Genomic DNA, 57,671 nt, shown 5'->3' with positions numbered 1-57,671 from the left:
TTGGAAACGTGCAGCAAATCATCAAGAGATTGCTGTTCCACATCGGCCGTGAGCAAAAAGGAATGGTTCCCGCACTCGAGTCTGGTAACGAGCGATCGATTATTGAGATCCTTTCCACTAGACACTGTCCAGGAACTATACCTCTCCGCCCGTTCGCTACGGGAAGGACTCAGCACAATCAGAGAACAAGGTCCTGAGCTGACAATGACAGTTCCTGCCGAAAGTATCTGTTCCCGAAGCCCGGCGGATATTACCGCCAAGTGGAGACGAGAAAAAAATCGTTCAGGCCGAGAGACGCCATTATCCCAATACTGTCCTACTTTAAACGTGTCCAACACCCACGGTAATCCGCCGACATGATCCCATTGCGGATGCGTCGCGATCACATGATCCAGCCGCCGGATACCCTGATTCCAGAGATATGGCCCGATGACCGCACGTCCCATATCCAATCGTCGATAGGATGGTCCGCCATCGATCAACACGGTTTGACCGTCGGGTAATTCAATGAGGGTGGCATCACCCTGCCCCACATCCAGGAACGTAACTCGTACGGTTCCCGGATCCCACCCGGTGCGTGGCGACCATCCCCACCACAGCAGAATCGCAAGCAGGATTGTCCCACACCCCCATCGGAACAGATGCCGATGCCACAGGGCCACAACCCCAGCCAGCATTCCCCAGAAGACGATCATCGAACTCAGGCTCGGCGATGCGACATACCAAGTCGCTCCCGGAATATGTGAGAGCATCAATACGACCTGCGCGAGCCAGTCAAAGACCCATTGATTGACACTAGCCAAGGGAAGAGTGCCTCCTCCCCCCATTAAGACGAGCATTCCTGACAACAGACCTAGAGGAATCATCAACGCGCCAACCAAGGGCACAATCACCATATTGGCAAATAACCCCAGCCAGGGTATTTGATGAAAGTCATAGGCAACCAAAGGCAAGGTGGCCAAACTGACTGCGAGGGTGATCAGCCAGGCTAGCACAACCTTATGCCAGAGACCCACGACCCAGGTCGGTTGTGCCGGTGGGAAGGCTTCATCTAATCCCGATAGGTTGGATTCCTTCTGTTTTCGCACCAGAACCACGAGGGCAATCGCCGCAACTGAGAGATATGATAACTGGAATGAAATATCCTGAATGGCCTCCGGATGCGGCAATACCATCAGGAGGGCGGCGACGGCTAAGGCTGTCACCAAATTGCGCTCCCTTCCCAACCATATGCCGACGCAACACACAACGATCATGATCCAGGAACGGACCGTCGCCATTTCCGCACCAGCCAGCAAGGTATAAAAGGAAACGGCGGGCAATGTGATGAGGACCGCAAAGCGGGTGGCGGTAAGTCGTAAGGATAGTCGCTCAAGCCAGAATATTGGTAAATGGCGGAAGGTCCATCGTGCCCCGGCAAAAATCAACAAAGCCAATAGGCCTAAATGAGATCCAGAGATCGAGAGGATATGCACGGTTCCGCTGGCCATAAATGCGTCTCGAATGTCCGAATCAATATAACTCTGTTCTCCTAATACCATCCCCAGGAATAATCCCAAAGCAGGATTTCTGAGACTGGACACTGCCGCGTGATGAATCGTTTGGCGCCAACCATCCACAACACCTAAGATCAACTCACGGGTAGTCCGCTTTTGGGCATCCTGAACCCTGATGGCTTCCGGGCCTTGCACAGTCGCGACAGCATGGATCCCCTGCCGTTTAAGGTATTGCCCAAAATGAAACCCGCCAGGGTTCATTGTGCCATAGGGTTCGCGTACTCGGGCCATGAAGGCAACGTGATCCCCATAGACCAATGAATACTCACCGGGGTCCCGCCAGGTGAGACGGATTCGGCCCTGAGCCACCTGCTCCTTTCCCTGCCTCACCAATCGAGTCGCCTCCACCAGCAAAATGAGCCCATCTGGAGTTTGCCGGACGGGGGCCACAATCCTTCCTTCAAGAAAAATTAACTGCTCCTCGACCACAGCAACTAGATTCGAATCTAACTGAGCAATCGATGCCCAATGCGCATGACCGATTCCTCCTACCACAAGCGCAAATAGGATAAATCCTGTCTGTCGTGTTACACGTTTCTGTTGTTCAAACCAGGTAAGGATACACCCAAAACTAAGAAGAGCCCCTAGAAGTGACAGGGGAAACAAGGTAAGAAACGGACCAAGCCAAAGCCCGGTGAGGTAGGACACCACTCCAAGAAGTATCACATAGGACAGCGCATATGGTTAATGAAGCTCATCTCAAGGCCTACTAAGGTTTCCTTACTCAAAGACCCCATAATTAAGCGTAGAGTATGGCCTTCCACCGTCTCCAGGAGACCATGCCCATAAAAGAAGCAAGGGACTTAACTCAAATGGTTGAGGCTGGAGGAAAGCAGGCCATATGGATTATTGCGTCTATTTCTTCCTAAATGCCAAATCTTTCATTGGAGCAAACGACTGAAATAATGGCGAGAGCCCCTCTAATCCTTACTGAATGCAGGACTTCACCACCGTAATTAAATCTTCCGCAATCTCCTTGATAACCATGCTATCCTGCCCTTCGACCATCACTCTCAGCAACGGTTCCGTACCGGAATAGCGTACAAGGATCCGTCCGGTTCCATTCAGCAGGCGCTCTTTGTCTTGAATCGCCTGCTGTAACTGTGGAAGGGTCTGCAGGTCCGGTTTACGGGGAACGGTGACCCCCACCAACACCTGAGGCGTGGAATGCATACACATGGCAATTTCCGACAGTGGCTTTTGAGCCCGCTGCATCAGCTTCAGCATTTGCAAGCCGGAGATCATCCCATCACCGCTCGTATGATAATCCAAGAAGATCATATGGCCGGATTGTTCGCCACCCAGATTATAATCTTCAGCCACCATCCGCTCTAAAATGTATCGGTCCCCCACTGCTGTTCGTATCAGATTGATACCAGCTTCTCGCATGCAGACCTCAAACCCAAAATTACTCATCACGGTTCCCACCACCGTATTGTGTCGTAATCGGCCTAGTCTTTTGAGGTCAAGAGCAAAAGCCGCGAGAGCATGATCTCCATCGACAACCTGTCCTTGCTCACAGACAAACAACGCCCGATCCGCATCTCCGTCCAGGGCAATACCGAGGTCGGCCTTCCTGTCTCGAACCATTTGCTGCAATCTTTCCGGGTGCACTGCACCGCACCCGTCGTTAATATTGAGACCATCAGGATCATTACCCATCACCCAGACCTTCGCTCCCAGTTCACGAATGACCTTTGGAAAAACGTGATAAGCCGCTCCATGTGCACAATCCAAGACGATTCGCATATTCTGAAAATCCATTTCACGCGGAAGCGAGCGCTTGACGAACTCAATATATCGTCCTTCGGCATCATCAATGCGATAGGCTTTCCCAATGGCCTCGGCCGTCGGTCGAATATGCTCAATTTCATTCGAAAGAATAAGGTCTTCCATTCGATGTTCCAGTTCATCAGGCAGCTTCATCCCGTCATTCGAAAAGAATTTGATGCCATTATCCTGATAGGGATTGTGAGAAGCAGAAATCATCACCCCAGCATCAGCTCTCAGGCTACGGGTCATGAACGCGATTGCTGGGGTCGGTAAGGGTCCGACTAATAAGACATCCACACCCATGGAGCATAGGCCGGCAGTTAAGGCCGACTCCAACATATACCCGGACACACGAGTATCTTTACCAATGATGATTTTATGTCGTCCATCTCGTTTTCGGAAAACATGGGCCGCCGCCCGTCCTAATTTCATCGCCATTTCGCTGGTCATCGGATCCAGGTTCGCGACCCCACGCACCCCATCCGTACCGAATAGTTTCCCCATGTGGCTCCCTTTTCTTTCCTAGTAATTTTCGCAGGCCAAAAAACAATTTGAGTAGTGGAGTATTTTCCCTGTCTCTCCACCCATTAGCAAATCAAGGGATTGGAAAGAAAATTCAAAAATTTCCACTTTAATCAAGGACAATCATTCTTTGCGGCATCGCCCAGGGGGCGACCAATATTGGGCATATGGCTCATCACGACGGTTATAAGCAGAACAAACGGGTGGAAACGCCGCTTGGAGAATATACTCCTATACTACTTGTCGCACGAATTTTGTAAAGCTTGAGCCACCAAAATGGCATCATGCATGGCTCCCACCTCATGGACTCGTACCATATGTGCTCCCTGCCAAACAGCAGCGGCCACCGCAACAGCATTCCCGAATTCTCGTTCACCAACCGGCCTTCCAGTTAACGTGCCAAGGAATGCCTTCCGTGACACCCCAATTAAAATAGGTTGTCCCAATGGAAGCAACTCCCCAATGTTACGGAGAATTTCTAAATTATGACTGAGGGTTTTCCCAAACCCGATTCCCGGATCAACTAAAATATGATCTGCCGGAATCCCCATCGATTGGGCCATGGAGACCCGTTCAGATAAAAAGTTCTTTATCTCACCCACGACATCATTATATTGTGGTGCATGCTGCATATTTACGCTATGGCCCTTCCGATGCATGAGGACAACCCCCGCTCCGTATTCTTGAATTAATTGAGCCATCCGAGGATCATCCTGAAGAGCGCTCACATCATTGATGATATCGGCCCCGAGATCCAACGCCTTCCGAGCCACGGCAGCTTTCCGTGTATCAATAGAAAGTGGGATATTGGTAAGTTTCCTCAAAACCGTCAGAATGGGAAAGATTCTTTTTATTTCCACATCCTCGTCCACATATGACGCTCCAGGCCTCGTCGATTCCCCACCGATATCAATCAAATCCACCCCCTCCGCAATCATCTGTTGTGCCCGCTCAATGGCTGCCCCAATTTTGAGGTTCCGCCCATCCTCAGAAAATGAATCTGGGGTCACGTTCAATATACCCATTATTAACACCTTTGACCCAATGGGCATTCTTTTCTCCCGACAGCGAATTTCAGGAAATATGGACTTTGGAACAGACATGGGCTTCAAAGCCCCTGGCTGCTGACAAAATCATTTCCATGATTGGCTCTAATAATCATATAAGGCTCTCCATCTTATAAAGCACAATGATTTGAATGGCTAGGAAATCGAGAAATTCAACAAAAATACGTGGGGGATAAAGTTTGGCGGTTAAGTTCGCTAGGCAAATCCACCACAATGCTGGTGGGGCCCGTGTTAAAATGCTCTTCATCCACGAGGGATAGGGAAGTTTGATCTGAATGGAAGCAGGCGTTTCAACCTATTATTCATAAAAAAGGGGAACGAGCAGAAAAACAAATCTGCTCAGTTTTGAAATAGAATTACATCACTATTCTGAATGAAAAGCACATCAGAAAATCCGTTATACTGCGGCAGCTTGCTCAAGGGAAGATGACTGTTGAACGATTTTTTCAATTTCTATACCGTCTAACACCTCTTTCTCCAACAACGCTTCTGCAATGGCCCGTAATGTATGAATGTGCTCGGTCAGCATCCTGGTCGTTCGCTCATAAGATTCAATCACCAGGCGTTTGACTTCTTTGTCGATTTCTAACGCAACTTGATCACTAAAATCTCGGCGTGAACCAAAATCACGACCCAAGAAAACTTCTTCGTCTTTTTTTCCAAATGTCAATGGACCTAATTTGTCACTCATACCCCATTCGCAGACCATTTTCCTGGCCAATTCAGTGGCCCGCTCAATATCGTTCCCTGCCCCAGTCGTCACACTTTTAAAGATCAATTCTTCTGCAACGCGCCCACCAAATAAAATGGAGAGCGTATTGTACAAAAAGTCCTTCGAGTAACTATGTCGATCATCGATGGGTAATTGCATCGTCATGCCAAGAGCCCGTCCACGAGGAATAATGGTGACCTTGTGAACAGGATCCGTTCCTGGCAAGAGTTTCGCCATCAATGCGTGGCCAGCCTCATGAAACGCTGTCGTACGCTTTTCTTCCTCAGTCAGAACCATGCTCTTACGTTCTACACCCATTAACACCTTATCTTTGGCGTTTTCAAAATCAATCTGGTCAACAGACTTTTTATCAAGGCGAGCTGCCCACAGAGCCGCCTCATTGACCAGATTTTCCAAGTCAGCCCCTGAAAACCCTGGAGTCCCTCTGGCAATTTGTTCCAGATCCACATCTGAGGAGACAGGAACTTTTTTAGTATGAACCTTGAGAATTTCCCCTCTCCCACGAACATCAGGACGATTCACCACAACTTGCCGATCAAACCGGCCTGGTCGCAACAAGGCAGGATCGAGCACATCCGGTCTGTTGGTGGCCGCAATCAGGATCACACCTTCCGTCGTGTCAAACCCATCCATTTCCACTAACAATTGATTCAGTGTTTGTTCCCGTTCATCATGACCTCCGCCAAGACCTGCGCCCCGTAGTCGTCCTACCGCGTCAATTTCATCAATAAAGATGATACAGGGCGCATGTTTTTTCCCCTGTTCAAAGAGATCTCGAACCCGGGAAGCCCCAACCCCGACAAACATTTCTACAAAGTCCGATCCACTGATACTGAAAAATGGCACCCCTGCCTCACCGGCAATCGCTTTGGCCAACAAGGTTTTTCCGGTCCCTGGAGGTCCCACAATCAGAACGCCCTTAGGAATACGCCCGCCTAATTTTTGGAATTTTGCGGGATCCTTCAGGAAATCGATGATTTCCACGACTTCTTCTTTAGCTTCATCTACCCCCGCCACATCTGCAAATGTGATTTTTTTCTTCTCTTCTGTCAGGAGGCGCGCACGGCTTTTTCCAAATGACAGAGCCCGATTACCGCCCATCTGCATTTGACGCATCAGGAAAAACCACAAGCCCAAAAATAGAACAAATGGCCCCCAAGAGAGCAGGAAGGTGATATACCATGGATTATCTTCAGGTGGTTTGGCTTCAATTTGTACGGATTTTTCCTGTAAGACCTTAACTAAATCTGGATACTCGACAGAATACGTTTGGATCCTGGTACCATCTTTCAAAATCGCGCTGATATTATTGTTCTTGATGATGACTCGTTCAACATCCCCTTTTTCCAGGTGAGCCATAAAATCACTAAAAATCACCGGATCTTCCGGGTGCTGATTTGGCACCGTAAAGAGGTTGAATAACAAAATCATGAATAAACACACAAAGACCCAAAACAGTAAGTTTTTCACCCGAGAATTCATACCGAGGGTAACCCCCTTAGAAATTCAAATGTCATAATGAGCCACACTATCGAGACAATAGCTTAACCAATTGATTCTATCACGCACTTTTTACAACTGACAACCGCATCAAGACTGCGAGTCTTCTTGAACCAAATTCGGATCGAGTTTAGCCAGGTAGGGAAGATTTCGATATTTTTGCTTAAAATCAAGCCCATATCCCACAAGATAGGTCGGAGGCACCTCAAACCCCACATACCGCAAATCAACCTCCACCTTACGATTGGCAGGCTTACTAATCAACGCGCAGACAGCCACGGAGGCTGGTTTCTTTTTCATTAAATTTTTGACTAAAAACTGTGCGGTAACTCCAGAATCAACGATATCTTCTACCAGCAACACATGGCGGTTATTGATCTTTTCGGTCAACTCGGACCACACTTTCACCTTTTTTGCCGAACTCCCTATTGCTTTGTGACTTTTGGCAATTAGAAAATCAATCTGAATCGGCAATCGAATAACTCGAACCAGGTCGGCAAAAAATACATAAGCTCCCTTGAGGACCCCAACAACGAGGAGGTCCTTGCCTTGATAATCCAGAGAAATTTGCTTTCCCAATTCCTTAATGCGAGCTCTCATGGCTTCTTGCGTCACGAGGGGTTTCCCAAAAATTTGATTCATAGAGACTTCCATCTTACATGATCATCTTGGCCATAATGACCGAAGTTGTGGATGATGAAACCTTGAACCGTTCATCTGCTCGTAACCCACCAATCCAGACAATCCCCTCAGGCGCAACCAATAAAGGCACCTTGGTCCGTTTTGAACGGGGTACTTTAAGATCCGAAAAAAAATCCTTCAGCTTTTTTTGTTTCCCACCAAGCCCCTTGGGACAAAAAGTATCCCCAGGCGCCCACCTTCGTAACATCAAATCAGGAGTAAATCTCGCAGGGTCAAGATAAACTTCTGATTGGTTCGCATGGCCATCTATTACGGGAGAGGATATTCTTGAAATCGAAAAACGCTCTCCTGTGGGAGGCCAAACCACCTCACCAGGGATGGATACAGGCGTCACCATCATGCTGGAATAATCCGTTCCAGGTTGATTCACTTCCTCACAGGAGGCCATCACCAAACGGTCATACTCCTGAGCAATCCGCACTCCATGACATGTAATCGTCCAACCTGACTGACCATGCTCTATACGGTCTAATACCCTTTCTACAAGATCGAATCTCGGACCCTGATGGTGTCCTGCAAGGATCTGAAGGCTCTGGCGGACCACTCTTCGACGAAGAGGTAAAGGTACGGTTAAGAGCGCCATACGGTCAAAGTGACGTTCTCCCATGCGATTTGACACACATGTGCGCTGAAAGGCTTCATCCGCTAATGTCTCCAGATATGCATGCTCATCACGAAGTATATGTGCCTGCCGGGTCAACACATTCACAATACCCGGCGAATACTGTTTCAATTGAGGAATCAGGTGCTGACGAATGCGATTCCGAAGGTACACAGGTTGAATATTAGAGGAATCCACTCTGGAATCCTCCTGCCTCTCCTCCAGATACGCCACAATTTCACTCCGATGAATATCAAGTAAGGGACGAACGACATGCATTCCTCGTTTTGGAGGAATCCCTCCCAATCCACCGGTTCCAGACCCGCGCAGCATCCACATCAGAACCGTCTCTGCTTGATCATCTGCCGTATGCCCGAGCGCCAACTTTGTCGCCTTTCGGTCAAGAACTATTTGTTCTAATGCCTGATATCTCGCAGTTCTGGCATATTCCTGAAGTGATTTCTTCTTCAATTTTGCATCGTATTTATTCAGATAAAGCCGGCGCACCATAACGGTCACTCCAAATCTCTCACCTAAAGCCTCCACGAACTTCGCATCCCCCTCACTTTCAGGTCCCCGAAATCCATGGTCCACATGACCGATACAGATGTCCCAATGCCACCGGGTTCGCAGCTCCACTAAGCACCTAAAAAGGGCCACAGAATCCGGACCGCCAGAAACCGCTACCACGATCCGATCTCCCGACGCCAATAAGCCCTTTGCCCGAATGGCCTGGTCAATTTTGTATTCCATTCCAAGAACGGGGACTAAACGATTCATCTATCCACTTCCCCCCTGAACAACCGCAGGGATTCGGGGTCGCCCTGAATAGTTCCGCAAAATCTCCCTGGCTCGCTGACCATCGTGGTCCATTTGACTCACGAGGTCCTGGGGATTGGCAAACACCATATCCCCTCGCACACTTTCAATAAAATGCACTGAAATATCTTCTCCATATAGCTGAAGAGTCTTATCAAATATATGCACTTCCAATAAACGTTCCTCTTCAGAAAACGTCGGCCGCGTGCCGATATAGGCAATGGAATCCAGACATTCCCCCTTAAACACTGTCAGCGTGGCATACACACCATCCGAAGGAAGAACTCGGTGCCCTGGAAGTCGAAGATTGGCCGTCGGCCATCCAAACTGTTTCCCACGTTTCTCACCGGGAATCACAATCCCCTCTAACATATAGGGGCGCCCCAAACATTGTGCACCTTGACCCACATCCCCAGCTTTAAGGCATTTGCGAATGCGCGTCGAACTTACCACCTCCTGCCCCACAATCACGGGCGCAATCGGCTCAACAGAAAAACCAGCCGTGGCCCCCAGTTCAATCAAATCCTTCACTCCACCACTTCGTCCCCTACCGAATACAAAATTTTCTCCAACGAATAGCTTTCGGATCCCAAGCCCGTCACGAAGAACCTGCTGGACAAACTCATCCGGCCCCAGACTGGCCAACTCCATCGTAAAAGGGAGAATCACCAGTTCCCCGACTCCGAGACGTTCAAAGAATGCTATTTTTTCATAATCCTCAGATAAAAATTTATGGACGGATCCTGGACGCAACACCTCGACAGGATGGGGAGCAAAGGACAACACCACAGGAAATCCGTTGACCTGCCGAGCGCAATTCACAACAGCCTGGACAAGAGCACGGTGTCCCAAATGCTGCCCATCAAAATTGCCAATGGTCAGAACAGGGCAGGAGGCGGGACGAACCGTAGGTAATCCTCGAGTAATCTTCATAAACCATCACGGTTCATGAGACATACAGCCTCTTTGGCAAAATACGTGAGAATCAGGTCCGCCCCTGCGCGTTTAATCGCGAGTAAACTTTCCATCATCACCGAAGCTTCATTTATCCAGCCTAGTTGTGCCCCAGCCTTAATCATGCTGTATTCGCCACTTACTTGATACGCCGCCACGGGAGCGGCCACAAGTTCACGAACCCGTCGAATAATATCCAAATAAAACAAAGCCGGCTTCACCATCACGATATCGGCACCCTCCTGGATGTCCAGTTCCACCTCACGCAACGCTTCTCTCGCATTGGCTGCATCCATTTGGTAGGACCGTCGGTCCCCAAAAGATGGGCTAGAGAAGGCCGCATCGCGAAACGGGGCATATAACGCGGAAGCATACTTAGCCGAATAGGCCATGATGGGCATCTCAGAGAGTCCCTGTTGGTCCAATGCCTGTCGAATCGCGGCGACCCGGCCATCCATCATATCGGAAGGAGCAACCATATCCACTCCCGCCTCCGCATGACTCAGTGCCATTGCCTGAAGACATTCTAGCGTTTCATCATTCAGAATCCGGCCGTCTCGAACAATTCCGCAATGGCCATGGGAAGTATATTCATCAATGCACACATCGGTGATCACCATTAAATCGGGGACATGATCTTTAATCGCCCGTACCGCACGTTGAACAACCCCTTCCTTCTCATAGGCGGAAGATCCACGCTCGTCTTTGTGTTCAGGAATTCCAAACAGGATAACGGCAGGAATCCCTAATTCCCAGGCATCCTTGGCTTCCTGAATTACCCGATCCACAGACCACCGCCATTGACCAGGCATCGAGACGATCGGTTCTTGCTTATTCTCGCCAAAGGTCACAAACAAAGGATAGATGAAATCTGCGGGACTCAGCTGGGTCTCACGGACCATTCGGCGAAGAGATTCATGTTGCCGCAAACGACGTAAACGATGAACGGGAAATCCCATACTCGTCCTTACTTTCGAGGAAGATTCGTTAAAAAGACCACGAGATCCCGCACGGAGATCATCCCCACCATATTCCCAGCCTGGGTCACTCCCAGATGCCGAATATGTTCTTTAGCCATGAGATCATTTGCATCCAACAGGGTTCGATCTCCCTCGATACTGACAATCGGAGCAGACATAATTTTTTCAACCGTCGTCCGCATCGGGTCCGCACCCGCAGCAACCACACGTCGAACCAAATCCGTATCGGTTAAAATGCCGATGATTTCCTCTCCACTGGTCACAATCACACTCCCGATTCCATTATCCCGCATCATTTCTGCAGCGGTCTTGACCAAAATGTCCCGGTCAACTTTGACAATTTTATCTACAGGGACCATACAAGATTTTACAGGAACCATGACGCTACTCCTCCCATCAATCGGTTAACAAAACGTGGTGTCTGAAACTTCCTCCACCATAGAATAATTATGAAGACGAGACCAATCGCGTATCCTTCGGAGCTTGCTGGGCATGAATGATTATGGCATCGACCAACGCCGGAACCGTACTCTCCAACGCCATGACATCCACCGACAACCCTTCTTCCTGAACGGTTTGAGCTGTGATCGGGCCAATGACCGCCACGATCAAATGCCGGGTTAATTCCTGCAATTCTTGGCGATTCTCAAACAACTGACAAAAATTCCTCACCGTGGAAGAACTGGTAAAGGTCACATATTGAATTTCCCTATTGCGAAGGCGATCGCGAAGAAGGCCAATATCGACCGAAGGAGGGAGCGCTTGATAGGCATGAACCACATGAACCGTGGCACCCATGGCTTCCAACTGGTCAGGGAGAATCTCGCGTGCCACTTTGGCTCGAGGAATCAAAACCCGTTGACCGGAGACCCCCAACCCGCCGAGCGCCTGCAAAATTCCTTCTGCCTGAAAATCCTGAGGAACCAGATCCGATGCAACCCCCCAACGAGCAGCCTCTTCCCGCGTCCGAGGACCAATACAACACACACGGATTCCAGCCAAACTCCTTACATCTTTATGATGAAACCAGAGACGTTTTATAAATGATTGCACACCATTCACACTCGTAAATATCACCCAATCGTATGTCGAAATGGCAGCAATCGCCTCATCCACAGGAGACCAACTATCAGGAGGATGAATCTCCAACGTTGGACATTCCACCGGTTCCGCCCCCTGCCCCGCCAACAAGTTTGAAAGAGCCGGGGCCTGGGCACGAGGTCTGGTCACTAAGATGCCTTGTCCAAACAGAGGCCTTGATTCATGCCAGTTCAGTCGTTCACGCAACCGAACGACTTCACCCACAACAATCACGGATGGCGGACTCATATCTGCCCGAGAGGCTAATCCCACAATGTCGGATAAGGTACCCACCACCGTTCGTTGACGAGCATAGGTCCCCCACCTGATCACCGCCACGGGAGTCGTCGCAGGCTTGCCTTCTTGAATGAGCCGGGCCACAATCTGCGGAAGATTTTTCATGCCCATTAAAAATACCAGGGTCCCTTCAGCCGAAGCGAGACGCGGCCATTCCATCGCACTCGATGGTTTCGTCGGATCTTCATGGCCGGTCACAAATGCGACCGTCGAGGCGAGAGTCCGGTGCGTCACGGGAATACCAGCATAAGCCGGCACAGCCACGGCAGCAGTCACTCCAGGCACAACTTCGAATGGGATCCCTGCGTCAGCAACCACTTCGGCTTCTTCACCTCCACGGCCAAACACAAACGGATCCCCACCCTTGAGTCGCACCACACACTTACCTTCTTGAGCCTTACTCACCAACAAGACATGAATCTCTGCCTGATCTCGGTAAACCCCACGCCCTTTTCGCCCGACATAAATACACTCGGCATGAGAAGGGGCAAATTTCAACAACTCCGGATTAGCCAGGTGATCGTAGAGCACCACATCCGCCTGCTCTAAACATTCCCTCCCCCGTAAGGTCAGCAACTTGGCATCTCCGGGCCCAGCTCCTACTAAAAAAACCCGACCATGATTTGGAACTGATTTGGTCATGCCATCCCATAAATTTCCTGGAGAATGGGCTTCGCCCCCCCATCCAACAGTTGTTCAGCCACCCTCGTGCCAATTGAAGCAGCCTCCCCATTTGGCCCCGATAGCACCTGACGGATATATCGTTTCCCATCAAGACTGGCGACCAACCCCACAAGAGTCAACGTGTCCCCGTGGATAGTCGCATAACCTGCAATTGGAACCTGACATCCGCCTTCAAGACCTGCAAGCAATGCTCGTTCAGCAGTAACCGCAATCCTGGTAGACCGATGTTCAAACTGCCCAACCAGATCTCGAACCCAGATATCATCTTTTCGTCCTTCCAGACCTAACGAACCTTGCCCAATTGCCGGCACACTCACATCCACGGACAAATACTCCGTCACCTCTTGATCCCAACCCAAGCGCTTGAGGCCTGAGGCGGCCAGAATAATGGCATCATAATGACCTTCGCGAACCTTGCGAAGTCGGGTATCAACATTCCCACGCAACATCGCAATCTCAAGATCCGGACGCGCATGTAACAACTGCGCCTGTCTTCGCAAACTACTGGTTCCGACTCGTGCACCAACCGGCAATGTGGCTAAAATATGGCCTTCATGCGCAATCAACGCATCTCTGGGATCCTCTCGCTCGGGAACACAAACAATCTCCAGTCCTTCAGGTAACTCTGAAGGCACGTCTTTCATGCTATGCACCGCTAGATCAATATCTTGTCTCAGCAGGGCTTCTTCTATTTCTTTAACAAACAGCCCCTTTCCTCCAATTTTGGCCAAAGGTACATCTTGAATTTTATCCCCACTGGTTTGGATGCGCTTCAGAATGACAGAAATATCCGGAGCAAGGGCTTTGAGCTGGCGTTGCACCCATTCAGCTTGCCATATGGCTAATTGGCTTCCTCGTGTTCCCACGATGAGCGTCGATCGTGCTCGACTATCCGTCTGATTCACATGCCATCCTTTTGCGGCAGGGGCTCCCCACTGACGCCATCACCCGTCTCATCTTCTAGAAGCTGGACCTCTTCAGAGTGAATCTCCCGTTCCCGCAGTTCAAAAAACCGGCGAGCGGCTTCAATAAACGCAAATCCATTTTGAGATTGCGCTTCGGTTTTTAAGGTCACGACCGGACCATGCAGTAATTTATTCACAATTGCGGAGGCCAGCCCTTCAATGGCAGCCCGCTCCTTCGGCGACAATTCCCCCAAACGACCGAAGACTTTCTCCAACTCCCCCCGCTTGATCTCTTCCGCTTTTTTTCTCAGGGCCACTATGGTGGGGGTTGCCTCCAGTCCGCGAACCCAGGCCACCATGCTGCCGACTTCTTCTCTCACCATGGACTCGGCGGTTTCGGCTTCTTTCAATCGTTCTTCCTGATTATGCCCCACATGGGCCTTGAGATCATCAATGTCAAACACATAGGCGTTATCAACATCCTTGACCGCCGGATCAATATTTCGAGGAACGGTGATATCAATCAAAAACATTGGTCGGTTCATTCGATGATACACCGCCATCTCGATATCATCTTTGGTAATGACATAGTGGGGAGCACCGGTGGCGCAAATCACAATATCCACTTTGGGAAGCGTGCTTCGAAGCTGTTCATACGGAACCGCCTGTCCATGGAAGCGTTCGGCCAGTGCAAAAGCACGATGATGATTCCGATTCGTAATGAGGACCTCCTTCACACCCTGATTCACCAGGTGTTGAGCCGCCAACTTTCCCATCTCTCCTGCCCCCACTAACAGTACGACTCGTTGCTTCAGATTCGAAAAAACTTTTTTGGCCAATTCCACAGCGGCATAGCTGACGGATACCGCATATTCTCCAATTCGTGTATTCGTCCGGACACTTTTCCCAACCGAAATCGCCTTCTTGACGACCTTATTAAGAATGACTCCGGATGAACGATGAGTCAAAGCCAACTCATAGGCTTCCTTGACCTGCCCTAGAACCTGGGGTTCTCCCACGACCATGGAATCTAAACTCGCCGACACACGAAACAAATGCGCGATGGCTTCATCCTCACTGTATCGATACAGGTGAGGGAGTAAATCCTCGGAGGATAAGGAGAAATGGGTTGAGACCAAAAAATCTTCTAATTGACGAAAGCCCCATTCACCATTTTCCACGACGGCATATACTTCAACTCGGTTACAGGTCCCCAGATACATGGCTTCTTTAATACCTGAATAAGCCATGAGCCGTCCCAACGCCTCTCCCATCCGGCTATCCTGGATAGCCAAAAGTTCACGAAGTTCAACAGAAGCCGTCCGATGATTGAGGCCTAACACGATAATATTCATAGCGGTGACATCGGTTGCGGACTTTTGATAAGGATGCCAACAAAAGTTAAAATTACTCCGGCAAATCCCACAATGGTTAGATAGGCGGCCTTTTTCGCCCTCCATCCGGCCGTCACTCTTCCCATCAAGACCGCGAAATAAAAAACCCAGGTAATAAGCGCCCAAATTTGCTCAGAGTTCCAACTTAAATATGAACCAATCGTCAATTGAGCAGAAACTGCCCCTGTCAGGATTCCCAAAGTTAATAGGGGAAACCCAAAAAGGATAGATCGTTGATTTAATGAATCCAAAAAATCCAGCGGCGGGAGCTTGAAAGATAACACATTAAATTGCTTGGACTTCAAAAGGCGCTCCTGCATCACATACATCAACCCAGCCACGAAGGCCACAGCAAATCCGATGGTACCCAAAATACTCAGGGTCACATGCACCCATACCGTCTGAAAAACCGGGGCAAGAGTGCCAGATGACTGAGGCGCAAGAGTTGCCGAAACGAGAGACAGAAATGCCAAGGGAAGGATAAATGCGCCCAACACCGCTAAACCCCTTTTTAGGCCAACCACCAAAAAAACCAGCACTAACCCCCAGGCAAAAAATGACATCGCATCCTTAAAGGTCATAATAGGGATATGCCCCGTCGATACCAGAGCCATAATAAGCGCCGAAGTATGAGAGAAAAACCCTAATCCCGTGGCCACAAGTGAAATTTTGGCGATGACATCAGAACGATGCCAGAGATATAAAAGGAAAAGGAGCGTGCCTCCAAAATAAAAGCCCATGGTGAGAAATGGCAGCAATTCAGGCATTGAATATCCTAGTAAAGAAGCATGCAGAGAAACCCATGTCGAGTATAGATCTGGCTCTATAGAAGGTCAAGAAAATCAACGAGTTACCAATTTCACCTATTTAATAAAAACCTGAATTCCCCAACATAACTTATGCAGTGCTGGGGTAGCTCCACCACAAAGGTTTTAAGCTTGCCCGATCACACTAGCCTCCTATCAAAAATTTATGACAACGCTGCAATATTTTCGTCTTCCGCCATTCTATTTATAGGAATCGCACTAATCACGATTTCACGAAATTCATTAAGGAAACCCCAAAGGCTGGCGAGAGTTTCTTCGATCCCCTGCCTGACTATGAGGATTCCCCCTATCACCTTAGGCAATTAGCGTTCACCGTAATGTTAGGGAGGCGACTTCTAACGCCAGGACTTAAACCCTAAAAAGCCATGCTTGGGGATACAATACGCCAACAATCTGTGACACCAAGCTGCCCAAAGACCGATGATTCAATGACGATAGTCCATGGTCGTGAATGAGCATATGGGCAACAACGAAATTTGATAATAAGGAGGTTGAAATCACCCGAAGATTATCCTGATATTTCAAATCATCCACATCCCGCACCCATAGCCACCTGACCTGCAATCAATGGTCGTCATTCATTCATCCCTTCAGGCCCTTTCATATTGAAACAAAGGGACGAGGCAATTAGGACTGAACCTTCCTGGACAATGACAGACTCACCCAGTACCATCTCAATCTTGCCTTACATCATTTTCCCTACAAGCCATGACCGGAACACTCTATATTGTCAGCACTCCTATCGGTAATCTGGAAGATATGACCTTTCGGGCTATCCGCATTCTAAAAGAAGTGGCCATTATTGCAGCTGAGGACACTCGGCGTACACAAAAACTCTGCACCTATTATCATATCGGCACACCACTCACCAGTTACCACGATTTCAATAAGGAGGAGAAAACCGAAATTCTCCTCCATCGTCTCCAGGAAGGAAGTTCGGTTGCATTGGTGTGCGATGCCGGAACTCCTCTTATTTCTGATCCAGGTTTTTATCTGGTTCGTCAGGCCATCAAGGCAAACATTCCACTTATTCCAATTCCAGGACCTTCCTCTGTTCTTACGGCATTATGTGTGTCAGGCCTACCAACGGATCGATTTATCTTTGAGGGATTTGTTCCAAGAAAACCAGGGGCAAGGGAAAAATTTTTTCAAAATCTTAAAGAAGAGAAAGGAACCATTATTGTCTTTGAAACCCAGCATCGGATTCTTAAAACATTACAGGTCATCACTACTGTCATGGGAAACAGAAACATCGTATTGACACGAGAACTGACAAAAATCAACGAAGAAATACTGCGAGGGGAAATAGAAGAAGTGACTCAACAGTTAAAAGCCAAATCAATTAAAGGAGAAATAACGCTTTTAATTCAAGGGATACCTCAAAGAAGTAAAAGGCAATTTGAACCAGAACCCGAAGGTACTAGTTCTGGCGCCCATCACACACCTACCTTCTGAATAACCACAAGGTAATAGTGTTCAACTTTTTCCTGTTTAAGGATCTGGTGACCCTCATTGGTAATACTTTGAGGGACATTTCGAATTGGTTCGCCTTCATCCAACAACACTCTCAATTGGGAACCGACTTCTAAAGATTCCAGCTTAAGCTTCGTCTTCACGAAATTGTACGGACAAATCACACCTCGAAGATCCAATTCTTCCATGTTCACTCAATCTTCTCCCACCGTCAGCTTATTAACAGAATCGCACTTTCTTCGAATGATTACCTAGATAATAAAAGAGCGTGCCGGATATTGCCCGGCACGCTCTTTTCAAGCACAAAACTATTTTATAACCAGGAACCTATTGAACAGTCCCCTTGTTATAGTTCTTGCGATCATCTCCGTAGTCAGTCGCAACGGTTTTGTCCGTCTTTTCATTGACAGTTGTAGGTTGAGGGGCACATTGCCAGCAAGGAGCAGCACCGGTCATCACACCAAGCTCACTCACGATGCCAGAAGCTACTGATCCTGGCTGAACAGCCCCAGCAGGCACACCAGTCATGCTGTCATTCATAATATTTTGACCCTGGGCCATGTTAGGATCAGGCCCTTGACCAAACCCGCCCTTAAAGTTGGGGTTGTCGATCCCTCCTAGCAATTGACTCCCGTCTAATACATACACATCACGAACTAACTTTCGACCCGTTCCATATTTTTGGGTCTCTGTTGTCTCGTTCTCCGCTTGAACGGTTACATAGTCGCCCTTCCCAATTGCCTTCAAATTCTCATAATTCGTTTTGTCGTCTAAATACAAGGTCATGATGTTCAAAGACCCTCTGAGGGTCTGCCGTTCATCCTGCGAACTCCCCCCTTTAATGAGGTACAACTTGTGGCTTGACAGATCAATAGCCATAACTTCTCCCTGAATGGTCTCATTTGCCGAGAGATACCGTAACATATCGTCTTGGTCCATCACCCGTGATCTGTCACCAACACCCTGGGATTCCCCGACCCCTGTACCATACCCTACATGCTGTGGTTGACGCTCTTGCGCCACCGCCACGCTGACCGAGCCTGCAAAAATCATTGCTAATCCAAAATACCCTACCTTCCGCATGTGGCTCCTCCTTGGAAGTGTGAGTTAATAATCAAAAAAACGAACTAATACAAATATACGATTTTATTTCAGGATCAAGGGCACCAACTATAGTCAAGGCGATAGCCCCTGTCAAGTCAATATTTGACACCAATTCTCCATTCTCCATACTCGAATTACCCCTGATGAATCTCACCCGAATCCGATATGTAACCTATGATGAATTTTACTTTATCCATGTCACAAAAATATCTTACAGAAGTTATGCTGGTGCCCGGAGGGAGGGTCGAACTCCCACTCTCGTGAAAGAACCGGATTTTGAGTCCGGCGCGTCTGCCAGTTCCGCCATCCGGGCAATGATAGTTTGGCATGAGATATCTACCATGAACCTCCTGAGAGGTCAATCCAGATAGGATTCCTATCTTCTACGTAGGATTAACCCTTTCACTATCATCTCATCTCATCTCATCTCATTTCATTGGATTACTGCAGAAATAATCATGCCTCTTCGTTTTACCCAATAGCCCCCAACGCCAACTTTTCACTCCACTTGCGACAAAGGGTTTCCTTGAGGGTGTGATGTTCAGGAAGGATCAACGCAGGATCACGTTCCAATAATTCCACTGCCATCTGCTTGGCTTTTATTAATAACCCGGTATCTCGAGCCAAATCCGCCACACGAAAATCGATATCTCCCCATTGCTTTACTCCAAGAACATGCCCAGGCCCCCGAATTTTCAAATCTTCTTCCGCCAAGGCAAACCCATCTTCACATTGCGCAAATACGCCGAGTCGTCGACGGGCCGTTGATCGAGAGAACGCTTTCGCTTCCGAGCTATCGAGGATCTCATTGGCAAACTTTTGACCCGCCTCAAGTTTCATGGGCATTTGCTGAGAGTAGGGCGGAATTTTTCCCAAGGCATGAATCAGAAGGCAATATCCTTGATGAAGACCTCGCCCGACCCGGCCACGCAATTGGTGAAGTTGCGCCAGCCCGAAACGTTCCGCATGCTCAATAAGCATGACCGTCGCATTATGAACGTCCAAACCCACCTCGACCACAGTGGTGGCCACCAACACATCAATCTCTTTCTTTTTAAATTGGGCCATGACCATCTGCTTTTCGCGGGAAGGCAAGCGACCATGCAACAAACCGAGACGAAAGGGAGAAAATTCTTCGCGTAATTGATCGGCAGCCTTAACGGCTGCTTGCAAATCTATTTTTTCTGATGGTTCAACGAGCGGATACACCACATAGGCCTGCCGCCCCGCTTCTAATTCCTTTCGCATCACACGATGTGCTTCTTTCCGTTGACCGGTCGGGAACAACATCGTCTTTACAGGTTTTTTCCCTGGAGGAAACTGATCAATCACCGACACGTCCAAATCGCCATAAAGCGTCATCGCTAAGGTCCTGGGAATAGGCGTGGCGGTCATCACCAACACATCGGGATGCCAGGCCGCTTTTCCACGAAGCTGTGCGCGCTGCAGCACGCCGAATTTGTGTTGCTCATCCACAATCACCAACCCAAGCTTGGCAAAATTCACATCAGGCTGTAATAACGCATGTGTACCCACCACCACCTGCACATGACCTGACTGGATTCCTGCGAGAATTTTGCCTCGCTCGCGGCCTGTTTGCCCGCCTTTCAACAGGAGACAACGGATACCTAGGGCCTCAAACAACGGAAACAACGATAAATAATGCTGCTCACTCAACACTTCTGTCGGTGCCATCAGCGCGGCTTGATACCCAGACCCACAGGCCATCACGATGGCATGAAGAGCCACCACCGTTTTCCCACACCCGACATCTCCTTGCAGGAGGCGATTCATACAGGTTGGCCGTCCCATATCCTGGCTAATTTCCTGGATCACACGCTCCTGTGCGGAAGTGAGCGAGAAAGGCAACACAGTTTTCAGCTGTTCGACCAACGGATTGCGAACAGCAAAGGCGATGCCTTCAATGTCCTGAGTCTGCCCCTGGCGCCGCATGGCGAGTGCTAATTGCAGGAGAAACATTTCTTCAAACGCCAACCGCCTATGCTCGGGAGTTGCCTGTTGATTCAGGGCCTCCACAAAACGCTCCTGATTGGGAAAATGTAAGACAGGTAACGCCTCTGGAAGGGTTGGGACCCCCAGTTGCATGCGCATCGCCGTCGGCAACATCTCTTGCAGCTGGCCGGCATAATGGTCGAAAATTAATCGAATAATTCGTCGAATCTGCTTGGAGCTCAACCCATTCGTCTCATGATAGACGGGAACAATCCGTCCCCCCGACATGTCCGGCAATTCGTCCTCATCCAACAATTCATACTCCGGCCCGCGCATCGTCATCGGTAGGCTTCCGGAAGAATTGGGCAAGACTGAACCGGTCAATAGCAAGGAGACACCTGGCGCAAAAGTTTTCTCCAGGTAGGGCTGGTTAAAAAACACGCATTCGATAAGACCCGTCTCATCCCTCACCGTAACTGTGACGACGACCAGACCTCTTCGAGAGGTGGTTTTCACCAACACTTTCTGTACTCTGCCTTTAATGGTGGCCTTCATGCCTGGGAGAAGGTTCCCGATGGGCAACACTTCCAAGCGGTTTTCGTATCGCCAGGGTAAAAACCAGAAAGCATCCTCTAATGTCAGTACTCCCAATTTTTCCAGCAAGCGAGCCCTTCTGGGCCCCACCCCTTTGGCAAATTGAATGGGAATCTCAGAGAGGGAGGATGGAGTCGGCATGATGATTACAAAAAGCCTATTGCACCAGAACCGGAAGTCTTAGACCGAACGACCCTGCGGGAATGTGCTCGAACCAGCCCAATCTCCATAAAAGGGCTTATGAGAAATTTGAGGGTGGAAAACGATTAATCCAGATATCACAGATTGCCTGTGAAACGTACGAAGAGAATGGATTGGTGTCAAGAGAAGATTGACATGCGTCATTTTTTGCCAGCCGTGTAGTCCCGCGATACAGGCGAGTTAGCCGACAATTTAAAATAGCCGTCTTGTGTGTGGATTGTCTTTGCGATTCCGCTGGTCTTCTTCCGGAACCCGATTCCGGTGACCGGCAACAGCCAAACTTGCAAGGAATTGGTGAGCTTGTCCTCTTCAAATCACTATTGGCAAGTCAGTTCCAGAATATCCGTACCTTGATGCAATGGACACATTGCATACCCGGTAGTTTTCACATCAAGAAAATACTGGATGCCCCACCTTCTGAAAAAAGTGGTGAGGACACCAAAGAAAAGATTTCGCAAGACCCAATCCTATGGATGGGAAGAGACTACTTGGGGCCTCGCAACGGATTCAGGAGTTTGGAACGATACCCCTTCGCCGGATGGGTCGGAGCTGTGTCTTTCGCCGTGAAATTATCAATAATGTCATCGAAACGTTGCGCACACCCCTTCACATCATTCGGGTCGACCCGGCAAGAGACACACGCGGCATAACTCATGGCATAAATACGATTTACATCTCCGGCGTCCGGATAATTTTTTTGGAGGGCGCTTTGTAAATCAGTATCAAGCTTGCCTCCAGCCAAGCTAGACATGAGACCTGATATTTCCGCACCAAATTTCTTGACCTTATGTTGATCTTCTGTCGACAAGTCTTCCGGAAGCGGGCAGGTATTGGGTTTAATGACAACCGAATCGACTCTGTGCTGCTGCTGACATCCGAAGAGCATGGTCAGCATGCTGACCAACGCAAGGCCCATCATAAACGAATAACGTCGACCCCTTGCAGGAAATTTCAGATTCATCATGAATCCTCCTTTGTCAAGATAGGTTAGAAGCATACGTTCGAAGAGCAACATTATGAGTTGAGGCACGTTGGATGGCAACCACGACAGAGATGAATGAAGGGTTCTTCCTCAATCGAAGCGAACGACTTCCGCAAAAAGCGGATGCAAAAATGAAGGCATTCTGCATTTCTTTTAAAGATGAAAGTCCCGGAACCAGCTAGAACTTCTAAGTAACTTGCAGGTTTTTCACCATGTTTTCTTGAAAAGGCGACGGATAGATCGGCTCCAGTAGACATAGGTTCCAAAGCCAAAGAGTCCCGTGAGCATCAACCACGCCGTATCAGGTTCAGGAATGGGCTGCGAACTTGATCCTGGCAACGAACCAGCAGGTATCGCTGTCCAACGCCCTTTGGTACCGAGGGCTGAGGTCTGTAGAGGTGGGCGCAGGTCAGGATTCCCCAGAAACAGGAGCGGCCTATTCCCTTCTGTTGGACCTATTCTTAGTTCCGTAAGGATTATTTTTTGCGCGCCTATCGTGTAGATAGTACCGGAGCCAAGGCTGAAATTTAAATTAGCATCCGATGTGGGGTCGGTGAGATCGAACTGACAGCCCGATGAACATGGAGCAGGCGTGATATCAATTCCCGGCATGGTTTGATTCCGACGAATGTTCCAGGAAAAATTCAAACGACTGTCGGTGAAATCCGGGATAGGGGATGTCTCCTTGTCTGGGTCGGCAAAGAACGTGAGGGTCGTGGTCACCATACCGAGATCCCCTCCGAAACTGAATTCTCTAAAATAGATGTATTCAGTGAGATCTGCCCTCGCATTGCCATCAGTCATAATTAGGGACACAAGAATGACGGATACGAGAATGACGAACCCACCAGTCAGATTTCGTAAAGTACGTGTGATCGCGCTCTTCTTCGGATAGTAGATGGTCGGTAAATGCAAGATCATGGGATGGCCCTCTGGATTACGTATGGATCATGATCCGTAAGGCTCGATGAGCCATCAACCGTTCCCTCTCCATAGACATGTCATTTGGGACATTCCAATTTTGACTCGCCGGCTTCAATGATCGTCACGACATGCGACACATCGTAATCATCGTAGTATTCCGTGATGACCGAACAGGTGTTTTGCACCGTCTTGAAACAATTTTTCACAGACTCCACCTTCGCGGTTAAATTATGCTTTTCAGATCCGAACGCGGCGACTTCGGTGATCACATCGACATGGCCAAAGCACGCATTGTGACTATCAGGCATGGTTTGCCCTTTTTGCAGAGTGATTAATAGATGAAAATCCTTGGTATCTCTGCCGAAAGGCGGCACCACTTGTTTGTGAGTAAAAACTTTCGGCTCTGCACCAGGCTGAATTTCCTGGTCATTCACATGTATGCCCGTTTCTTCCCAAAGCGTCGCATACACTGGAGTTGAGGTTTTATTGTGCACATAAAATAAGACTTCGTCATCGCCCATTGCCAACGAGGTGTAGGCCAAGAGCAACAACATGGATAACAGCATTGCGAATCGATTCATGTACATACCTCCTTCTCAGAGAACAACTAAACAATGGCACACAGGATAATTTGAAATAGAAAGAGAATCAAATGGCTCTAAATACTCCCTTCTTCCTTTTGCATGTATTCATGTGCAGGTGCAGCGTATTCATAAAATCTCAAAAATAAATACTACTGCAGGAAATAAGTTGCACTTTTTCTGTATCACGATTAACCTGAAATTATTTTCACACCAAACATTGGGACTGAAGACTTCCCAGACTAGCGGTGCATGAAGTCCGGAAAAATCATCCGCGATCGCTCATCAGCAGAATGGCACTGAGCTTTTGTTATTGAACACTCGATTAGCCATCACTCAGCCACTCTGCCAAAAAGAACACAAGGAGGTGTCCCATGATCCCATCACCAACAAAGCGTGTTTGGCATTCTCTCGGGAAAGCCATCGTTACGGGTGTTGTGGCCTTGATGATGGTAGCGGTGACGTATGATGGTCACATAGACCGAACCCTTGCGGCCGAGGAGGCGCAGAACAGTATTACCATGGGAACCGCCTATGCCCAAGAAGGTGAGGGGCTCGATATTGGGATCGTGTTTGATATTGCCGGCGCCGTCGATACCTTATTTTCGGCTTTGTATACCGGTTTTGATTCCTCATACATCGATAAATATTATGGTGGGAGCGTCGCGGGGTATTTATTCGCGATGCTGATCGACCCTGATGCGGCCGAATTTGACTATATTGACAATCAGCTGGAGATAGTCAACCAGAAACTCAACCACCTCATTACCCTTGATGGTGAAATCATCACGGCAATTGGGAAGTTGGAAAAAGAACTGGCCATCGATACCACCAAAATTCAGGAAGCGGTGGAGGCTGCGGATCTGGTGACTGCTGAATCGGCTATCAATAGCCTTTCTCGTGATCAACTTTTAACCAAATATCAAAATATGTCGATGAAAAATATCACGCACGCAGAACGCAGCTATATCACCAGTACGTGTCAGACCCTATTAAATGGGAGCAGTACTCTTGGCTATTCAGGGAACATCGATATCTGGTTGACCACCATCGGTAGCCATATGACCGAGGCCGGTCCTTTCAACGTAGGACTCCTTCAACTCATGGCCAATCAAGTCCAAGAGTCCTTGGGTTCTAATTCCACAAACGCATACGAGTACTACCAATGGATAGAGTCAATGTTTATGAGATATGTCCTGCTGCAATCGAAGGGCTTGAATTTGTACGTGAACTGTGCCCATGTTCTACCGGTACCATTGGAGAACTCATCCATCAAATCTCAGTACCTGAACTATTTAAAGAATATCTTGGACCAATTTGAATCCTTCCGGGAAGTTGTGGAGCAAACGGTAGTACTGGGAACCAACTATGCCATTGCGCGGGACGCCTTTAACGCCACAAACGCCAGCACCTCAGACCTAGGGTTAATATGGGAGAATAGCACCAGCCTTATTTTGCAACGGGTGGATTTCATCTCGCATCGCGTTCTAGGAAGGAGTAGTCTCTCTTCGGTTAATGCTTCCCCTGATCCAAACGCCCCACCCCAGGGAGCTCTGACGGCCAGGGTTTTGTCAGCCAATGATCAAAACCAAACGGGATTCGAACTTGACTTCACCTATTCCGGGCCGTTTGTACCTCCCCCCCTCCTCCCCACGATTGCCGATTGTCCCTCAGGGTTACAGATGGCCAAAGTCTGGGCGCTTGCGAATGCAGGGCCCGAGCGGTTCATCATTACATCCCTAGCCGGATATCAAGGGAAGCCAACGCCTTGGAAAAAGCATCCAGCCATAGCCAACAAATATTATGGTAGCTCCAGTTATCAACTCGCCGTCTCTACCATTAGCCTGAATTCGGGAGAAGTGGGATCAGTAGGACTGTGCGTCAGCGCCCGTGGCGCGAAAGAGAAGGATGGCTCCCTATATCTGGCCTACCATTTGCTGCCTCCCGGAATACAAACCCCAGGACCTACGGAAACGATTGGATGGGCTGGGACAGGAACCGTTGGGACGTCAGAATATACACCAGACCGATTTACGGTCGATGAAAAAACCAACACCATCACGATCAAGGGACAACCCTACAATAGTTCTGGCACGGGCACGGCCAGCCAGTTTGCGGGACTTCGATATATCAACTGGAAGGAGTCCGGCGATACTTCAACCATTATGGGACACAATAATGAGTACCGACTTATTCGGTATGATTTCCGCAATGTGCCCTTGGGTCGTTATGAGGTGACTGGTCCCAAGCGTGTCCAATTATTGCCAAATCAAACGGTCAACGTAGTCTTGAGAGATCGGAATTTTAACCAAATCACATTCGTATCAAAGAAAAAAGATGTCGTGATGGCGAATAGTCGGACTTTAGGCGCATGGGAGACGTTTACATTTGAATATACCGGACTTTCAGCAGACAAAAATGCTCTAGGTTACTTGCGTGGGGCTAATGGCCAATATGTCGTCAAGCAAGGAAACACATTGATTGCTCAGGCCGACGCGGGCAAACCAATTGAGTTTGTGGGATGGAACTCTACTGCAAACGACTCTAAGTTTATTACCAATTGGGGACGGCTGGCTTTCGATGGCAATTATGTCACCATTGATCCTTTGACCTTTGACATCACGTTCACGAAGGATAGTGACAAGGGGACCAACTTTGCGATCACCTTTATCGACAAAGGGAAGAAAGCCCTAACTGAAGGGAGCAATTACGCTGTAAGTCTGCGCTACGGGATCGCCGATGATGCATCTCCGGTCACCTGTACCCATCTTGGGAATCCACGTGGCCCGTGTTTTCAGTATTACTTGTATGCCAATCTGGGCTATCCCTACGGCTACTTCACCTATTCTCCCCTTGCCACATCCGGGGGATTCGGAAAAGGACTTGGGAGATTCGGAGTCAGCCCCTTTACACATTGGGAAAATGCCACATCAACCTGGGTACCTAAAATTGGATACAATAATGCCTCCCCTAATGCGGGTGATCAAACGGGGCCCCATATTTGGGCCGCGATAACACCTTCCGCTGACTCAAACTTACAATATACCGCCAAAGCCGCAGCGCACCGGGAGACAAAATTGCAACTGGGAACGAACGCGAATTGTACCTATTCATTTCAGTTAAAAATACTCACGATTGGAAACTTAGGTGGACACTGGGATATAAAGATAAAAGAGAAGGACAAAGAGCATCTCAAACAGGCGTCTCTTGCCCTTGCGTGGTTCAGAACAAAAAGTGACGGGGGTTGGATAGAGGAAAAGAAAGTCTCTAACAGTTGGGACAGCGCTTTGAAACCCTATTCCCTGAATATCGATTATGCCAAATCACCGGAGTCGGATAAGGACAACACGGCAACCATTCAATATTCCGCGCACCTCTCCTATGAGGATGTAGATAATAATGTAAATAGTTTGTACCCCGATTTCCCATGGATGAAAATCGGATTTTTAGACCCGACCGTGGCTCTTGATCTCACGGAGATCAAATGTCCATCGTAAGCATGACAGACCCGTGCGGCCATTCCCTCTTAATCTAACCGTAGGTGGTGAAACTTGGCGGACTGAATAGGTCACGACCAGTCTCTGCAAAGATAGTCGAATTTTATGGGGTTATGTTTCGATCCGTGGTGGGATGTCCGCACTTTTTTTCCATTCCACCCAGTCTCCCAGATACCATTCCTCCTTACATGAGGTAATGGTAGAATCGTTCGCCTCTATTTTCCAACATAAGAACTGCTTTGATTGTCAGGGGCTTGTGTGTACAATGGCACCTGTGGTAACAAACAGACTCTAATCGACAATTCGGTCATTTTAAATATCCAGGGAGAAGACCATGGCTTTTTCATGTGACGTGTGCGGAAAAAACCGCTTAGTGGGAAATAATGTCAGCCACGCGAATAATCGGACAAAAAGAATTTTTCGCCCAAATCTGCGAACGGTACGTGCACTGGTGAAAGGTGCCGCTCAACGCATCAAGGTCTGCACCCGTTGCCTGCGGTCCGGATTGGTCCAAAAAGCCGTCTAGTCGTTCCTAGGGCCGTTCATGCGAGGTGAACGGTATGTCCCATTTGGCGTTCTTGTAGCCCTGAATCGTGTTCATCAGTTCGACTGTTATCATTACTTCTTCCCTTTCCAGCCGAAATCTCTACTGATTCCTGGGTATTATTCCGGATTGACCATACGGCCGCACCTGATACGACAGCAGGGCTCGCCCCTGAAAACCACCGTGGGTCCCTTTTGACGTGGGGCAGACCATTCCACCTTTTTCCTTTCCGTCTCGCAGGGCAGGGGCCCTTTTTTTCGCTCTCGCCTTCATCGGTATCCTTCATCCTCTGAGCTTCCCGCCCTTTGATCTCGGTTGGCTGGCCTGGTTGGTGTTGATTCCCCTCCACATGATCATTCATGACCTCCCGCCAAGACGGGCGTTGCTTTACGGATGGCTGTCGGGAACCATCGCCTTTGCGGGAACCGTGACATGGGTCATCACGGCCATGCATCAATTTGGTCAAGTGCCGTTCATCGTAAGTGCCCTGTTGATGCTCCTTTTGGCTGCTTATCTTGGCCTATACATGGGCATCTATGGCTGGGGATATGCCAAGTTCCAACGCACGTGTCCCAACCTCTTGTGGCTGGGAGCCCCCGCCTTGTGGGTCGCCTTGGAATTTGTGCGAACCTATGCGTTAAGCGGGTTTCCCTGGGCGCTCTTGGGCTATTCCCAATACCAATGGCTTGCGGTTATTCAATTTGCCGACGTGACGGGAGTCTATGGCGTGTCATTTTTACTCGTCATGGGAAATGTTGCGCTAACCTCCCTCCTCTTGTGGATTTACGCCAAAACACGTGGCTTGCCCCTTCCCGGACCCTGGGCGTCCGTAGCAGGCTTTGGCTGCGCGCTGAGTCTCGTTTTGGCCTATGGAGCCTGGCGGATGCAGGAACAAGCCAACCTTGACGCCTCGGCACGCACGCTGTCGATTGGGTTGGTCCAAGCCAATATTGATCAAGCCGTCAAATGGAACGAGGCCTACCGGGATGAGACACTCCGACGCTACACCTCGCTCAGCCAACAAGCCGGAAAGAATACCGATCTGCTCATTTGGCCGGAAGCGGCCACACCGTTTCTCTTCGAGCGGGAACCCGCCTATCAGAGCCAGGTCCTTGATATTGCAAAAGATACGCACAGCTCATTGCTATTTGGCAGCCCCACGCTTCGATTTCAACAAGACGGCCGGCCGTATTTGTATAACAGTGCCTTTCTGGTGACGGCTGAAGGTCGGGTCTCAGACCGGTATGATAAGCGGCATCTGGTGCCCTTTGGGGAATACATTCCCTTGCGGTCAATTCTCTTTTTTCTGGATAAGCTCGTGGTGGGGATCGGCGACTTCAAATCCGGCCAGGGAGTCATGACCATGCAAGTCCCAACGGTGCCCCCCGACAGTGGTCCGAGATTCGGAGTGGCTATTTGTTTCGAGGTGATTTTTCCTGATCTGGTTCGCCGGATGGCCCAGGAGGGTGCCAATTTCCTCGTCACCATTACCAATGATGCCTGGTTCGGGGATTCTGCTGCGCCGTATCAACATTTCGGCATGGTCGTCTTTCGTGCCGTGGAAAATCATTTGGCCTTTGCCAGATCAGCCAATACCGGCATTTCCGGCTTCATTGCCCCGGACGGACTCATCCTTTCCCAGACATCAATTTTCTCAGAACAGGCGGTGATGGGATTAGTGCCACTCCGTTCCTCATCACCCACCTTTTATACGCAATTTGGGGATGTCTTTAGTTGGGGTTGTGTTATAATGGCTGGTATTTTGTTTACTTGGTGTCGGTTTACCACACCGCTTTCCACGCGCAAACCACGGTCTTCACCGATATAGCCACGAGAGGAGTGCTGCCCATGCTCGAAGATATTCGCATTCGAATGGAAAAAATCAACGACACCATTCTGGAATTCCGGAGGTATCTTTGACGTTCCCCGGCTAACAACTGAACTGGAAGAACTCGAGCGGGAGACCTCCCAACCGGATTTTTGGAACAACCCCCGTCAGGCCGCCAAAGCCGGACGACGTCAATCCGAGATCGAACGCCAACTCGCACGCCTTCACCAACTCGACCAGCAACGGGATGACCTTCTCGCCATTCTTGATCTGATTGGCCAACAGGGCGATCCGGAACTGGAAGCCGAGTGGAGCAAGGGCATTAAAGACATTGAGGCCACGCTGGAAGCCTGGCGCTTGGAACAACTGTTATCGGACGAACATGACCAGAATAATGCCATTCTCAGCATTAATCCCGGAGCAGGGGGAACCGAATCCCAGGACTGGGCACAGATGCTCATGCGCATGTATCTTCGATGGGCACAGGAACGCGGATACAAAGTGGAAACCATCGATCTGCAACCAGGCGATGAAGCGGGGATCAAAAGCGTAACCTTGGCCATTGGCGGTCCATTGGCCTATGGATACCTGCATTCAGAGGCTGGCGTGCACCGGCTGGTTCGGATCTCCCCCTTTGACGCCAACAAGCGTCGACATACCTCGTTCGCCGCAGTGGGGGTTTATCCGGAATTGGACGACGATATTGAAATTGAAATTGACGATAAGGATTTGAAAATCGATACCTTTCGCGCGGGCGGGGCAGGCGGGCAAAATGTGAACAAGGTGGAAACGGCTATTCGCATGACCCATCTTCCCACAGGAACCGTGGTGCAATGCCAAAATGAACGGTCGCAATTGCAAAACCGGATTGGCGCCATGCGGGTGTTAAAAGCCAAGCTGTATGAGCTGGAACAACAAAAGAAGGACGCTGAATTTCAAAATATTGTCGGGGAGAAGAAAGATATTGCCTGGGGTAGCCAAATTCGCTCGTATGTGTTCCAACCGTATCAAATGGTCAAGGACCACCGGACCAACCATGAGTCAGGCAATGTCGCTGCGGTCATGGATGGAGCGCTGGACTCTTTCATTGAAGCGTACTTAACGATGAAGGCCTCGAAAGCTTCACACATGCCGGCCAATTAACAGCATCCACGTCCGATACTCGGCCTTCATGATTCATCACCGAACATATTCGCGCTCCATAGGCTGGCTAGACAACCATCGAGGGGTTGTTAAATATTTCAATCATTTGGCCGTTTCCTTAACATAAGAGTGGTCGAACCTCACCAGAGGAATATAAGAGAATGTTCACCTTCATGAATCAGTAGAGCCATGTAAGTTATGGAAGAATTAAACGAACAACGACAACAACGGCTGGAAAAACTCCACGCTCTTCAGGATGGTGGCCTCCGTCCCTTTGGTACACGTTTTCCCACCACCCACACGCTTGAGACCATTCTTCAATCGTATTCGGACTTGACCAAAGAAGAGCTTGAAGGGACCCCGATTTCGTGCACGGTGGCCGGACGCATTGTGGCCATGCGTCGTTTTGGCAAAGCCGCCTTCACGGCCTTACAGGAAGAAGGCCATCGTCTCCAGGTCTATCTTAAGAAAGATCTGCTTGGGGATCAGTCCTACGAACTTTCGCAGACCTTTGATTTAGGGGATTGGATCGGAGTGGAAGGCAAGTTATTCCGAACCAAAACCGACGAACTCACGGTGGAAGTGCATACACTCACCTTTCTCACGAAAGGACTGCGGCCTCTTCCGGAAAAATGGCATGGACTCACCGACATCGAAACCCGGTATCGGCAACGCTATGTGGATTTGATTGCCAATCCATCGGTGCACCAGGTATTCCGCACGCGCAGTCGAATCATCAATACCATTCGTTCGTTCCTCACGGAACGGGAATATCTCGAAGTGGAAACGCCGATGATGCATTCCATCCCTGGCGGAGCCACAGCACGCCCGTTTGTGACTCATCATAATACCCTCGACGTGGACTTATATTTGCGTGTGGCACCCGAGTTATACCTCAAGCGCCTCATTGTCGGGGGATTCCGGCGCGTCTTTGAAGTTAACCGAAATTTCCGCAATGAAGGCATTTCCACCATACATAATCCGGAATTTACCATGTTGGAATTTTATCAGGCCTATGCGGATTATCATGATCTGATGGACCTGACCGAACAGTTGTTTCACACCTTAAGTCTGGAAGTATGCGGAGGTCCGACGGTAGATTACCAGGGGCAAAGCATTTCCCTGGCGCCCCCCTGGCGTCGCCTCCCCTATTTGGACTCGATCGTAGAGGTCAACCAGTTAGACCCTGAGGTCTTGTCCGACCACAAGAAAGCCGTGGACGCGGCAAAACGGTTAGGTGTTGATTGTGCTCCGAAAGCCAGCCACGTCGACATTCTCGTCAACCTCTTTGAAGCCACTGTCGAGCCAACATTGATTCAACCAACATTCATTACCGATTTCCCTATCGAAATTTCCCCCTTGGCCAGAAAAAAAGAATCCAACCCGGCCCTGACAGACCGCTTTGAACTCTTTATCGGTGGACGGGAATTAGCGAATGGATTTTCGGAGTTAAACGATCCGTTAGACCAGCGACAACGATTTGAAGCCCAGGTGGCCCTGCGGGATGCGGGAGACGACGAAGCCCATTATCTGGACGAGGACTTTATCCGAGCCCTTGAATATGGCATGCCTCCCACCGCAGGGGAAGGTATCGGGATTGATCGACTCGTCATGCTCCTCACCAATCAGGCCTCGATCCGCGATGTCATTCTCTTTCCGCAACTTCGACCGGATCGGCCTTTGTGACTCTCCCGTATGAGATATTAGTCGGGCTGCGGTATCTTCGGGCCAAGCGTCGGCAACGAACGATTTCGCTGAACACGTTTATCTCCATCACCGGGATCACTCTTGGTGTCGCAGCACTCATTGGCACGCTTGGCATCATGACCGGCTTTAAGGAGGATCTCCAATCGAAAATTCTTGGCACGACCGCGCATGTGATCGTCCAGGAACGTGGCAGCAATGACATGAAAGGCTATGCGGACCTGGTCGGTCAGATTGAAGCTGTCCCCGATGTAGTAGCGGCTGCCCCGTTTATTTTCAAACAAGTGCTCGTCACCTCCAAAACAGCCGTGCAGGGGATCATCCTTCGAGGCATTCAGCCCTCGCAGGAAACACTCGTGACCGATTTACAAACGAACATGAAATTCGGGGATTTGGCTGACCTGACTCGCCCAGTTACTCCACTCACATCGACATCTCCCAATTCTGACCAGGACAATCCCACTCCTGCGCCCTCCAATCCTCCCGGAATTATTTTGGGCAAGGAGCTGGCCTTTCGGCTTGGCGTGTTTATCGGCGATACCATCAACGTCGTGTCCCCTGTCGGCCCCATGACTTCGTTAACCATGACACCGAAGATTCGACCCTATGCCGTTGTCGGTGTGTTCGAATCCGGCATGTTCGAATATGATTCGTCGTTATCGTATATCAGCCTGGAAGAAGCCCAGAAATTTTTCAATCTCGGTGAAACGGTGACAGGGATTCAAGTCAAAGTCAACGATGTATTTTTGGCGCAGCAGATTGCCCAACGCCTGGAAGCCACACTCGGTTCCACCTTCATTGCCCGTGATTGGATGCAATTAAATCGCAATTTGTTTTCGGCATTGAAACTCGAAAAGACCATGATGTTTCTTCTGCTCGTCTTAATCACCCTGGTCGCGTCGTTCAATATCGTGGGAACCTTGACGATGATCGTCAACGAGAAACAACGTGAAATTGCCATCCTCAAAGCCATGGGCGCCACGCCAGGAGCCATCATGCGGATTTTCATGCTAAACGGCTTGGTGATCGGTATCGTGGGAACAGGCATCGGGGTCCCTCTCGGCTATACCTTTTTGTGGCTCATTCAGAATTATTGGACCTTCGACGCTTCCGTCTATTACATATCCCGAATTCCCGTTCATATCCTGCCCTTGGATGTGCTGTTGGTCGCCACTTCGGCCATCCTCATCAGTTTTGCCGCCACGTTCTATCCCTCATGGCAAGCGGCGAAGCTAGATCCAGTCAGCGCACTACGTTATGAATAACCCCATCGCCCCAGAGTTCACTCCCCAAGTGCCATTGGTCTCCATTGACAATCTTTGTCGCTCATTTCAGATGGGCAAGCAAACGGTGCATGTCCTCAACGGCATTACCATGACCTTAGCGCGAAAGGAAATGGTGTCGATTGTCGGAGCATCAGGAGCAGGGAAAAGTACGTTGCTCCATATTATGGGGACATTGGATCGCCCGACCAGCGGAGAGGTCCTGTTTGAAGGCAAGAATATGTTCCGGGTCAGCGAAACGGCGTTAGCGGGATTCCGGAATCGATCCATAGGATTTGTCTTTCAATTTCATCACCTTCTGCCGGAATTTACCGCATTGGAAAACACCTACCTTCCAGCGCTCATTCAAAAAATTCCCAAACAGCAGGCCATGGACGCGGCAAAATCTCTCCTGTCTGAAGTGGGACTCTCTCACCGCCTGCATCATAAACCAGGGGAATTATCCGGAGGAGAGCAGCAACGTGTCGCTGTAGCTAGAGCCTTGATCCGGCACCCTGACCTGGTGTTGGCTGATGAACCGACAGGCAATCTCGATACACATACCGGTGATGAGTTATTTGCGCTTTTACGAAAACTCAATCACACGCATGGGACTGCCTTCGTGATTGTGACCCACAACGAAAAACTCTCCCTTCAAACTGACCGGCTGATTCAACTGCAGGATGGCCAGATCATCGAAGATCGCTGCCTGACGGATGGCTCCACTACTGCGAAAATGTCATAAGACCAGGCACATAAAAATGGGGAACTCCATCTCTGTTGATGAAGTTCCCCTTGTTGAGGAATGCTATGCTGACTCCAGTCAGTATCTACTTATTCCACAATCCCTCCCATCGTAGCTTGAAGCCAATCTTGTGGGGTTTATGGCCTTACCAACCACGCCAATTGGGCCTATTACGGAGAAGCCGTGATACGGTCCTTGATTCCGTCAAATGTGGCCTTGGGAATAATATTTTTCGCCACAAGTTCGCCACGAAGCCGATAAGGCCGGTTTGAAACTACTTCCTCGGCTACTTCACGGGTTAACCCTAGCGTCAACACCAGGTCACTCACGGGAGCCTTATTAATATTGACTAAATCCCCTCCCATTTTGGGAAGTGTTGGAGAAGACACAATTTTGGCCGAGGGTGGCTTGGACGAAACGATCGGACTAGCCCCTGACGGGGAAATTCCGCTTTTGGACATATCTGGGTTTTCCGAGGGCTTCATCGCGCCAGCAGCCATCCCGATGGAAGACTCACGGGTATCTTTTAATTCCTTCTGATAGCGCAACACAGTCTCTTTGAGAGCTTTATTTTGCGCTTTCACTTTTTGATATTGGTCCACGACCACCCGCAATTTTGAGGTGAGTTGCTCTTTCTCCTGATCTAACTCCCGTTCACGTGTTTCCAATAAGGTGTGCTCATTCTTTCGCCCTTCTTTAATCCGTTGCACCTCGGTGGTCATGGTCTCTAAATCCGTAGAAACTTTCTCGTTCAATCCCTTTAAATTGCGTATTTGTTCTTCAAGGGCTTCCTGATGCATCCGGCTTTTTTCCAACTCCGCTTTGGCCGACTCCATATCTGCCACCGAAGCCTCATATTTCGACTTCGAAACCATACACCCGGACAATCCCATCAGAAGCACAATCGAAATGACCACCCACCTGTTCATAATATCCTCCTCATCCCTACCAATAGAACGATTCATTCTTGATTAAAGCTCTTCCTGACCATAATCTGGTTCTTGGGTTTACACCCCTATTTCAGGATTTATGTCATCCTCGCGGTTATGTCAAGCCAGGCCACCGCCCTGGCCTTTAAATTCCGCAACTTGCGGCTTATAAGACATACCATTCAGGACGTCGGTCTTTGAGCAAATCATTATAGGGATTGATTCGTTTGTCCCGAGCTTCCGCCACATCCATCTCATACAGACCAAGCTCCTCGTTCTTTTGGGAAGATCGACATAAAATTCTTCCATTGGGGGCCACAATCTCACTCATGCCAATAAATGGCAATGCCGGTTTTTCCCCACGCTGTTCCCTGCCGACTCGATTGGCTGTTATGGCAAACACCCTGTTTTCTAAACATCTTGTCACCATGGCATCCGGGCAATAGGGCAACACCAAATTGCTGGGGTGGCAAAGAATATCGGCGCCCTTGATGGCCAGACTTCTTGCGGCTTCTGGAAAAAACCAATCAAAACAGACTAGAAGACCAACCTTGGCCCTTCCAATATCCCAGACAAGAAATCCCGTATCTCCAGGAGCAAACCAGAGAGTTTCCTCAAAAAACAAATGGGTTTTCCGATAGGTCCCGATATACCCCTTGGGCCCAATCAGTACTGCCGAATTAAATAACCGGTCATGGTCTCGTTCAGCCAACCCGACCACCACATGCAGATCTCGTCCTCGAATGGCCTCTTCCAAGGCTTTGATGGAGGGACCAGAAGGAATATCTTCTGACAGCTCCCGGACTTCGTCCTTGGAAATGAATTGATATCCCGAGAGGGCAAGTTCGGGAAACACAAGAAGCTGTCCCTCAAAGGTATGGATGGCATTCAGGATTGTCTCCAAATTGCGTTGCACTTCTGCAAACACAGGAGAAAATTGGAAAAACCCTCCACTGATCGTTGACATCACCACCCCACAAAAAAAGCGGGCAGAGGTGGACTCTACCCGCTTTTTTATCAGATTAAGCCTTTATGATTACTTAACCTCTTTCAAATGCATCACTGCACTTTTCGCATGCTTGGTCCCGACATCGGCATGTCCAGCTTTGCCATGCTCCACCGCTTCCATGAGTTCGTGAACACCTTCATCTAAATGAGGATTCTTCACGTCTTTTTGAGCACCCTGGGCGTGGGTCAAAGCTTCTTGAGCATGCTCAACCAACGCATCAGCATGTCCCTGCTCGCCATGTTTCACGGCACCCTCGGCATGAGCAATCGCTTCAGCTACATGTGGGTTGGCTCCTGCAAGCGCGACAGACCCCCACGCCCCTGCAACCAGAATCCCGAGTATGGCGATGATGCCAATTGCCTTCTTAACCACTTGCTTTCTCATCCCTGACCTCCTTGAAAAAGTAAATAGAAATTGAACTGAGAGATTAAGTTATCCTCTCATTCCTCATACACAAGATCAAGATGATTTCATTTGATCCTGATTGGTGACCCGAAATAATAACTTCACGTCTTTTTCCGCCGGTGCCGCGAAATCCCGGGACCATTCCCACCACGATCCTGGATAGACTTTCACCCGTGGAAACCCGACGTATCGAAGCAAACAAAACACCCAAGCCGCCCGAACGCCACCCAGGCAATACGTCATGATTTCCTGATTGTCCCGTAGCCCGTGATCTTCAAATATTTCCCTGACCTGCTCGGGAGGTTTCACCGTGGCATCCGGTTGTAAAAACCGATTCCACGGGATATTGATGGCAGAAGGAATATGACCGGCCCGAGGCAACCCATCGATCTCCTTCCCCGCATATTCCTCGACGCTTCTGGCATCAAGAATTATGGTATCCGGGTGAGGTGTTTTGAGCAGTTTTTTTAACCCATCTTTATTCACAATGAGTTCCGGATTGGCCGTGACAGTAAAATCACCAAGCGTTGGTCGAACCGCTTCATGGTCAATGGGACGCTGCTCTGCCGTCCACTTGACCCACCCACCGTCCAGAATTCGAACGCTGGAATGTCCCAAATAGGTCAACATCCAAAACATGCGCCCCTCATCACCCCAATTATCAAAAGGGTTACAATAAATGACCACGTCACTGGACTGGTTGATACCCAGCGATCGAAGACGCTGTTCAATTCTTCCTAGGTCAGGATCTAAGACTCCCTTTGCCACGGCCGATGGATCGCTGTACTCATGCCAGGTGCTATGAACCGCACCGGGGATATGAGAGGTATACGCTCCGCGTCCACGCACATCAATAATGACTAAGCCTTCACGTCCCAGGTTTTGTGCTAATGATTCGGTATCAATGAAAAAATTTTCAGCCACAGTGCTTTCCCTTTATGAATGAAGTGAAGAGGTATTTGCCGGATGATGAGGAACAAGGCTATCGGATGGTGCCATGCACCCTACCTGAGGATCGGGTTCTTGATCCTGTAAAGCCGCAGACAGGGTCGCATCCAATGGGAACTCCCGTTCATAGATCGTAAAAACATATGGATCTTCACCCGTCAGCCCATATTTATTTCTCAACATCTGATTCTGACTATCGGTCTGAATATGATACCGAATCCGCGCCTGAACCATCCACCCTTTTTCATTTTCCGGGATTTCATATTCAAAGGAATAATCCCGGCTGGCCAGCGGTAATAGTCGGTTATCTAAGACTTCCACAATCACCGGCTGCCAGAGGATCCAACGGCCCATGGTATCAGATTGCTCATGCACCACCGTGCCGTTCGGATCACGCACGGTAAATTCAACAGTAAAGAACCGATCAGGGTCCCCGGTCGGGATTTTGTGTCCAGCTCCTGCATTAATGAGCGTCAGCGTCAATTTGACATCGTCACCAGGTCGGGGGGTGGGAGGTTCTGCCTGAACTTGGACAGCGACCGCTCGCTTGACCATGTCCGGATCATGGCCTCCCCGCCAGAGATGCCGGCGACCGAAACGAATAGGGCTATCCTTGGCAACCGGCCGCTCGACTTCAGGCATATGACAACTCTGACAAATCAGTCCCTTTTCCTTCATAAAAAACTTGCCTTCATACTCGGGATAGGTGCCACAAGGCCCCGCATTGTAGAATTGCATGGGACCCGAAACGACATTATGGCAGCGATAGCAGACTTGGGTCGTTCTGAAGGATGGATCAAATTTTGTGGGATGAGGCGCCGCCGAATCGTCATACGGCCCGAGAATCATCCCATCTCGAACATGGCAGGCCGCGCACGTCACACCTTCTTGTTGATATTCCGCATCGTACCGGTAATTCGGAATTTGCACGGCTTTTTCGACTCGTTCACGGGGCAGGTCTTGAATAAGAGTCGGTTGCTGATTCTCCAATGGCGTATGGCAATTCAAACAGACCCAAACATTGTCATCTTTTTTCCAATAGGCTTGAAAAAACGGATCATGAAAGGCTTGGGCATGAATACTGGATTTCCACTCTTCGTAGATTTCGACATGACAACTTCCACATTCCTCCGCCTTTAAGCTCTGCAATCCCACTGGAATCTGCTGATAGGGAATGGGTTTCGCGTAATCCTCCCGTAATCCGAAAATAACGACGGGACGAATTTCCGTATAAAAGATATAGATCCCTGCCCCCAGCACCAACAGGAGCAACAGCCAGGCTTTTGCTTTCCATGATCGTTTTGATTTCAACACGTTAATTATCCAACAGAGATTGAAGATGGCGGTCTACCGATTGCGCCAATGCCTTGAGCTGATAACCGCCCTCTAAACATGCCACGATTCGTCCACCGGCAAATTTCCTAGCAATCTTCGAGACAATCGTGGTCATGTCGGCATAGCCTTGCTCCGTTACGCTCATACTCGCCAACGGATCATCACGATGAGCGTCAAACCCCGCAGAAATCAGAATGCATTCAGGTTGAAAGTGGTCAGCGGCTGGAATCAGGATTTCCTGGAATATTTCCCGATACTCCTCATCTCCCTGGCCTCCTGAGAGGGGAACATTGATGGTCAGACCTTTTCCTTGACCTTCTCCCGTTTCCGTCGCCTGACCCGTTCCGGGATAAAACGGGGACTGGTGCGTACTAAAAAACAGGACGGTAGGATCATCATAGAAGGCCTGTTGGGTGCCGTTGCCATGATGCACATCCCAATCCACAACCATGATCTTCTGTAGGCCATACTGTTGCTGAAGATAACGGGCGGTAATCGCGATGGTATTCAGGAAACAAAACCCCATCGCTCGATCCGCCTCGGCATGATGCCCGGGAGGCCGCACGGCGCAAAACGCCTGGTCAATGTCGTCATTCATAATCGCATCCACCGCCGCCAACCCCGCGCCAACTGCCAGATAGGCAGCCTCCATCGTACCCGGACACATCGACGTATCAGGATCCAGGGAGGCATAGCCATCTGAGGGAGAACGTCGTTCAAGACTCTCCACATAGGACGAATCATGGACGAGTTCAATCCATTTCCGCTCCGCCTGTCGTGGTGCGACCTGATGCAGCCGGGACCACGTTCCCGAATGCTCTAATTGCGCGCGTATCGCACGAAGCCGCTCAGGGGACTCCGGATGGCTTCTGCCCATCTCATGGAGCTCATAGGCCGGATGAGAAACGTATCCAACACGTCCCATGCTACAGAACTCCCAAACGTGAAAAGGAAATCATGCAAAGGGGAAAAACTTGATTACCGATACCGGCAATAAACCCTGCGCCTAGTGACAGGCAGGAGGGAAAAACAAAAAAGATCCTAGCATAGGGGAATGGCTTAGACAACGAATACACCCGCATGATAGGCTGGTTTTCGTTCACTGTCTGTCATTATCTTATCTCCTTGGAATTTACGCCATGGCCAATCCTAAGATCGAACAATTTAAGAAAGTACTCCAAATGGACCCAAAGGACGAAACCATGTGGTTCGGCCTGGGGAAAGCCTACATGAGCGACGAAAATTGGAAAGAGGCCATTCCCGCCCTGGAGCAATGTATCCTGGTGAAACCCGGGTATTCAGCTGCCTATTTTGCGCTGGCTCAATCACTTCACCAGACACGCGAATTTGAGAAGTGCCAGACCATATGCACCGAAGGCATCACCGTGGCAACCAAGAATGGCGATCTCCTCGTCATTAAAAACCTCGAAGCACTCAAAGCGTCACTCCCTTCATCCTAACCGCTCCCACCTGTCCCAATCCTTTTACCCAACTCGGGTTCACATCTCTTCCTGAATACTCTTCAGTTCTCGAGCACTAAGGCGATATCGAGCAACCGGGTTCACGGCCAACAATCGAATTCGAGGATCGCGTGGATTCCCTGGTGGTCGGGTGACCCACGTGACCTGGCGAATACGAATGGGATTGCGTAATTCCTGCGCCGGTGCTTTCCATAAAGTCAGGAGGATAGCACTGAACTGAGGGACATCCACGACCACTCCAACTAACATCGCGGCTAATCGCTGAAGATCCAAGGGAGGGATGTCCTGGGGACGCCCTTTCCCCCATGGTAAATCGGGCACACTGACTGCTAGCAACACCGGGGCACAATACCGTTCTAATTGTCTGGCTTTTTCAGCCATACGCGACAACAACCGTTTGACTAACGCCTGTTCAAAAAACTCATCAGAAGATTCTAAAATCTGATGAGGCTGTAGACGCACGGCAGGTGATTTCCGAGTGGCCCCTTGGGTCGATTGAATGACCGTGACTTCCACAAAAAAACGATGTGTGCCTTCATAACACTCCAAGTCCGCCGTTCGCCCACCAGACGCCTCTAAAAATGCCACTGAAAAACCCGCTTGTGCGAGAAAATATGCTGTCTCAATCTCGGCATAGGCGGACGCCGCCTGCCTGACCGGGAATCGACTGATGTGGTCCCACAGCATCGCCAGGCGAGCCTGACTTTCTCCATCTGGACAGGCTTGAGCAAGTTCCTGCCATTGGCGAATAATCAAATCCTTCTGAGGCTGACCAAGGTTCACATCCATCCTATTATTTCATTAACGGTGGACAGGCTTCTGCAATCTCCCCCATTACGACTCCCATGTGTCTTTCACTCAAAGCAGGTTCCCGGCACAGAATTGAAACCGGAATACAAGATGATTCACGCCACATCTTTATTCGAATTTAGGCTATCTTCTGGGCAAGGAAAGTGGTGTTCTCAGACCGGAGATTGGGCGTGCATTAAGCGTTGAGGTTCTATCAGGGGGTGCGCTTCAACTCTTGTAAGGTAAAATGCTTGGGGAGCAAAACCGGTACGACAAGACCAATGGGATCCCCACGCAATATCGTGGTAGGCTCCTCGGTAGATGAATCCAATTGGATCAGAAAATTCGTGACAAAGGCTGCGTAGCCAGGAAGAAAATCATCCGGTGTCACTTTATATTCCTGCGTTTTAATCCCTTCCCAGATGGAAAAGGTCCGCTTTGGGAAATAATAAAAATGATTAGGAAGATCCTTCATCATCATGCCAAGTTCCATGGGGTAATAAAAACGAATCCCGCAATAGAGCTTGGGGAATCCACTATTCAAAATCGTATCAACATACATTCCTGAAAACGATTTGTAGCCCAAAAGCTGCTCCTCCGGTCGAATAGGCGGAGACTGCCATTCAAATCCACTCCCTTTTTTTCGAATACGACAATCCGCCGGCGAACGAATCAACCACCCATATTGCCCTGCGAAGCGAACCGGCCCACAATCATCCGGGATGACCTTATATCCGCTGGCCGCAACCTCCCGCTGCTCAGACAAGGGCATGTTGGTCATCAACGGACGATGGGGATGAAAATCAAGCTTAAGTCGTTCAGGGGCAAAGGCGGTGGAATACTCCCGCTCCCAATAAATGACCCATTTTTCATCTGTGCTTCCCGGCAACGTACTCATTGAATGCCTTTCATGGTTGACCTGGAAGCGACTGTCCTCGCTTGATCATCCCCGCCACTTCAGCCACACGCTTCCCCAAGCCCCAAGCATCGGCCCGCTCCACATCATTAATCCCAGGGCTGTCGCCTTCCGTCGTCGCTGAAGCGCCAAACGCTCCTCCGTCACTCACCACAATCATTTTGTTCCCGAGCATGGCTGCCAGGATGGTCAACATCGTCACCTCTTTCCCGCTGGATACCTGTCCACCCGTGGCAAACGCCGCTCCCACTTTATCGCGCATTTTCCATTCAGGAAACACGCCAAATTCAAACTGCCACCGGTCAAAAAAAGATTTGACTTCACCCGACATGTTGGACCAATAGACAGGCGAACCTACTATGACCGCATCGCTGCCAAACAATTCATCGGCTGTTACCTGTCCTACGGTTTTCAGGAGTACGGTGGTTCCCTTAACCGATTCAGCACCTTTTTTCACGGCCTTGGCCATCTCGGCTGTATGACCGGAAAGGGAATGATAAGTCACTAAAACCTGAAGCCCATGGCTAGCTTGCGGAGGTGTATGGGGAGATGAAGGTTGAGCGAAAACTTGCACACACCCACACCACCAAACAACGGCAAACACAGACACCCAAAGGATACTTCCCCGAAACACCTTCATGAGGAGCATTGAATGGCAAGAAAGGCACCGATTATATTCACCTAAAGAACCTATCTACCAGGAATTCAATCTTGTCTATCGTCGTTCAATTTCCTCGTCTATTTGCTCTTCCACCGACACATGGGTTAATGCCCCTCGATAATCACACTTATGACACCGCACCCGAAACTCCTCCAACCACTTCTCTTGCACAAAATGTTGATGACATTTGGGGCAGGCAAATACCCCTTTCACATAATGCACCTGCTTCCGATACTTCATAACCAACCCCTCCAAATTTTATAAATTAAACTCGATGCTAGCCTGCCACAGGCCTTTTTCCAATTGCAAATTTGGATACCTACGATCCATCTATATGCCAACCTATGGAATACAAACTCAAAGGTTCCCTCTATTCTTTTTGGATAGAGGAAAGCTTACGTGCCTTGGCATAATAACGAAAAAACTGCATGGAGGTTAACCCTGCTCAAGACTCAGAGCCGTTGGGAGCATCAATGACCCTGGTACGTTGTTTTCGGGGAAAATATTGGTCGTGAACCTTTTTGAGACGGGCCTGCTCAACATGGGTATAGATTTGGGTCGTGGCAATGCTGGCATGGCCGAGCATCATTTGGACCGAACGAAGATCGGCCCCATGATCCAATAAATGCGTGGCAAACGAGTGACGGAGCATATGAGGCGAAATGGGCTTGGTGATGCCTGCGCGAGCCGTGCGATCCTTGAGGATTTTCCAAAAACATTGCCGGCTCATGGCCCGACCCAGCCTGGTGAGAAATAACGCCGAAGATGTTCGCTTTTTGACAAAGGCAGGGCGGGAAGACTGCAAATAGGCCGAGACCAATTGGCGTGCCTTATCTCCGATCGGAACGATTCGCTGTTTGTCCCGCTTACCGGTCGCCTGTAAAAATCCGACATCCAGATTGAGATGCGCCATTTCCAGATTGATGAGTTCAGACACCCGAAGACCCGTGGCATACATTAATTCCACCATGGCGGCATCACGAGAATCCTCCCTGGTAGCCATGATAGGCAAATTGAGCAATCTGGTCACCTCCGCCTCGGACAACAATTTCGGCAATTGACTCCATTGCCTTGGGGTCCCTTTCAACATGCCGTCAAAAGTCGGATCGTCCTTTCCCCGCTCAATTGATTTATAAAATCCCCGGACAGAAGCCAGGCACCTGGCAATTGAGGAGGAGGAGAGGCCTTCGCCTTTCAAACTGCTTAAGAATTGAAACCACAACGGCTTGGAAAGATGTGTAGGATCGGCAATATCGTGTGTTCGAAAAAAACCCTCCAGCTTTCTGAGGTCCCGTCGATAGCTCTCAACCGTATTCACGGCATAGCCCTGCTCTACTTGCAACATGGTGAGATAGCGATCGACGAATTCCCTCATCAGCCCTTGATGTCACCCTCATCTATGATTATGGAAGAACTTCAAATTTTTTGATGACCTCGCCGGTCCTGGTCCCGGTCGGGAGATTTTCTCATGTTCTTCTATTTTGGTAAGAGAATTTCCTGATATACTAAACAAGAAAAGTGTTGTCGTCACCGTATTCTGCTCTTGAATAATCCACTCACAAATTTATTCGGGTGTAGGCTGTTTCCATACGGACATTCCCGTCCATTGCCAAAACGTTTAGGTAAATTCCCTTTGACGACTGTCTTATTCAAATATCTGCCACGAATCCTATTGTCTCTCGTACTGGGGAGCTTGGGATCCTTGTTAGACCAGGGATGGTGGCCCTTCATGGGCGGAGGCACCAACCTGGCATTTGCCCAGCAAGCTTCCACCTCCCCACTTCTGGATCAGGCAAGATTGGAGCTGGAAGCAGATAATCCTGCAGCCGCCATCACGACTCTCGAACAGTTGATTGATTCCTTCCCTCCTCCAGAAATCCTGGAAGAGGCCTATCTTTTACAAGCAACCGCACTAAAACACGACCACCAGCCGACTGATGCCCTTACAGTTTTAAAGCAACTCCTGGAAGAATTTCCCTTTTCGCGTTCCACGAACCCCGCTCGTGTTTTGATGGCCGAGCTCTATATCGAGTTAGAAGACTATCGCCCTGCCCTGGATCAATTGTATCAGGCACTGGACTATGCCACTGAGCTCGACCTACGCCGGTCAATATTTCAATTGATCCGTCAAACCGAGTTAGCCAATCACAATCCGCTGGGCGCCGTAAAAGCTTTATTAAATGAAATGAGTCTGGCCGATCAAACAGAACGACTCGAATTAGAAGGCCTCGCTCAATCCCTGATTTTGCAACAGTTAGATGAACCCGCCCTCCAGGAACTGGTGGAAAATTATGCCTCCCGCTATCCAGGTGATATCGCGACCATCAGGTTGATTGAACTGCATACCGCCCACGGAGATGAGGTCCTGGCCGAACGGGACATCCGGGGATTTCTCAAACGTTTTCCCACCCACCCGTATGCTCAAACTGCGATGGCCCTCCTGCAATCATTTATCAGCAAAATCAAATTCCACTCTCATATTGTGGCCGCCGCCTTGCCTTTTTCCGGTCCAATGAAAAACTATGGCACAGATTCGTTAAACGGCATTCGTCTCGCCCTCGAAATCGCCAAGGAACAATGGGGCCTGACCTCGGTTGGACTGGTCGTCAAAGACACCACGACCCTCACCGCCCCGTTACGCGTCGAGATACAACAAATGCTTGAAGAATTTCAGCCGGTTGCCGTTGTGGGCCCCTTGTTATCCCGTGAGATACAGGAACTCGGCCGACTCCCTGATGAAAATGCCATCCCATTTGTCACCCCTTCTTCCACACTCTTGAACGTGCGTCAGTTTGGATCATTTTGGTTTAGTACCGCCATGACCTCATCCGTCCAAGCCAAACGCCTGGTAGAATATGCCATTCTCAAGCTTGGATATCATCGCTTTGGCATTATTTATCCCAAAACAGCGTATGGACGTGAAATGGCTGATATGTTTGCTAAGGAAGTGTTGCACTCCGGCGGGGAAATTATTGCCTCTGAAGGGTATGCCGACGACCAGACCGATATTGGTGAACAATTACGCCACTTGAAGGAAAAAGATCTGGCCACATACGGCACGACCGAAAATGAAAAAACCCGAACCGGGGAGGATCGGGCAGTCTATGTCCCAGGTTTCGACGCCGTATTTGTCCCAGGCCAGCCCGTGCACTTAGCCCTTATTGCCGCACAACTGGCTTTTTATGACATGAATGTGCCGATTTTAGGGGGAAATAGCTGGCATAATCCTGAGTTGTTTCGGTGGGCCAAACATGACCTGGACGGCCATATTTTTGTCGATGGGTTTTTTCCAAACAGCCCTGATCCCAACATTCAGATGTTTGTTCAGCGGTATCGCAGTCAGTTCCAAAAAGAACCATCCCTCTTTGCCTTTCAAGCCTATGATGCGGCAACCATGATTATGGAAACGATCCGCCATGGCGCTCAATCCGGACAGGGGATCTGGGACCAACTTGTGCGACGCTCTGACTTGCCGGCGTTGAGCGGATTTGCCTCTTTTAGTTCGGCTGGTATTCTGAACCGGAGGCTCTATCTACTCCAGGTCAACAATAAGGCGTTTACCCAACTCAACTAAGCGACATGGATTCCCTTTCCTCTTTTCTCTATAACCTCTCTTTCATGCTGGTACCACTCATGGCCGCGGTGGTCTTACACGAATGCGCCCATGGGTGGGTCGCAAATTTCTTTGGAGACCAGACTGCCAAAAACCTGGGACGACTCACCGTCAACCCCCTACCGCACATCGACCTCTATGGAAGCATCATTGTGCCACTGATGTTATCCCTGATTCCGGGAGGGTTCGTCTTTGGTTGGGCCAAACCCGTTCCGGTCAATCCCGCACAACTCCATAACCCCAGACGGGACATGGCGTTTGTGGCCGCTGCCGGACCACTCATGAATTTATTCTTGGCCATTGTCAGCAGCCTGCTGCTCTCCCTGTTCCTCTATCTGGACCCTACGATCCAGGCCAATTGGCCTCCCCAGCCAGGAGTTGAACCACGAAGGGATCTTCTCGGAATGATCCTGGTGCCCCTCACGGCCATGGCCTTGTCTTCCATGATTATTAATATCGTGTTATTTTCCTTCAATCTTCTGCCGGTTCCCCCTTTGGATGGGAGCCGGGTTCTCCGAAGTCTTCTCCCGGTCAAATCTGCGGAAGTCTTAAACCACTTGGAACCCTATGGGATGTTTCTTATTTTGGGGCTCCTGATGCTGAATTCGTATATCCCCATAATAAGCAGCTTTATCGGAATGGTGTTTCAGATATTTCAACGCCTCTTTTTACCTACATTTATCACTTAACTCGAACCGGAATACTGACTATGACCACACGAGTGCTCAGCGGCATGCAACCAAGCGGGCTCATGCATTTAGGCAATCTTCTTGGGGCGCTGGAAAATTGGAAATCCCTACAAACCCAATATGAATGTTATTTTTTTGTGGCCGATTGGCATGCTATGTCGACGAATTATGCCGACACCAGCCGGATTAAAGAATTCACACAGGAATTACTGATTGATTGGCTGGCAGCCGGTATTGATCCGGATCGGGCGACGGTGTTTGTCCAATCCGGCATTCCCGAACATGCTATTCTCCACTTGCTTTTCTCTATGATTGTGCCAGTTCCCTGGTTGGAGCGAAATCCTACCTATAAGGAAAAACAGGACGAAATTAAAGAAAAAGATCTCTCCACCTATGGGTTTTTAGGCTATCCCGTGCTACAGGCTGCAGACATTTTGTTATACAAACCCGATATTGTCCCGGTCGGGAAGGATCAGCTTCCCCATCTAGAACTCACGCGGGAAATAGGACGCCGATTCAACAATCTCTATTCACCCGTGTTTCCCGAGCCCAAGGAACATCTCACACAGTTTCCCAAAGTCATGGGTACCGACGGACGAAAAATGAGCAAAAGTTACGGCAATACGATCAATCTTTCCGATACCGAGCCGGTCGTTCGAAAAAAGCTCAAAACCATGGTGACGGATCCGGCACGCGTTCGCCGGACCGACAAGGGCAATCCCGATATCTGTCCGGTATTCGACTTCCACAAAATTTATTCATCTGCCGACGTCATCAAACAGGTCGACCGGGATTGCCGCACCGCCGCCATTGGATGCATCGATTGTAAGCAACAAGTTGCCGACGCCATGGTGGAACGCTACGGACCTATGTGGGACAAACGGGCCACCATCCTTCAACATCCCGAACAGACGCAGGAAATGGTCGAAGAAGGACGAAAACGCGCCTCTCACGTGGCGCACGAGACGATGCAGGAAGTGAAAACCGCCATGAAAATTCTCTAGCAATCTCAAATCGCCCAATCCGCGAGAACCTTCCGAAGAAAAATTCCTCTACTACACAAAGGATAATGGCCCTCACAACCAAGGAAAACGGGGAATTTTCTTGAGCCTGCCTTGTGATATTTTCTTGACTTCATGCTATTGTGAAATTACGATCCTATGCCTATGGAAGATTCCCTTATTCTCATTTAGTTAGGTGTATCAAACTATGAGTATCCGCGTTGCCATTAATGGGTTTGGTCGCATCGGAAGAAATTTTTTCCGGACCTGTTTCAATGATCCTGCCATCGAAATTGTGGCCATCAATGACCTGACTGATTCAAAAACTCTGGCCCATCTTTTGACCTATGACTCGATTCACGGAAAATTTCAAGCGGATGTCCAATGTGGACCGGACTTTCTGACAGTCAATGGGAAACAGACTCAGATCCTGGCCATCAAAGACCCTCAGGCCTTGCCATGGAAAGAACACCAGATTGATTTCGTCATTGAATCCACCGGTCGATTTACCGACCGAAAGGGAGCGGGACTGCACATATCCGCCGGAGCGAAACGGGTCATTATCTCAGCACCCGCCAAAGACCCGGATATCACAATTGTATTAGGAGTGAATGACTCCAACTACAACCCTCAGCAACATACCATCATATCCAACGCCTCTTGTACGACGAATTGTCTTGCTCCTGTTTCGAAGGTTCTTTTACAGGAATTCGGCATCCGGCATGGGTTCATGACCACCATCCATTCTTATACCAACGATCAACAATTGCTTGATTTGCCTCATAAGGATTTACGACGGGCCCGGGCCGCCAATTTATCCATGATTCCCACATCCACCGGAGCGGCCAAAGCTTTGTACCTGGTCATCCCGGAATTAAAAGGGAAAATTGACGGCGTAGCCATTCGAGTGCCAACTCCAAATGTGTCGCTCATTGATCTTTCTGTTGAAGTCGAACGAGATTGTGATGCGGAACTGGTGAACGCGGCCTTTCAACAAGCTGCTCAGAGTTCGCTAAAAGGGTACTTGCAGGTCTCTGAAGCTCCCATTGTTTCAAGTGATCTCAATGGGTGTTCATACTCAGCCACCGTGGACACACCTCTCACTTCAGTCATTGATAAACGGCTCGTCAAAGTGTTTGCCTGGTATGACAATGAATGGGGGTATTCATGCCGCTTGCACGACCTGATCAAGGTTCTTGCTCAACATTGATACATTCGCATTCATTAAGGAACATCCGGCTTTCCCCCGACAAGCAGCCATCAACACCGGAAGGGAAAGGAAGGCATGAAGCACCTTAAAAAACAAACGATTGATCAGGTTGACCTTCGGAACAAACGCGTACTCATACGCGTGGATTTTAATGTTCCACTTGATGAAGCCTGCCAAATCACTGACGATTCCAGGATTAGGGCGGCCCTTCCAACCATCAACCGTGCAGTGGATGAAAACGCTGTCGTCATTCTTTGCTCTCATTTAGGACGCCCAAAGGGAACCATCGACCAGTCGCTCAGCCTGGCTCCCGTCGCCAAGCGGCTCCAGCGACTGTTGAATAAACCGGTCGAATTTGTTGGCGATTGCATCGGGCCGGCAGTTGAGGCGGTCGTCAATAAAGCCAAACCCGGCGATGTGGTCGTATTAGAAAACCTGCGCTTTCATCCGGAAGAAGAAAAAAACGACGACCAATTCTCAGCACAATTGGCCTCGTTGGCAGATGTGTACATCAATGACGCATTTGGAACCGCCCACCGGTCTCATGCCTCAACCGTTGGCATCACCAAATATGTCAAAGTATCCGCAGCAGGATTTCTGATGAAACGGGAAGTCGAAGCCTTGGAAGGCACGGTGGAGAACCCCGTTCGTCCGTTTGTAGCCATTTTGGGAGGGGCAAAAGTTTCTGGGAAAATCGGGGTCATTGAAAATCTTGGCAAGGTGGTTGATAAAGTCATCATCGGTGGCGGCATGGCCTTTACCTTTATCAAAGCCATGGGTTTGGAGATCGGCCAATCTCTCGTCGAAAAAGATATGCTGGATTTTGCCAAACGCATTCACGAACAGGCGATGGCTCAAAAAATTAAATTTTATCTCCCCGTGGATTGTGTCGTGGCCGCAAGCCTCGATCCTGAAGCGGAAACAAAAATTGTCCCGGTACAGGAAATCCCCGCTGGCTGGTATGGCATGGACATCGGGCCGGCCTCAGTACGCCTTTTCAGCGAAGCGGTCGAAAACGCCAAAACGATTTTGTGGAATGGCCCCATGGGAGTCTTTGAGCGGGATGCATTTTCCCGCGGGACCTATGCAATGGCCCATTCTGTGGCCAATGCCTATGCCAAGACGATAGTAGGAGGTGGGGATACGGCTCTCGCCGTGTATCGAGCAGGAGAATCGGAAAGTATGTCCTTCATTTCCACCGGTGGTGGTGCCGCACTCCAACTCCTGGAAGGCAAGCATATGCCGGGACTTGCAGCCTTACCCGATCGTTTTTGATCTCAGCGACCCGCTTTTTTTCTTCCAAAAATTAAGAGGTCCCCATGTTGCGTCGATTCATTGTCGGCAATTGGAAAATGCACAAGACCATTTCCCAGGCCAAGTCGCTGGTGAAGGATATTCTCCGGATGTATCAACCACAGGCCTCGGTAGAATTGGCCATCGCTCCCCCATTCATTTCGTTGCCCGCAGTTTCAAGCCTGCTGGATTCCACACCAATCAAATTGGCCGCACAAAATACCTGTGCAAATGACGAAGGCGCCTTTACCGGAGAAATTTCGCCCCCCATGTTACGGGACGTGGGTTGTCACTATGTCATTATTGGGCATTCCGAACGACGCCATATTTTCGGAGAAACCGACCAGGATATTAACAAAAAAGTCCACGCCGTCCTCCACCATGCCCTGTTACCAATATTATGTGTCGGGGAACGTCTGGAAGAACGCCAATCCAATAAAACGCAGGCAGTCATTCAACATCAATTACAAAACGGCCTCAAGGGTCTCGAATCAAACGATCTAGCAAAAATCACCATCGCCTACGAACCGGTCTGGGCCATTGGAACCGGCCAGGCGGCTACTGTCGACCAGGCGACCGAAGTCCATGGAGAAATCAGGTCCTTTCTTGCCACGCAATGGGGCATCAAACCCAATCAAACCAGAATCATTTACGGGGGGAGCGTGACCAAGGAAAATGCCAAAAGCCTCTTTCAATCTCCACAAATAAATGGGGCTCTCGTGGGAAAAGCTTGTTTGGATTCAGAATCCTTTGTTAAGATAGCCGCATTAGCTACTGACAATTAACCATAAACACGGCAATAAACGCGCACACATTATGTATACTTTGACTGTCATTCTTCATATCATAGTTTGTTTTCTCATGATTGCCGCCATCTTGCTCCAAGCAGGAAAAGGCGCTGAGATCGGCGCATCGTTTGGGGGATCTTCTCAAACGGTGTTTGGAAGTCGAGGCCCCGGTACGTTTTTGAGTAAAATCACCGTGGGAGCGGCTATTGTGTTTATGCTGACATCCCTAAGCCTGGCTCTACTTTCTAAACAGGCCAACACTTCGTCCACAGTGATAGATCTTCACCCAACCTCCCATCATGAATCGTCTTCTCCGTCGACTCCTGCGGCAACTCCTCCAACGGAAACCGACGCAGTTGATCCAGCAGCAGAGACGACTGCCCCCCAGACAACTCCATAAACTATTTCCTTTGGTGAGTCGGCAACTACTTTAACAGCTGGAAAACTGGTGGAATGGCCCATGGTCATGAGGCCACCTGTTGGAAGCGAAACTCCTAAATAGGAGTCAGCCAATTGGCATAAGCCGCATTTTCGCCACGCACAATTCTAAAGAAATCATCCTGCAGCGATTTTGTGAGAGGCCCTGGCTTACCTTCGCCAATTTTTCGATCATCCAATTCGCGAACGGGTGTAACCTCGGCAGCTGTTCCGGTGAGAAATATTTCGTCTGCTACATACATCGCATCCCTGGTAAACCGTTCCTCAATCACCGGGATTTTTTGGGCTCTCGCCAATTCAAGAATCGAATTCCGGGTAATCCCGTCAAGGATAGAGGTCAAGGGAGTCGTTTTTAAGACCCCCTTTTTCACAATAAACACGTTTTCTCCTGTCCCCTCAGCGACATAACCATCAGGATCAAGGAGAATACATTCGGCATATCCAGACTTCTTTGCTTCCCATTTGGCTAAAATCGAATTAACGTAATATCCGGATATTTTTGCCCGAGTCATGGATACATTCACATGATGCCGGGTGAAGGATGAAATTTTTGCCCTGATGCCTTGCGCCAGCGCATCCTCCCCTAAATACGACCCCCATGGCCAAGCCGCAATAGCCAAACGAATCGGGTTGTCACCAGGGTACACTCCCATCGCGCCATAGCCCACATACGCGATGGGGCGGATATAGCACGAAACTAATTGATTAACTCGAACCGTCTCAACAATAGCATCCGACACTTCTTTTTTGGTAAAAGGCATGGGCATCATGGTGATATGGGCAGACTCAAACAGCCGGTCGACATGCTCCTCTAACCGAAAGATGCTTGATCCGGTCACGCCTTCATAACAACGGATCCCCTCAAATGCTGCGAGACCATAATGGAGAGAATGAGTAAGAACATGGACCGAGGCCTCATCCCAGTCGACAAGAGCTCCATCCATCCAGATTTTTTTTGACACAGTCCCCATAGAAATACTTCTCCGATTGACATAAGCTTTAAAAAAATTAGGCGTGGGTGCCAAGGGCATCACGAATTTTTTTCCAGACACGAAGAACGCGTGATGATATACTAAAATCTTGACATAAATGTAAACATACTGGCAAAATGCGTGTTTGTTAAGGAGCTAAACATATGTATGCAATTATCGAAACAGGTGGAAAACAATACCGGGCTGAACCGAACGGTATACTACAAATCGAGTCCCTTGAAGGGGATGTTGGATCAATCATCCAATTTGACTCAGTGCGATTTGTCCAAACGGACCAAGCACCGATTGTCGGCTCTCCCATGATCTCAGATGCAGTGGTCAAAGGGGAGATTATCCGACATGCGCGAACCCGGTCCATTACCATTTTCAAAAAGAAACGGCGTAAGAACTATCGAAGGACCAAGGGCCATCGTCAGGGATTCACGCAGGTTCGAATCACTGAAATTGTGGCATCTGCTTAACATTGGTCTTTGAAATTCTTTGGAGGTTTGACTCATGGCACATAAAAAAGGCGGCGGATCATCCCGCAACGGTCGCGATAGCAATCCACAATATTTAGGCGTCAAAGCCTATGCCGGTGAAAAGGTGACTGGCGGAAGTATTATCGTTCGTCAACGCGGAACGAAATTCTTTCCTGGGACAAATGTCGGACTTGGAAGCGACTACACACTCTTTGCCAAAGTAGACGGGATCGTTAAGTTTGAAGGAGGAATCGCCCGCCGCAAGGTGAGCGTGTATCCTCCCGTCTAGCTTCCCTTCCCGTTTCCTGCTTTTTTCAATTCATCTTCTTCATTTGTCTCTTGTAAGTCCGCTAGGATTTAAGGATCAGTATGTTTATTGATCAAGCACGGATATTCATCAAAGCGGGTGACGGTGGCACCGGACACTGCAGCTTTCGACGAGAAAAATTTGCTGAATTTGGTGGTCCCAATGGTGGCGACGGTGGTGATGGAGGAGACGTGGTGTTTGTGGCCTCCAATAGAGTCTCAACCTTGCTCGACTTGCGATATCAAAAACACTACGAGGCCACGTCCGGCGTCAGAGGCCTCAAGACGAACTGCCACGGAGCCAATGGCTCAGATATCCTGATTGCCCTTCCTGTCGGAACTCTCGTGAAAACCGAGGACGGCGACATCATTGCCGATCTTATTGCAGAAGGACAAACCGCCATTGTGGCCAAAGGAGGCAAAGGCGGAAAGGGCAATGCACGTTTTGCCACGTCAACAAATCGAGCGCCACGTCAATTCGAACCAGGGACCCCTGGCGAAGAGCGATGGGTGAATCTGGAGTTAAAACTGTTAGCCGATGTCGGTTTGGTGGGCTTTCCAAACGCCGGCAAATCCACTTTGATTTCAGCGATCTCTTCTGCCCATCCAGAAATTGCCAGTTACCCGTTCACGACTCTTCGACCTCATTTGGGAGTGGTGGAATGGATGGAGCATTCGTCATTTGTCGTCGCCGACATTCCAGGATTGATTGAAGGCGCTCATGAGGGGAAAGGGTTAGGAATTAAATTCCTGCGACATATCCAGCGAACCGCCTTTTTGTTATATCTGGTCGATATCACCGAATGGATTTCAGAAGATCCCATTGTGATCGTGGAAACGCTACAAAGAGAACTCCAGGCCTTTGACCCCGAACTCCTTGAACGACCGTTTGCCATCGTGGCCACAAAAATTGATTCACAGGGAAACGGGCAGCACTTGGAAGCTCTACGGGAGTATTGTTCCACACACCACTATCCATTCTTTCCCATTTCGGCCGTGACCAGGGAAGGCCTCCCATCACTTGTGACCTATTTAGGGAACGCCGTTCTGGAAGCAAAGACTTCATGCACGAGCAAGTGCTAGCGGCGTGTAAGAAGATCGTCGTCAAAGTTGGAAGCAGCCTGGTGGCTTCTTCGCAGGGCGGTTTACGTCTCGACCGTATTAACCGTTTAACCCAGGAATTGGGCACCCTGCAGACTCAGAATCGACAGATTGTCGTGGTTTCCTCCGGGGCCATCGTTGCCGGCATCGCACACCTCGGCATTTCTTCTTATCCCACTGAATTACCCCTTCAGCAGGCCGCCGCTGCCGTCGGACAAAGCCGCCTCATGCAAGCCTATGAGATGGCGTTTGAAGACACGAAAAACAAGATTGCCCAGGTTCTCTTAACTCACCAGGATTTATCCAACCGTCGACGATTTTTGAATGCGCGTCATACCTTGAATACCCTTATTCAGCTAGGAGTCATTCCGATTATCAATGAAAATGACACTGTGGCGATCGACGAAATCAGATTTGGGGACAACGATACCCTCGCTGGAGAAGTGGCCCACCTAGTCGACGCAGATCTCCTGGTGATTCTATCCGATGTCGATGGGCTCTATAGCCAGGATCCTCACCTCAATCCTTCGGCGGAATTAATCCCTCTGGTTGCCAACGTCACCAAGGACATTGAAGACCTTGCGGGATCTTCTCGAACACAAGCCAGCCGTGGAGGCATGGTCACCAAGATTAAAGCCGCCAAGCAGGCAGGACGCTTTGGGGTCCCTACCCTCTTATTAAATGGAGAAACTCCCAATGCCCTAGTAGAGGCCCTTAACGGAAAGCCCGGAGGAACGTTTTTTGCGTCAGACCAATCACCCCTGACCAGTCGAAAGCAGTGGATTGCCTATACGCTTCGACCAAAAGGGGAACTCCGTTTGGACGAAGGGGCCGTGGCCGCACTCACCCTTCGAGGAAAAAGTTTATTACCCTCAGGCATTCTGGACATCACAGGCATCTTTCTGACAGGAGACCCCATCACATGCGCTACCCGGGAGGGAATGACCTTCGCGCAGGGACTCACAAATTATTCTGCCGAAACCCTCCACCGCATCAAGGGGAAAAAAACATCAGACATCAGGCAACTCCTGGGCACATTGGAGTATGAGGAAGTCATTCACCGGGACAATCTGGTCCTGACTGAGCCGCAGGCTTCATAAGCGACATGACTCTCAGCTATACAAAAATCTTCCCTGGTATAGGGATAGATCGCAGTTTTTCTTTCTAAAATGACACATGAGAACATTCTAGACTGATGTTTATCGGCCTCTTAGGCGGCTCATTCAATCCCATCCATAATGGGCATTTGCATATTGCCCAATATGTCCACAACAAGATCCACCTTGATCGGATCATTTTCGTCCCGACAGGGGATCCTCCACACAAACCATCAGACTCACTTGCGCCAGCCCAACATCGATTAGAAATGGTGAAGCAGGCGATTGCCCCGTTTCCCTACTGCACGGTATCCGATCACGAAATCCAATCAACGGCAGTGTCCTACAGTGTCGACACCGTCACACATTTCAAAAAAGAATTCCCGGAAGGAACGGAATTGGGGTTTATTCTGGGGCTGGATGCTTTTCTCGATTTCTGCAGTTGGAGGAACGTGGACCATTTGCTCACCCTCTGTCATTTTATCGTCTGCTCAAGACCAGGGGTTTCCTTCACACAACTTCAATCCCTGCCGTTCATTCCTGCGACAAAGCCTCAAGCATTTCAAAACCTTGATGAACAGGACACAACGCGTCTGGACATCATTCTTCCTTCCGGCAAGACCATTTATCTCCTATCCATCCCGCCATGTGAGATATCGGCCTCGACGATTAGGGAGCACCTGGCCCTTGGCTCTTCCGTAAGCCATTGGTTGCCGCCCACCGTGGAGTCCTATATAATTCAGCAACGATTGTACCAATGGCCCGTCTAACACCACCGAAATCATCTCCTACCCTCGAACAAGCGGTCTTCATCGCTCAAGCGGCTCAAGAAAAGCAAGCAGGAGAGGTGTTGGTGCTTGACGTGGGATCGATGACGTCAATAGCAGACTATTTCGTCTTTGCATCTGGCGATTCAGTACCTCAAGTACGTGGGATTACCTCGTTTATTGAAAAGGTCATGTCCACACGCTATGAAATAAGCCCCGAGATCGAGGGAAAAGAAACGGCCAATTGGATATTACTCGACTATGGAGACATCATCGTCCATATATTTAAGTCAGATATCCGGAAGTATTATGCCTTGGAAAGCATGTGGTCGGACGCTCCACAAATTTCTATTCCTGAAAGCCGCACACCCTTTCCGCAGGTAGCACGAGCGCCAAAAGCACCCGCCAAAGTCGCCAGGCTTTCCTAAGTTATATAGAATTTCACCCTTGGACCCCAGGTTCGTAATCGAAAATATTAAGAAAAAGTAAGGGAGAACAACCCATGACCCCATA

54 protein-coding genes and 1 tRNA gene (2 of these 55 cut by a window edge) are annotated in these 57,671 nt (G+C 49.4%); 23 read left to right on the top strand and 32 right to left on the bottom strand.

Translation table 11 applies throughout. From position 1 onward, the window contains the following. The 13 genes from PJI16_09605 to ccsA form a co-directional block, all read right to left on the bottom strand. A protein-coding gene (locus PJI16_09605) for a DNA internalization-related competence protein ComEC/Rec2 (protein ID MDT3777808.1) crosses the window boundary here: on the bottom strand, positions 1–2,222 show its 5' portion. It extends 340 nt beyond the left edge of the window; only the first 2,222 of its 2,562 coding nucleotides appear in the window; the start codon lies at positions 2,220–2,222; its stop codon lies off the left edge, out of view. A 261-nt stretch (positions 2,223–2,483) separates the two neighbouring features. Next, positions 2,484–3,833 (bottom strand): phosphoglucosamine mutase, encoded by a 1,350-nt coding sequence (gene glmM, locus PJI16_09600; protein ID MDT3777807.1) that lies wholly within the window; start codon positions 3,831–3,833, stop codon positions 2,484–2,486. Positions 3,834–4,087: 254 nt separating this feature from the next. Next, positions 4,088–4,876, bottom strand: coding sequence for a dihydropteroate synthase (gene folP, locus PJI16_09595; protein ID MDT3777806.1), 789 nt, complete (start codon positions 4,874–4,876; stop codon positions 4,088–4,090). Between the two features lie 439 nt (positions 4,877–5,315). Continuing rightward, positions 5,316–7,133, bottom strand: coding sequence for an ATP-dependent zinc metalloprotease FtsH (gene ftsH / locus PJI16_09590; GenBank protein ID MDT3777805.1), 1,818 nt, complete (start codon positions 7,131–7,133; stop codon positions 5,316–5,318). A 108-nt stretch (positions 7,134–7,241) separates the two neighbouring features. After that, positions 7,242–7,793 (bottom strand): hypoxanthine phosphoribosyltransferase, encoded by a 552-nt coding sequence (gene hpt / locus PJI16_09585; GenBank protein MDT3777804.1) that lies wholly within the window; start codon positions 7,791–7,793, stop codon positions 7,242–7,244. Between the two features lie 13 nt (positions 7,794–7,806). Further along, complete coding sequence (tilS, locus tag PJI16_09580; protein MDT3777803.1) at positions 7,807–9,234, bottom strand: tRNA lysidine(34) synthetase TilS; 1,428 nt, start codon at positions 9,232–9,234, stop codon at positions 7,807–7,809. Beyond that, on the bottom strand, positions 9,235–10,206 hold the full coding sequence (locus PJI16_09575) for a bifunctional riboflavin kinase/FAD synthetase (GenBank protein MDT3777802.1): 972 nt from the start codon (positions 10,204–10,206) through the stop codon (positions 9,235–9,237). After that, entirely contained in the window at positions 10,203–11,186 is a 984-nt protein-coding gene (gene hemB, locus PJI16_09570) for a porphobilinogen synthase (GenBank protein ID MDT3777801.1), read from the bottom strand. Before hemB ends, PJI16_09575 begins: the two co-directional genes overlap by 4 nt. Before the next feature lie 8 nt (positions 11,187–11,194). Then, complete coding sequence (locus PJI16_09565; GenBank protein MDT3777800.1) at positions 11,195–11,587, bottom strand: CBS domain-containing protein; 393 nt, start codon at positions 11,585–11,587, stop codon at positions 11,195–11,197. A 67-nt stretch (positions 11,588–11,654) separates the two neighbouring features. Next, positions 11,655–13,226: a uroporphyrinogen-III C-methyltransferase gene (gene cobA, locus PJI16_09560; protein MDT3777799.1), complete on the bottom strand. Its 1,572-nt coding sequence runs from the start codon at positions 13,224–13,226 to the stop codon at positions 11,655–11,657. Beyond that, positions 13,223–14,173, bottom strand: coding sequence for a hydroxymethylbilane synthase (gene hemC, locus PJI16_09555; protein MDT3777798.1), 951 nt, complete (start codon positions 14,171–14,173; stop codon positions 13,223–13,225). Before hemC ends, cobA begins: the two co-directional genes overlap by 4 nt. Further along, positions 14,170–15,528, bottom strand: a complete 1,359-nt coding sequence (hemA, locus tag PJI16_09550) for a glutamyl-tRNA reductase (protein ID MDT3777797.1) — start codon at positions 15,526–15,528, stop codon at positions 14,170–14,172. The genes hemC and hemA overlap by 4 nt, the downstream gene beginning before the upstream one ends. Further along, positions 15,525–16,334: a cytochrome c biogenesis protein CcsA gene (gene ccsA / locus PJI16_09545; protein ID MDT3777796.1), complete on the bottom strand. Its 810-nt coding sequence runs from the start codon at positions 16,332–16,334 to the stop codon at positions 15,525–15,527. Before ccsA ends, hemA begins: the two co-directional genes overlap by 4 nt. 768 nt (positions 16,335–17,102) lie before the next feature. Between ccsA and rsmI the strand changes: the two genes are divergently transcribed. After that, entirely contained in the window at positions 17,103–17,849 is a 747-nt protein-coding gene (gene rsmI / locus PJI16_09540) for a 16S rRNA (cytidine(1402)-2'-O)-methyltransferase (GenBank protein ID MDT3777795.1), read from the top strand. Here rsmI and PJI16_09535 read toward each other — a convergent pair. The 7 genes from PJI16_09535 to PJI16_09505 form a co-directional block, all read right to left on the bottom strand. Continuing rightward, positions 17,831–18,055, bottom strand: a complete 225-nt coding sequence (locus tag PJI16_09535) for a sulfurtransferase TusA family protein (GenBank protein ID MDT3777794.1) — start codon at positions 18,053–18,055, stop codon at positions 17,831–17,833. The two genes, rsmI and PJI16_09535, sit on opposite strands and share 19 nt — an antisense overlap. A gap of 139 nt (positions 18,056–18,194) precedes the next feature. Continuing rightward, positions 18,195–18,950: a hypothetical protein gene (locus tag PJI16_09530; protein MDT3777793.1), complete on the bottom strand. Its 756-nt coding sequence runs from the start codon at positions 18,948–18,950 to the stop codon at positions 18,195–18,197. Between the two features lie 247 nt (positions 18,951–19,197). Next, positions 19,198–19,284 (bottom strand) — tRNA-Leu (locus tag PJI16_09525). Between the two features lie 158 nt (positions 19,285–19,442). Next, entirely contained in the window at positions 19,443–21,659 is a 2,217-nt protein-coding gene (gene recG / locus PJI16_09520) for an ATP-dependent DNA helicase RecG (protein MDT3777792.1), read from the bottom strand. Between the two features lie 544 nt (positions 21,660–22,203). Next, positions 22,204–22,683, bottom strand: coding sequence for a hypothetical protein (locus PJI16_09515; GenBank protein MDT3777791.1), 480 nt, complete (start codon positions 22,681–22,683; stop codon positions 22,204–22,206). A gap of 225 nt (positions 22,684–22,908) precedes the next feature. Further along, entirely contained in the window at positions 22,909–23,622 is a 714-nt protein-coding gene (locus PJI16_09510) for a hypothetical protein (GenBank protein ID MDT3777790.1), read from the bottom strand. Positions 23,623–23,702: 80 nt separating this feature from the next. Further along, a complete protein-coding gene (locus PJI16_09505) occupies positions 23,703–24,206 on the bottom strand; it encodes a hypothetical protein (GenBank protein ID MDT3777789.1) in 504 nt (167 codons plus the stop codon). A gap of 374 nt (positions 24,207–24,580) precedes the next feature. Here PJI16_09505 and PJI16_09500 point away from each other — a divergent pair, with 374 nt between their 5' ends. The 7 genes from PJI16_09500 to PJI16_09470 all read left to right on the top strand — a co-directional run bounded on the left by PJI16_09500 (position 24,581) and on the right by PJI16_09470 (position 34,929). After that, positions 24,581–27,703 (top strand): hypothetical protein, encoded by a 3,123-nt coding sequence (locus PJI16_09500; protein MDT3777788.1) that lies wholly within the window; start codon positions 24,581–24,583, stop codon positions 27,701–27,703. 334 nt (positions 27,704–28,037) lie between these two features. Next, positions 28,038–28,229: a 50S ribosomal protein L28 gene (rpmB, locus tag PJI16_09495; GenBank protein ID MDT3777787.1), complete on the top strand. Its 192-nt coding sequence runs from the start codon at positions 28,038–28,040 to the stop codon at positions 28,227–28,229. Positions 28,230–28,446: 217 nt separating this feature from the next. Beyond that, the gene (gene lnt / locus PJI16_09490) at positions 28,447–30,075 is read left to right on the top strand and encodes an apolipoprotein N-acyltransferase (protein MDT3777786.1); all 1,629 of its coding nucleotides are present in this window, start codon (positions 28,447–28,449) and stop codon (positions 30,073–30,075) included. 20 nt (positions 30,076–30,095) lie between these two features. Next, positions 30,096–31,218, top strand: a protein-coding gene (gene prfB, locus PJI16_09485; GenBank protein ID MDT3777785.1) for a peptide chain release factor 2 whose coding sequence is annotated in 2 segments (ribosomal slippage) — positions 30,096–30,155 and positions 30,157–31,218 — 1,122 coding nt in all. Because the reading frame shifts where the segments join, the coding sequence is not laid out codon by codon here. Positions 31,219–31,416: 198 nt separating this feature from the next. After that, positions 31,417–32,904, top strand: coding sequence for a lysine--tRNA ligase (gene lysS, locus PJI16_09480; protein MDT3777784.1), 1,488 nt, complete (start codon positions 31,417–31,419; stop codon positions 32,902–32,904). Further along, positions 32,901–34,187, top strand: a complete 1,287-nt coding sequence (locus PJI16_09475; protein MDT3777783.1) for an ABC transporter permease — start codon at positions 32,901–32,903, stop codon at positions 34,185–34,187. Before lysS ends, PJI16_09475 begins: the two co-directional genes overlap by 4 nt. After that, positions 34,180–34,929, top strand: coding sequence for an ABC transporter ATP-binding protein (locus tag PJI16_09470; GenBank protein MDT3777782.1), 750 nt, complete (start codon positions 34,180–34,182; stop codon positions 34,927–34,929). The genes PJI16_09475 and PJI16_09470 overlap by 8 nt, the downstream gene beginning before the upstream one ends. Positions 34,930–35,099: 170 nt before the next feature. On the opposite strand, the gene PJI16_09465 is transcribed toward PJI16_09470, so the two are convergent. From PJI16_09465 to PJI16_09440, 6 genes are all read right to left on the bottom strand, one after another. Beyond that, positions 35,100–35,858 (bottom strand): helix-hairpin-helix domain-containing protein, encoded by a 759-nt coding sequence (locus tag PJI16_09465; protein ID MDT3777781.1) that lies wholly within the window; start codon positions 35,856–35,858, stop codon positions 35,100–35,102. Between the two features lie 166 nt (positions 35,859–36,024). Then, positions 36,025–36,825, bottom strand: a complete 801-nt coding sequence (locus tag PJI16_09460; GenBank protein ID MDT3777780.1) for an acyltransferase — start codon at positions 36,823–36,825, stop codon at positions 36,025–36,027. Between the two features lie 69 nt (positions 36,826–36,894). Beyond that, entirely contained in the window at positions 36,895–37,251 is a 357-nt protein-coding gene (gene smbP, locus PJI16_09455) for a small metal-binding protein SmbP (protein MDT3777779.1), read from the bottom strand. Positions 37,252–37,326: 75 nt separating this feature from the next. After that, positions 37,327–38,196, bottom strand: coding sequence for a sulfurtransferase (locus PJI16_09450; GenBank protein ID MDT3777778.1), 870 nt, complete (start codon positions 38,194–38,196; stop codon positions 37,327–37,329). 12 nt (positions 38,197–38,208) lie between these two features. Next, entirely contained in the window at positions 38,209–39,534 is a 1,326-nt protein-coding gene (locus PJI16_09445; protein ID MDT3777777.1) for a multiheme c-type cytochrome, read from the bottom strand. Between the two features lies 1 nt (position 39,535). Then, positions 39,536–40,480, bottom strand: a complete 945-nt coding sequence (locus PJI16_09440) for a histone deacetylase (GenBank protein ID MDT3777776.1) — start codon at positions 40,478–40,480, stop codon at positions 39,536–39,538. Positions 40,481–40,694: 214 nt separating this feature from the next. Between PJI16_09440 and PJI16_09435 the strand changes: the two genes are divergently transcribed. Further along, complete coding sequence (locus tag PJI16_09435; protein ID MDT3777775.1) at positions 40,695–41,015, top strand: hypothetical protein; 321 nt, start codon at positions 40,695–40,697, stop codon at positions 41,013–41,015. A gap of 39 nt (positions 41,016–41,054) precedes the next feature. Here the strand turns inward: PJI16_09435 and PJI16_09430 are convergent, their stop codons facing one another. The 5 genes from PJI16_09430 to xerD all read right to left on the bottom strand — a co-directional run bounded on the left by PJI16_09430 (position 41,055) and on the right by xerD (position 44,777). Then, a complete protein-coding gene (locus tag PJI16_09430; GenBank protein ID MDT3777774.1) occupies positions 41,055–41,825 on the bottom strand; it encodes a hypothetical protein in 771 nt (256 codons plus the stop codon). Between the two features lie 214 nt (positions 41,826–42,039). Beyond that, entirely contained in the window at positions 42,040–42,723 is a 684-nt protein-coding gene (locus PJI16_09425) for a hypothetical protein (protein ID MDT3777773.1), read from the bottom strand. Positions 42,724–42,733: 10 nt separating this feature from the next. Continuing rightward, positions 42,734–43,351 carry a flavodoxin family protein gene (locus tag PJI16_09420; GenBank protein MDT3777772.1) on the bottom strand — a complete coding sequence of 206 codons (618 nt, stop codon included), beginning with the start codon at positions 43,349–43,351 and terminating at the stop codon, positions 42,734–42,736. A gap of 105 nt (positions 43,352–43,456) precedes the next feature. Then, positions 43,457–43,642, bottom strand: coding sequence for a hypothetical protein (locus PJI16_09415; GenBank protein ID MDT3777771.1), 186 nt, complete (start codon positions 43,640–43,642; stop codon positions 43,457–43,459). A gap of 205 nt (positions 43,643–43,847) precedes the next feature. Further along, on the bottom strand, positions 43,848–44,777 hold the full coding sequence (gene xerD, locus PJI16_09410) for a site-specific tyrosine recombinase XerD (protein MDT3777770.1): 930 nt from the start codon (positions 44,775–44,777) through the stop codon (positions 43,848–43,850). A 258-nt stretch (positions 44,778–45,035) separates the two neighbouring features. Between xerD and PJI16_09405 the strand changes: the two genes are divergently transcribed. The 7 genes from PJI16_09405 to secG all read left to right on the top strand — a co-directional run bounded on the left by PJI16_09405 (position 45,036) and on the right by secG (position 52,396). After that, positions 45,036–46,976 (top strand): ABC transporter substrate-binding protein, encoded by a 1,941-nt coding sequence (locus PJI16_09405; protein ID MDT3777769.1) that lies wholly within the window; start codon positions 45,036–45,038, stop codon positions 46,974–46,976. Between the two features lie 44 nt (positions 46,977–47,020). Then, positions 47,021–47,704, top strand: coding sequence for a site-2 protease family protein (locus tag PJI16_09400; GenBank protein ID MDT3777768.1), 684 nt, complete (start codon positions 47,021–47,023; stop codon positions 47,702–47,704). Between the two features lie 20 nt (positions 47,705–47,724). Beyond that, on the top strand, positions 47,725–48,708 hold the full coding sequence (gene trpS, locus PJI16_09395; GenBank protein ID MDT3777767.1) for a tryptophan--tRNA ligase: 984 nt from the start codon (positions 47,725–47,727) through the stop codon (positions 48,706–48,708). Positions 48,709–48,913: 205 nt separating this feature from the next. Then, positions 48,914–49,915: a type I glyceraldehyde-3-phosphate dehydrogenase gene (gap, locus tag PJI16_09390; GenBank protein MDT3777766.1), complete on the top strand. Its 1,002-nt coding sequence runs from the start codon at positions 48,914–48,916 to the stop codon at positions 49,913–49,915. A 75-nt stretch (positions 49,916–49,990) separates the two neighbouring features. After that, positions 49,991–51,190, top strand: a complete 1,200-nt coding sequence (locus tag PJI16_09385; protein ID MDT3777765.1) for a phosphoglycerate kinase — start codon at positions 49,991–49,993, stop codon at positions 51,188–51,190. Between the two features lie 44 nt (positions 51,191–51,234). Then, positions 51,235–51,993: a triose-phosphate isomerase gene (gene tpiA / locus PJI16_09380; protein ID MDT3777764.1), complete on the top strand. Its 759-nt coding sequence runs from the start codon at positions 51,235–51,237 to the stop codon at positions 51,991–51,993. A gap of 31 nt (positions 51,994–52,024) precedes the next feature. Then, entirely contained in the window at positions 52,025–52,396 is a 372-nt protein-coding gene (gene secG, locus PJI16_09375) for a preprotein translocase subunit SecG (GenBank protein MDT3777763.1), read from the top strand. A 94-nt stretch (positions 52,397–52,490) separates the two neighbouring features. Here secG and PJI16_09370 read toward each other — a convergent pair whose 3' ends face one another. Continuing rightward, positions 52,491–53,405, bottom strand: a complete 915-nt coding sequence (locus PJI16_09370) for a branched-chain amino acid transaminase (GenBank protein MDT3777762.1) — start codon at positions 53,403–53,405, stop codon at positions 52,491–52,493. A gap of 164 nt (positions 53,406–53,569) precedes the next feature. On the opposite strand from PJI16_09370, the gene rplU reads away from it, so the two are divergent. The 7 genes from rplU to bioB form a co-directional block, all read left to right on the top strand. Beyond that, positions 53,570–53,887 carry a 50S ribosomal protein L21 gene (gene rplU / locus PJI16_09365; GenBank protein MDT3777761.1) on the top strand — a complete coding sequence of 106 codons (318 nt, stop codon included), beginning with the start codon at positions 53,570–53,572 and terminating at the stop codon, positions 53,885–53,887. Between the two features lie 34 nt (positions 53,888–53,921). Continuing rightward, positions 53,922–54,176 carry a 50S ribosomal protein L27 gene (rpmA, locus tag PJI16_09360; protein ID MDT3777760.1) on the top strand — a complete coding sequence of 85 codons (255 nt, stop codon included), beginning with the start codon at positions 53,922–53,924 and terminating at the stop codon, positions 54,174–54,176. Between the two features lie 80 nt (positions 54,177–54,256). Further along, the gene (obgE, locus tag PJI16_09355) at positions 54,257–55,276 is read left to right on the top strand and encodes a GTPase ObgE (GenBank protein MDT3777759.1); all 1,020 of its coding nucleotides are present in this window, start codon (positions 54,257–54,259) and stop codon (positions 55,274–55,276) included. After that, a complete protein-coding gene (gene proB, locus PJI16_09350; GenBank protein MDT3777758.1) occupies positions 55,258–56,394 on the top strand; it encodes a glutamate 5-kinase in 1,137 nt (378 codons plus the stop codon). The genes obgE and proB overlap by 19 nt, the downstream gene beginning before the upstream one ends. Before the next feature lie 95 nt (positions 56,395–56,489). Beyond that, the gene (nadD, locus tag PJI16_09345; protein MDT3777757.1) at positions 56,490–57,161 is read left to right on the top strand and encodes a nicotinate-nucleotide adenylyltransferase; all 672 of its coding nucleotides are present in this window, start codon (positions 56,490–56,492) and stop codon (positions 57,159–57,161) included. Beyond that, positions 57,149–57,586: a ribosome silencing factor gene (rsfS, locus tag PJI16_09340; protein MDT3777756.1), complete on the top strand. Its 438-nt coding sequence runs from the start codon at positions 57,149–57,151 to the stop codon at positions 57,584–57,586. Before nadD ends, rsfS begins: the two co-directional genes overlap by 13 nt. Before the next feature lie 74 nt (positions 57,587–57,660). After that, a protein-coding gene (gene bioB, locus PJI16_09335; GenBank protein ID MDT3777755.1) for a biotin synthase BioB crosses the window boundary here: on the top strand, positions 57,661–57,671 show its beginning. The gene runs 1,006 nt beyond the window's last position; only the first 11 of its 1,017 coding nucleotides appear in the window; its start codon is at positions 57,661–57,663; its stop codon lies off the right edge, out of view.

The sequence above is a fragment of the Nitrospira sp. MA-1 genome (assembly GCA_032139905.1).
In the GTDB taxonomy this organism is placed as follows: Bacteria; Nitrospirota; Nitrospiria; order Nitrospirales; family UBA8639; genus Nitrospira_E.
This window is presented reverse-complemented; position numbering and strand designations above follow the sequence as displayed.

Excerpts from the sequence above, each read along its gene's own strand:
- glmM (MDT3777807.1), bottom strand. The coding sequence starts at position 3,833 with ATGGGGAAACTATTCGGTACGGATGGGGTGCGTGGGGTCGCGAACCTG.
- folP (MDT3777806.1), bottom strand. The coding sequence starts at position 4,876 with ATGGGTATATTGAACGTGACCCCAGATTCATTTTCTGAGGATGGGCGG.
- ftsH (MDT3777805.1), bottom strand. The coding sequence starts at position 7,133 with ATGAATTCTCGGGTGAAAAACTTACTGTTTTGGGTCTTTGTGTGTTTA.
- hpt (MDT3777804.1), bottom strand. The coding sequence starts at position 7,793 with ATGAATCAAATTTTTGGGAAACCCCTCGTGACGCAAGAAGCCATGAGA.
- tilS (MDT3777803.1), bottom strand. The coding sequence starts at position 9,234 with ATGAATCGTTTAGTCCCCGTTCTTGGAATGGAATACAAAATTGACCAG.
- PJI16_09575 (MDT3777802.1), bottom strand. The coding sequence starts at position 10,206 with ATGAAGATTACTCGAGGATTACCTACGGTTCGTCCCGCCTCCTGCCCT.
- hemB (MDT3777801.1), bottom strand. The coding sequence starts at position 11,186 with ATGGGATTTCCCGTTCATCGTTTACGTCGTTTGCGGCAACATGAATCT.
- PJI16_09565 (MDT3777800.1), bottom strand. The coding sequence starts at position 11,587 with ATGGTTCCTGTAAAATCTTGTATGGTCCCTGTAGATAAAATTGTCAAA.
- cobA (MDT3777799.1), bottom strand. The coding sequence starts at position 13,226 with ATGACCAAATCAGTTCCAAATCATGGTCGGGTTTTTTTAGTAGGAGCT.
- hemA (MDT3777797.1), bottom strand. The coding sequence starts at position 15,528 with ATGAATATTATCGTGTTAGGCCTCAATCATCGGACGGCTTCTGTTGAA.
- ccsA (MDT3777796.1), bottom strand. The coding sequence starts at position 16,334 with ATGCCTGAATTGCTGCCATTTCTCACCATGGGCTTTTATTTTGGAGGC.
- rsmI (MDT3777795.1), top strand. The coding sequence starts at position 17,103 with ATGACCGGAACACTCTATATTGTCAGCACTCCTATCGGTAATCTGGAA.
- PJI16_09535 (MDT3777794.1), bottom strand. The coding sequence starts at position 18,055 with ATGGAAGAATTGGATCTTCGAGGTGTGATTTGTCCGTACAATTTCGTG.
- PJI16_09530 (MDT3777793.1), bottom strand. The coding sequence starts at position 18,950 with ATGCGGAAGGTAGGGTATTTTGGATTAGCAATGATTTTTGCAGGCTCG.
- recG (MDT3777792.1), bottom strand. The coding sequence starts at position 21,659 with ATGCCGACTCCATCCTCCCTCTCTGAGATTCCCATTCAATTTGCCAAA.
- PJI16_09515 (MDT3777791.1), bottom strand. The coding sequence starts at position 22,683 with ATGATGAATCTGAAATTTCCTGCAAGGGGTCGACGTTATTCGTTTATG.
- PJI16_09510 (MDT3777790.1), bottom strand. The coding sequence starts at position 23,622 with ATGATCTTGCATTTACCGACCATCTACTATCCGAAGAAGAGCGCGATC.
- PJI16_09505 (MDT3777789.1), bottom strand. The coding sequence starts at position 24,206 with ATGAATCGATTCGCAATGCTGTTATCCATGTTGTTGCTCTTGGCCTAC.
- PJI16_09500 (MDT3777788.1), top strand. The coding sequence starts at position 24,581 with ATGATCCCATCACCAACAAAGCGTGTTTGGCATTCTCTCGGGAAAGCC.
- rpmB (MDT3777787.1), top strand. The coding sequence starts at position 28,038 with ATGGCTTTTTCATGTGACGTGTGCGGAAAAAACCGCTTAGTGGGAAAT.
- lysS (MDT3777784.1), top strand. The coding sequence starts at position 31,417 with ATGGAAGAATTAAACGAACAACGACAACAACGGCTGGAAAAACTCCAC.
- PJI16_09470 (MDT3777782.1), top strand. The coding sequence starts at position 34,180 with ATGAATAACCCCATCGCCCCAGAGTTCACTCCCCAAGTGCCATTGGTC.
- PJI16_09465 (MDT3777781.1), bottom strand. The coding sequence starts at position 35,858 with ATGAACAGGTGGGTGGTCATTTCGATTGTGCTTCTGATGGGATTGTCC.
- PJI16_09460 (MDT3777780.1), bottom strand. The coding sequence starts at position 36,825 with ATGTCAACGATCAGTGGAGGGTTTTTCCAATTTTCTCCTGTGTTTGCA.
- smbP (MDT3777779.1), bottom strand. The coding sequence starts at position 37,251 with ATGAGAAAGCAAGTGGTTAAGAAGGCAATTGGCATCATCGCCATACTC.
- PJI16_09440 (MDT3777776.1), bottom strand. The coding sequence starts at position 40,480 with ATGGGACGTGTTGGATACGTTTCTCATCCGGCCTATGAGCTCCATGAG.
- PJI16_09435 (MDT3777775.1), top strand. The coding sequence starts at position 40,695 with ATGGCCAATCCTAAGATCGAACAATTTAAGAAAGTACTCCAAATGGAC.
- PJI16_09430 (MDT3777774.1), bottom strand. The coding sequence starts at position 41,825 with ATGGATGTGAACCTTGGTCAGCCTCAGAAGGATTTGATTATTCGCCAA.
- PJI16_09425 (MDT3777773.1), bottom strand. The coding sequence starts at position 42,723 with ATGAGTACGTTGCCGGGAAGCACAGATGAAAAATGGGTCATTTATTGG.
- PJI16_09415 (MDT3777771.1), bottom strand. The coding sequence starts at position 43,642 with ATGAAGTATCGGAAGCAGGTGCATTATGTGAAAGGGGTATTTGCCTGC.
- xerD (MDT3777770.1), bottom strand. The coding sequence starts at position 44,777 with ATGAGGGAATTCGTCGATCGCTATCTCACCATGTTGCAAGTAGAGCAG.
- PJI16_09400 (MDT3777768.1), top strand. The coding sequence starts at position 47,021 with ATGCTGGTACCACTCATGGCCGCGGTGGTCTTACACGAATGCGCCCAT.
- trpS (MDT3777767.1), top strand. The coding sequence starts at position 47,725 with ATGACCACACGAGTGCTCAGCGGCATGCAACCAAGCGGGCTCATGCAT.
- gap (MDT3777766.1), top strand. The coding sequence starts at position 48,914 with ATGAGTATCCGCGTTGCCATTAATGGGTTTGGTCGCATCGGAAGAAAT.
- PJI16_09385 (MDT3777765.1), top strand. The coding sequence starts at position 49,991 with ATGAAGCACCTTAAAAAACAAACGATTGATCAGGTTGACCTTCGGAAC.
- tpiA (MDT3777764.1), top strand. The coding sequence starts at position 51,235 with ATGTTGCGTCGATTCATTGTCGGCAATTGGAAAATGCACAAGACCATT.
- secG (MDT3777763.1), top strand. The coding sequence starts at position 52,025 with ATGTATACTTTGACTGTCATTCTTCATATCATAGTTTGTTTTCTCATG.
- PJI16_09370 (MDT3777762.1), bottom strand. The coding sequence starts at position 53,405 with ATGGGGACTGTGTCAAAAAAAATCTGGATGGATGGAGCTCTTGTCGAC.
- rplU (MDT3777761.1), top strand. The coding sequence starts at position 53,570 with ATGTATGCAATTATCGAAACAGGTGGAAAACAATACCGGGCTGAACCG.
- rpmA (MDT3777760.1), top strand. The coding sequence starts at position 53,922 with ATGGCACATAAAAAAGGCGGCGGATCATCCCGCAACGGTCGCGATAGC.
- obgE (MDT3777759.1), top strand. The coding sequence starts at position 54,257 with ATGTTTATTGATCAAGCACGGATATTCATCAAAGCGGGTGACGGTGGC.
- proB (MDT3777758.1), top strand. The coding sequence starts at position 55,258 with ATGCACGAGCAAGTGCTAGCGGCGTGTAAGAAGATCGTCGTCAAAGTT.
- nadD (MDT3777757.1), top strand. The coding sequence starts at position 56,490 with ATGTTTATCGGCCTCTTAGGCGGCTCATTCAATCCCATCCATAATGGG.
- rsfS (MDT3777756.1), top strand. The coding sequence starts at position 57,149 with ATGGCCCGTCTAACACCACCGAAATCATCTCCTACCCTCGAACAAGCG.